Source organism: Streptomyces scabichelini, from assembly GCF_011045015.1.
Classification (GTDB): domain Bacteria; phylum Actinomycetota; class Actinomycetes; order Streptomycetales; family Streptomycetaceae; genus Streptomyces; species Streptomyces scabichelini.
Genome location: NZ_JAAKZY010000069.1, coordinates 1 through 46,488, shown reverse-complemented (window position 1 = coordinate 46,488; position 46,488 = coordinate 1). Strand labels below are relative to the sequence as shown.

Below are 46,488 nucleotides of genomic sequence, written 5' to 3'. Positions count from 1 at the left end.
GGGGGTGGGGTGCCTCGGGGGCCTCCCGGTATCGCGGCCGGCGACAGCCTTGTTGTCAGCCTTGTCGTCCACGGCGAGGACGGTGTCCGGCACAGAGCCTGCAGCGCCCGGACTCTCGAGACGGATCCGTGGAGCGCGCCACCCCGCGGGCGCGTGCCGGCTCAGTGGTGGAAACCCGTCGCCGAGTCCTTGTCGTGGGTCAACGGATGCGGTTGCCGGCGCAGTTCGGGCAGCAGACGGCCCAAGTCCTCGGCGAACAGCTCCGCGAGGTCGGAGGAGAAGCCGTTGCGGCACACGACGCGCAGCACGGACAGGTCCTGTCGGTTCGCGGGGAAGGTGTACGCGGGGACGAGCCAGCCGCGCTCACGCATCCTCCGGGACACGTCGAAGACGTCGTATGCCTTCACATCGGGTGTCGTTGTGAAGGCGAAGACCGGCAACTGATCGCCGCGAGTGAGGAGCCGGAAGTCCCCGAGCGCCTCGACGCGGTCGGCGAGCCTCATGGCCACGTCCCGCGTCGTCTGCTGGACCGCCCGGTACCCCTCGCGGCCCAGCCGCAGGAACGTGTAGTACTGCGCCACGACCTGCGCACCCGGCCGCGAGAAGTTGAGCGCGAACGTCGGCATGTCGCCGCCCAGGTAGTTCACCCTGAAGACCAGTTCCTCGGGCAGTTCGGCGGCGGACCGCCACAGGGCCCAGCCGACGCCGGGGTACACGAGCCCGTACTTGTGCCCCGAGGTGTTGATGGAGGCCACACGCGGCAGCCGGAAGTCCCAGAGCAGGTCCTCCTCGAGGAAGGGGGCGACCATCGCGCCGGAAGCGCCGTCGACGTGGACGGGGATGTCGAGTCCCGTTCTCTGCTGCAACTCGTCCAGGGCGGCGCAGAGTTCGGCGATCGGCTCGTACGACCCGTCGAAGGTGGATCCGAGGATGCCGACGACGCCGATGGTGTTCTCGTCGCACAGTTCGGCCGCGGCCTGCGGGTCGAGGTGGAAGCGGTCGCCCTCCATGGGCACTTGGCGCGCCTCGACCTCCCAGAAGGTGCAGAACTTCTCCCAGCAGACCTGGACGTTGATGCCCATGACCAGGTTCGGGCGGGCTCCGGGATAACGATCCGCATTGGCCTGGGCCCAGCGCCGCTTGAGCGCCATGCCCGCGAGCATGCAGGCCTCGCTCGACCCGGTCGTCGAGCAGCCCACGGCGGCAGACGGATCCGGCGCGTTCCACAGGTCGGCGAGCATCGCCACGCACCGCCGCTCCAGCTCGGCCGTCCGCGGATACTCGTCCTTGTCGATCATGTTCTTGTCCCGGCACTCCGCCATCAGCACCCCGGCCTGCGGTTCCATCCAGGTGGTGACGAAGGTGGCGAGGTTGAGACGAGAGTTTCCGTCCAGCATCAGTTCGTCGTGGACGAGTTGGTAGGCCGTGGCCGGTGGCAGCGGCCCGTCGGGCAGCCGGTGCTGGGGCGGGGCCTCGGTCATGCCGCCGACCGGATTGGCCTCGCCGTAGAAGGGATTGACGGCCCGGGGACGCTCGTCGGGCTTCTCGGGGCCGGTGTGGAGCGGCATGGTGCCTCCGGTCGGTGGGTTCGGGCCTCCATGGTGGGCCACGGGCCCGTCATAACTGAGTAAAAGAGGCATAGCACTCGGTGGATTCGGGCTTGCACCTCACGTGGCGTGAGGGCTCAGCCTGGACCGCGTACCGAAAAGGAGGGAGCGGAGGCGATGAGTTACTCCGTGGGACAGGTCGCCGGTTTCGCCGGGGTCACGGTGCGCGCGCTGCACCACTACGACGAGATCGGGCTGCTCGTGCCCAGCGAGCGCAGCCACGCGGGCCACCGGCGTTACAGCGACGCCGACCTCGACCGGCTGCAGCAGATCCTGTTCTACCGGGAGCTCGGCTTCCCGCTCGACGAGGTCGCCGCCCTGCTCGACGATCCGGCCGCGGACCCGCGCGCGCATCTGCGCCGCCAGCACGAGCTGCTGACCGCCCGGATCGAGAAGCTGCAGAAGATGGCGGAGGCCGTGGAGCACGCCATGGAGGCACGCAAGATGGGGATCAACCTCACGCCCGAGGAGAAGTTCGAGGTGTTCGGGGACAAGGACCCCGAGCAGTACGCCGACGAGGCCGAGCAGCGCTGGGGCGGTACGGAGGCATACGCCGAGTCGCAGCGCCGCGCGGCCCGCTACACGAAGGAGGACTGGAAGCGCATCCAGGCTGAGGTGAACGACTGGAGTGAGCGCTACACGGCCCTGGTGGCCGCCGGCAAACCGCCGACCGGCGAGGGCGCCATGGACCTGGCCGAGGAGCACCGCGGCCACATCGGCACCTGGTACTTCGAGTGCCCGTACGAGATGCACCGGAGTCTCGGCGACATGTATGTCTCCGACGAGCGCTTCAAGGCGTACTACGACTCGATGCACGAGGGCCTCGCCCAGCACCTGCGCGACGCGATCCATGCGAACGCGGACCGCCACCGGGCGTGACGCACACCCGCCCCCCGGGGGAGGGCGGGTAGTCGCCGGAAAACGCGCCAAGTAAAGGAGAGCGCTTAACTTGCGTAAAGGCGAGCGATTGACTTGTGCCGGTCCGCGTGCGGCTTCCCGTAATGCGATGGTCTCCCGCTCGCCGGTCAATTAACGGATAACTTTAGACCGTGTGGCGTGTTAGCTTCGAACGTCTTGACGACGGGGCTCGTGTGGCAGTGCTGTTCTTCTGGCGCGTGCACATTCGCCGTGACCGTCGGCAAAGCGGGGGGAGCGCTCATGGCGAGTCACGTGAAAAACGCGAGCCCGGGAGCCGGGGCCACAAACGGCGCGGGGTCGGTCGCGAGTGTCACCAGACAGCACACCGGGCTGCTGCTCACCGGCGTGCTGCTCGGCCTGCTGGCCGTCGCCGCCTCGCTCGCCCAGCCCTGGGCCATCGGCAAACTGATCGAGGCGGCGGGCGGCGGCGCCTCGATGACCGTCCCCGTCGCCCAGCTCGTCGGCCTCTTCTGCGCGGGTGCCCTCTTCTCCTCGCTCCAGGCCTACGTCATCGGGCGGGCCGGGGAGAATATCGTCTTCGACGTCCGTCAATTCTTGGTCGGAAGGCTTCTGCGTGCCGATCTCACGGCGTTCGGGAATAAGTCCCAAGGCGATATTTTCACCCGCACGGTCACCGATACCTCACTGGTGAAGATTGCCCTCTCGCAGAGCCTCGCTCAGCTGATCATCAGTGGCGCCACGGTAATAGGTGGCGTCGTGCTGATGTTCCTCATCGATCTGTGGCTGATGGTCATCACCATGAGTTGCCTGGGAGGCGCCAGCATCATCTCCATTGCGCTGGCCCGGAAACTGCGCAAGGTGGCTCTGCAGAACCGGGACGACACCGGCGCATTCGCCAGTGACCTACAGCGCGTACTCTCCGCGCTGCCCACGGTGAAGGCGTCCCGCGCCGAGTCCCGTGAGGCCGCCCGCATCGGTGAGCTGGCCGAGAAGACGCGGCGTTCGGGCATACGGGTCAACGCCTACAACGCACTGCTGATGCCGTCCATGAACGTCGGCACGCAGGGCGCCCTGGCCATCGTCGTGGGCGTCGGGATGTCCTGGGTGGCCCGCGGCGAGATGGACATGGCCAGTTTGACCACGTTCATCATGTATCTGTTCCAACTGGTGTCGCCGCTGGTGATGTTCTTCATGGGGCTGGGCCAGTTCGTCCAGGGCCGAGCCGCCGTCCAGAGAGTGGACGAGCTCGCCCGCATGCCCCAGGAAGGCAACGACCCGGCCGGTGCGGCGGGCCGACCCGCGCCCCTCGGGCAGCTGGCTCCGCACCGGCCGGCGGTGGAATTCCACGACGTGCGCTTCGCCTACCGGCGAGGGAAGCAGGCGGACAGGACGCAGGCTCTCAACGGCGTCTCGTTCAGCGTGCCGGCGCGTGGGCTGACGGCGGTGGTCGGGCCTTCGGGCGCGGGCAAGACCACCATGTTCCAGCTGATCGAACGCTTCTGCTCGGTGGACGGCGGCCGCGTTCGGCTCGGCGGGCAGAACATCGAGGCGCTGCCCCTCGACACGGTCCGCGGCCTTGTGGGCTATGTCCAGCAGGACAGCGCGGCCATGCGCGGCACCATCCGGGAGAACCTGACCTACGCCAATCCCCACGCCCGTGACGGCGCCATCAGGGAGGCGGTGGAGATGGCCGGCCTCACTTCGGTGATCGCCCAACTCCCACACGGCCTCGACACCGAACTCGGTGACCAGGGCAGCGGCTTGTCCGGCGGTCAGCGCCAGCGCCTGTGCATCGCCCGTACGTTGTTGCAGCAGCCCGCGGTCATGCTGCTGGACGAAGCCACCTCCAACCTGGACTCCGACTCGGAGCGGGACTTTCGCGACGTGGTGCGCCGGGTCTCCCGGAGGTGCGCGGTCATCGCCATCGCCCATCGGATCTCCACGGTGATCGACGCCGACAAGATCGTGGTGATGGAAGGGGGCAGGGTCCGGGCCACCGGCGTGCACCACGACCTGATGGAGCGCGACGAGCTCTACCGGCGCCTCGCCGGCTCTCAACTGCACGCCGAGCCCGGCTCGCGGCTGCACGCCGAGCCCGGATCGCGGCTGCACGCCGAGCCCGGCTTCGTCGCCCCGGCGACCGGCCCGGAACGGCCGGAACGGGTGGAACCGTACGTGCCCCCGCCCTCCTTCGCAGTGGGCTGGCCGCCATACGTCGGACTCACCGAGCAGACGTTGCAGCTGCGGCCCATCGACCAGACGTTGCAGCTTCGGCCCATCAAGAGTGAGGAGCAGCGGTGAGTACCACCGATGTCGCCATCGTGGGCACCGGACCCAACGGCCTTGCGGCCGGCGTGGTCCTGGCCCGTGCCGGTCTGCGCGTTGAGCTCCACGAAGCGGCCGAGACCATCGGGGGAGGGCTGCGCACCGCTTCGCTCTTCGACTCCGGCGTCGTGCACGACATCTGCTCCGCCGTCCACCCCATGGCCGCCGCCTCTCCGTTCTTCCGCGCGTTCGACCTGGCGGCCCGCGGGGTCGAGCTCCTGCAGCCCGAGATCAGTTACGCCCATCCGCTGGACGGGGGCCGTTCCGCCCTGGCCTACCGCTCACTGGCGAAGACCTGCGAGCACCTGGGCGTCGACGGTCCCGGCTGGCGTCGCCTGATGGGCCCGCTGCTCGAGCGCAGCGAAGCGGTCGTCGACCTCGTCCTTTCCGGGCAGCGCGGTCTGCCGCGGGACCCTTCGGCGGCCCTGCTGCTGGCGAGCCGGGTAGCGGTCCACGGCAGCGGGCTCGGCGCGGCGCGCTTCCGGGGCGAGGAGGCGCCCGCCCTGCTCACCGGCGTCGCCGCGCACGCGGTCGGCAAGCTGCCGAGCCTGGCGTCCGCGGCGGTGGCCATGCTCCTTGGCCACCTGGCGCACGGGACGGGGTGGCCGCTGCCGCGCGGTGGCAGCGGCCGTATCGCACAGGCGCTGGCCGAGGACATCACGGCGCACGGCGGCGTCTTCCACACCGGACACCACGTGGCGGACCTGGCCGAACTGCACGGCGCACGCGCGGTGTTGCTCGACACCAGCCCCAAGGGCCTGCTGGCCCTCGCGGGCGGCCGGCTGCCCCGTGCCTACGCGCGCGCTCTGGAGCGGTTCCGCTACGGTCCTGGCGCCGCCAAGGTCGACTTCCTGGTCTCCGAGCCGATTCCCTGGACCGACCCGGAGGTGGGCCGCGCAGGAACGGTGCATCTGGGCGGCACACATGCCGAGATGGTGCGGCAGGAGACGGCGAACGCCCGCAGAGTGCGTACCAGGGAGCCGTTCGTCCTCGTGGTGGACCCGGCGGTGACCGACCCCGGGCGGGCCCTGCCCGGGAAGCGGCCCGTGTGGGCGTACGCGCATGTGCCGAACGGTGACCCCACCGACCCGTACGACCTGGTCCGGGCCCGTATCGAGCGCTATGCCCCAGGGTTCGGGGACACCGTCGTCGCCCACCGTTCTGTCGCAGCCGCCGCGTACGAGGCGTACAACCCCAACTACGTCGGCGGGGACATCGGTTCCGGGGCGATGACTCTCTATCAGAGCATCGCGCGGCCCGTACCGCGTTTCGATCCCTACCGCACACCGCTGCCCGGAGTCTTCCTGTGCTCCTCGGCCACCCCGCCGGGTCCAAGTGTGCACGGAATGTCTGGATACCTGGCCGCGCTCTCCGCACTTCGGCATTGTTTCGGGATATGTGACGTACCCGACTTGGCGTCCGATCCGGCACCACTTGAATTCGGGCGTCCCGGCTAATATAGGGCGCTCTCGCTCGAGGCGCCGTCAACTCCCGCCATCACGGCCCGGCCTGAAAAATCCGCGCCCGATATCCATGGAACAGCCCATATCGCGTTTGGTACGGTGAAGGCAACGAGGTCTCCCCACAGGCTCCGTTGAGGCGTTACCGCGCTGTTGTCTGACCAGCCACGCGGGCGGTTGCGGAGCTTTCCGTGACCGATGTAGCCGGGCATCTCGCGTATAGCCCGGTTCCAGCTCCTCGGCTTCATGACGCTCCCATCGGTATGGCAGTGGGGACAGCATGAACGGGGAATATCTGTGAAAACCGACGTTGAAGACATAGGCTACGGCAGACAGTTCGAAGGCTGGTACGACCGGCTGCTCCCGGACGACAGGTTTACCGCCGAGGCCGTAAAGGGTCTGCAGGCCCGCCACCCCGCTCCCGAGGCGGGGACCCTTGAATTCGGTGTCGGTACCGGGCGGATCGCCATCCCGCTCTCCCAAAGCGCCGGCCATGTGACCGGCGTGGACTCCTCTCCGGAGATGCTGGACGCGCTGCGCGTCAAGCTGAAGGACGGCGGGGACGTCACCCCGGTGCACGGGGACATACGCAGCTACACCTCGGAATCCCGCTACGGGATGGTGTATTCCGTATGCGCGACCTTGTCGTGCCTGACCACTCCCGAGGACCAACAGCGGGCCGTTCAGCGCGCGGCCGACCTGCTGATCCCCGGTGGCCGGCTGGTGATCGAGACGCACAACAAGCCGGCGATCCTGGACCTTCACGAGGGCCGGACCCGCACCACTTACTTCGTCCCCTACCCGGAGCCGGGGACAGGTGTGCAGACCCATTCCACCCTGCTCGACGGCGGCCTGTGGCAGTGCTCGCACATCCTGTACCAGGCCGACGGCACCACCAGGGTGGGCAACGAACTCACCCGGCTGACCACCCCGGATGACGTCGACGACTACGCCCGCGCGGCCGGCCTCGAGCCCGAGGCGCGTATGTCGCGATGGGACGGCACCCCTTACAGCGAAGGGGCACCCCTGTTCATGTGCTGCTACGTCAAACCCTGAGCGCACTACACACAGCACACGGTTGGCAAGCGGTTGGCAATAAGGGGGTTGCACGTGGGGCGTCCGCCAGTACTTCCGGTAGACAAGAAACTCGGCCTGGTGGTCAGAGTGATGAGCGGCGAACTGACAGCGGCGGAAGCCGCGCGAGAAGCAGGGGTGTCCGAGCAGTCGGTATCGAACTGGCGCCGGCAGTTTATTGAGGGAGGCCGTAACGGCCTGGCCGGCGAGGGCGGAAGAGACACCGAGGAAGCATCCCGAATGGCCGAGCTGGCCAAGGAAAACGCCATGTTGAAGACGACGATCGGCGAACTCTACATAGAACTGCGGAAGTACGGCCGGAGCACGGCCGTTCGTCCGCCGCAGCCCCGTGGAAGCACCCGCCCGGGACGGCTGATCAATTAACTCATTAATTTAGTCCGGCATCAGGTGTTAGCCTTCCGGGCAGACAGTCACTTCACATCACGGGGGAGGGAATGTGGCGTCTTTGGAGCGCCAGTTTGCCATCGGCATTGCTGGATTGGCCGGCGGAAGTCTTCTGACCGGCGCGGTAACGCGATTCACCGGTAAACGCGAGCGTGCGCGTCGCTGTCTGCTGCACGAGAGACCGGACGGCAGTCTCGTCGAGATCGACGTCCATATCCCTCCGCAGGCACAGCGCGCGGTTCTGCTCGACAACGGTCTGGGTGCGCCTCAGGAATACTGGGACTGGGTCTGCGGCGCACTTCCCGCGGACACGGCGTATGTGCGGTTCAACCGTCCCGGCTACGGGCTCAGCACGCCGGACACCCGATACGGCCTGGAGTCGCACTTCGAGCTGTTGCAGGAGCTGCGCGACACGTACATCGCCGATCTCCCGGTCGTCCTGGCAGGCCACTCCCTGGGCGGTTACCTCGTCGCGGCCTGTGCGTCGCTGCGTCCGGACGCGGTGAAGGGCGTGACCCACGTGGTCATGATCGACGCCACCGAAGTGGTCGGCCTGCGCCACACCCGCCGAACCAACGTCGACCGCTGGTCCCACCAGCGGATGGTGATGGAGCAGGTGTTCGCCGCCACAGGTCTCTCGGTCTTCCGCCCCGCCATGAACGTGAACCAGCAGTACCGCCCGGACATCAACCGGAGCTACCGGGCGTTTCTGGCGACCCCCCGCACATGGGCCACGGCCCATCGGGAGTACCGGGACGCTATGACCTACCCGGAACTGACCGATCTGGACTGCCCGTTGACCGTCATCACGGCGGAGAACAACATCGGCGACAACACCCTGCACGCCGGGATCCAGGCCAGGCTGGCCGTCATCTCCAAGCGGGCCCGGCATCACTTCGTCGAGGGCGCCGACCACGAGTCCCTGCTCGCCGTGCGGCAGCACGCCGAAGAGGTGACGGAGCTGATCGTCGGTGAACCGCCCTCCGAGCCGCTCGGGCCGTCGTGGCGGCCGTCCACCAAGGGACGCCGGGCCGCTGAGAGCGCCGCGGAGCGAGAGGAGGAATTGGCATGACCATGACAGCTAAGCCCATGACGGTGAACGTCGAACGCGTAAAGATCGCCGCCGTCACGACGTCACTCGCCGCATGGCTGGTCGCGACGGCCGTGGCACAGATCCCCGAGCAGCGCTTCGACGGTCTCCTGCGCCGCGGGAAGCTGCGCATACCGACCCCGAACTGGCGCTTCTTCGGGCCGAACCCCGGCGTCAAGGACAACCATCTTCTCTACCGTGACATCGCGGACGGCAAGCCCGGTGAGTGGGCGGAGGTTCCGATTGTCCAGGACCGGCCGTGGTACGCACTGACGTGGAACGCACGCAACCGGAGCCCGAAGGCCCTGTTCGACGCGACCCAGCACACCCTTGCCCAGGCGGCCGCCTTCGGATCGGCAGTGCTGCCCGTGACGACGGCGGCCGGGTACCGGCTGCTGGCCCGCTACATCCAGCTCCATCTGCCCCATGCCGAAGGCGCCTCGCACAGCCAGTTCATGCTGCTGCAGTCGTACCCCACCAGCCCGGAAGACCGGCACATCGAACCCGCCTTCGTCTCCATGGAATTCCCTCTGGACGGAGACGTCACCCCTGCTGACGCGCCATCCCGGACAGCCGCATAGCGCGTCGATCGGCCCTCTCGACTGGAAGCTGCGAGCTCACTCGGCACCCTCGTGCCGCGTGAGTCCGCGCCCTCCCGCCGAACGGCTGGAGAACCCGCTCTGAAATTTCTGAGAGAAAGAGGACAACCATGTCTGTTGTGGCTGAATTCGCCAACACCGAACTGGCCGACGTGGCCCCGGGCCGTATCGGCAACGAGGCGACCCCGACCATGCTCACTCCGGCGGCCACCGTCGGGCTCGCCGAGGGTATCGCGGTGACCTCCGCGACCGCGTACGCGCTGAACGAGGTCACGAACGACCTCGCAGCCGCGGGCTGAACAGCCGGCCGGCAGGCGATGCTGACCGGCATCGCCAGCTCCAGCTCCGTCCGATGAAAGACGCGAGCTCCACCTGAGGAAAGACGCGGCGGCACGGTACGCCCGATACGCATACCGTGCCGCCGCTTTCCGTATCCACCGTACTTGCATCACACCATCGGGAGCACCCATCCATGTTCCTCAGCGCTCCACCCGAGGTCACGGCACGCAGAGTGGCTTCGCTGGGTACGCTGGTCTCCGCACTGGAAATGCTGAGCCAGACGCGTAAGTTCGAAGACGGCGAAATGCTGAGCGGCCAGTTGGCGAACATGCGCCCCAAGTTCGCCAAGCGTTTTCCCCGGCTGACGCGCGCCCTTGAGTCCAAGAATGCGGCGATCGCCCTGTACGGGGTACAGGCAGGGGCCTCTGCCGCCACGCTGATCTGGGGTCACAAGCGCGGAGTACGCACGGCGGGCAGTGCCGTTCTGGCGGTGACGGGCGCGGCCGGACGGGTGCGCTCCCCCTTCGGCGGGGACGGCGCCGACCAACTCCAGCAAGTGATCAATATCGTCCTGGCCTCGACCGGCACCTTCGAGGACGACGAGAAGGCCCGCGACGTGGCCATGCGCGCGCTGGCTCTGGAAACGACCATCTCCTACGTGGCCTCCGGCGTGGTCAAGCTCGTGTCCCCGGTGTGGCTCAGCGGAGAGGCGTTCAGCGGAGTCATCCGTACCCGCAACTACGGGGACCAGCGGGTCTACCGGCTCGTGCACAAGTACCCGATGGCGGGCAAGCTCGTGACCTGGGGAACGATCGCCGCAGAGGTCTCCTTCCCGCTGGTCTTCGTACTGCCCAAGCCCGCGGCGAAGGCCTTTCTCGGCCTGATGACGTCGTTCCACCTCGGAATCGGGCAGTTCATGGGTCTCAACCGCTTTGTACTTGCCTTCGGCGCCACTCACCCGGCGCTTCTCTACGTCTTCGCCCAGAACGACGAGCGCGCGGCGCGGCACGAGGGGTGACGCCGAGGGCGTACGAGCGGGTGCGGCGAGGGTGCATCCTGGGAGAGCCACTGGAACCCGGCAGCGGCATCCGGCGTTGATAGCTTTACTACGCCATTGCTCTGCCTTCCCCTTCACCCTCAGGAGCCCGGAACCGTGACGACGCTTGCCCTTGGACCAAGCTGGTTGGATCCGGACTACCTGCTCGACACGTTCGGGATCTGGGGACTGCTCCTCATCGTCTTCGCCGAGTCGGGCCTGCTCATCGGCTTCTTCCTGCCGGGTGACTCGCTGCTGTTCACGGCGGGCCTGCTGATCTCCGAGGGCACGCTGGACTTCCCGCTGTGGGCGGCCGTTGTCCTGATCTGCATCGCCGCGATCATCGGCGACCAGGTGGGCTACATGTTCGGCAAGAAGGTGGGGCCGGCGCTCTTCAAGCGCCCGGACTCACGCCTGTTCAAGCAGGAGAACGTGGTCAAGGCCCACGAGTTCTTCGAGAAGTACGGTCCGAAGTCCCTCGTGCTGGCCCGCTTCGTGCCCATCGTGCGGACGTTCACGCCGATCATCGCGGGCGTCAGCGGCATGCGGTACCGCTCGTTCCTCACGTTCAACATCATCGGCGGCATCCTCTGGGGCGCGGGCGTCACGCTGCTCGGCTCGTGGCTGGGCCAGATCGACTTCGTGAAGAAGAACATCGAGGCGATCCTCATCCTGATCGTCCTCCTCTCCGTACTGCCGATCGTCATCGAGCTCCTGCGGGCACGCGGCAAGTCGAAGAAGAACCCGCCCCAGGCCCCGCCGCCGGTCATGGACGACGCGACCGCCCAGCTGCGCCGCGTGCCCCCGGCCCACCAGGACCAGACGTACGGTCACCAGGGTCAGGACCAGAACCAGGGATACGGCTACCCGCAGCAGCAGCAGCAGCCGCAACAGCAGCCCCCGTACGGCTCGGACCAGGGTTACGGGCAGCAACAGGGCCAGCCGCCTTACGCCGCCCAGTACCCGCAGGGCCAGCAATACCCCCAGGGCCAGCAGTACCCGCAGGGCGGCCAGTACCCCCAGGGCCAGGGCTACCCGTACGGCCAGGGCCAGGACTACCCGCAGAACTGAGAGGCCCCGGGCATTCCCGCGACCCGATGGAGGGCCGGAGGCCCTCCAAGGGGCGCGGGGAACTGCGCGACCAGCCACAACGGACCCGCAGCCGCCACCGAACCTATAGCCCCGAGCTATGAGGCGCCCGGCGTCAGAAGCCCCGCGTCAGAACCCTCGCGTCAGAACCCCCGCGTCCGCTTGGCCGCGCGCCGGCCCTCCCTGCTGACACCCGGCAGGCGCATGAACAGCCGGGAGATCTCCGAGCCGAGGTTCACGCCGATGGCGATGGCCATCGCGAGGGCGGCGGCCTTGGACAGGGAGACAAGCCCCGCGTCGACGTCGCTCTGGGCGATGGCCAGCAGCCCGAAGTACGTCGCCGAACCGGGCAGCAACGGCCCGATCGCGGCCGTCGTGTACGGCAGGGCGGACGCGAACCGGAAGCGGGACAGGAGCTGTCCGAACAGGCCCACCACGCCCGCCGCGACGGCCGTGGAGGCGACCGGCGACAGCTCGCCCGCGTAGTGCATCGCGCCGAACACCGACCAGGCCACGCCCCCGTTGAGGGTCACCATCAGCACGGTGGAACGTTCCTGCTGGAGCAGCACGGCGAAGGCCAGCGACAGCATCATCGACGCGACGATTCCCCACACGGGCTGGGAACTGCTCAGGGCGGCGTCCGGGGTGAGTTCCGCGCCGAGCTTCACGCCGAAGTACAGGGCCAGCAGAACTCCGGTGACGATGCCCACGTAGAAGTACATGACCTCCAGCAGGCGCGCGGCCGCGGTGATGTAGAAGCCGGTCAGGCCGTCCTGGACGCCCGCGACCAGCGCCCGCCCCGGCAGCAGCGCGTAGAGCCCACCGGTGATCACCGCGGACGCCTTCACGTCGACGTGGGCCAGCGTGAGCGCGATGCCGATCGCGGCCGGAGGCATCGCGGCCACCGTGAACTGGTAGAACTCGGGCAGCCCGCGCCCCGCGAACAGCCAGGCGAGCCGGTCGCCGAGCATCGCACCGATCGCGGCGGCGACGAAAACGATCAGGTCACCGCCGACGAGTATGGAGGCCGAGCCCGAGAGCAGCCCCGCGGCGCCGGTCAGCACCCAGCCGGGATACGGGTGCCGGTTGCGGCGTATCTCCGCGAGCCGCCGGTAGGCCTCCTCCAGGGACACGTCGGTCTCGTCGTCACTGATGTCGTCGACGAGCTGGAACACGGCCGCGAGCCGCGTGTAGTCGGTGGCCCGGCGGCGTACCGTCCGCGAGGCCGTGACCGGGTCGTCCACCAGGGACGGCTGGTAGGACATGGACAGCAGCGTGAACGTGACGTTCGGTTCGCAGCGGTCCAGGCCGTAGCTGCGGCAGACGGCGAACATCGCCGCCTCCACGTCCTCGGCGCCCTCCCCGCCCGCGAGCAGCAACTCGCCGATACGCAGCGTCAGGTCGAGGACGCGCGGGACGGCCGGGCCGCCGTCCTCCTCCGTCCGCTGGATGGGCTCGGCCACCGGCCGTTCGGCCACCGGCATGCGCAGCATCGTGCGCATCCGGTCCTGCCAGGGCACCTCCTTGGTCAGCTTGACCACGGGGATGCCGGTCGGCGGGGTGAAGGCGGGGGCCCGGTACGTACGCGGGGCGCTGAACGCCGAGCCCTCCCGGTCGGCGGGCGACGGCTCGGGCGGCGCGAGCCCTTGCGGGATCGCGAACTCCGACGTCGTATGCGACTCGTCGAACGCCGACGCCACCCCGCTCGGTGGTGCGAACGCACTCCTCGCCTCGTCCGACTGCGGCTTACGGTCCTCCGCGTCCGGCTCAGCCACCAGCTCCCGCCCCACTTCTCCTACGTCCGTTCCCGTACGTGCTCCCCCGTACGCCGTATCTCTGATGTACGCCTCAGCGCAAGAACACACGAACGGGCCGCGTCACCCATCGGGTCACGCGGCCCGCCGGTCGATCATTTGGCCTCAGTGGCCGCCGGTCTCCTTGAAGCGCTTGTACGAACGCTCGATCTCGGCCTCGGCGTCCGTACGGCCCACCCAGTTGGCGCCCTCGACGGACTTGCCGGGCTCGAGGTCCTTGTAGACCTCGAAGAAGTGCTGAATCTCCAGACGGTCGAACTCCGACACGTGGTGGATGTCCCGCAGATGCTCCACGCGCGGGTCGTGCGCCGGGACGCACAGCAGCTTGTCGTCGCCGCCGGCCTCGTCCGTCATGCGGAACATGCCGATCGTGCGGCACTGGATGAGGCAGCCGGGGAAGGTCGGTTCGTCCAGAATGACCAGGGCGTCCAGTGGGTCGCCGTCCTCGCCGAGCGTGTTCTCGACGAAGCCGTAGTCGGCCGGGTAGCTGGTCGAGGTGAAGAGTCGACGGTCCAGGCGGATCCGACCGGTCTCGTGGTCCACCTCGTACTTGTTCCGCGAACCCTTCGGAATCTCGATCGTGACGTCGAACTCCACCGGTGGCTCCTCCATGATCAACACATACGTCTGGTGGTTAAGTGTCCCTCACGCAGGTGTGTGATCGCGAAAGGGGCTGGTGGTCGTGCCGGAGCTGAAGGCTTGGCGGGCCGCGAGACCGCATGTGGAGCGGATCGCGCGAGCCGTTCGGCCGTGGCTCGTACGGGCTGTGGAGACCGTTCGGCCGTGGCTCGTACGGGCCGTGGAAGCCCTGAGGCCGTGGCTCGTACGGGTCGTGGAGGCCGTGCGGCCGCGGATCGCACGGCTGACGACCGTGCAGTTCACGGTGGGCGCCGCCATCCTCGGCCTTGTCCTGGCGACCACCGTGGTGACCGCGGCCGGACCTTGGGACTCCAGCGGTCAGCGTACGGCCGAGCGCGACCTGGCGGCATCGCGGGAGGGCCCAGGTGGCGCAGATCACGGACCCGGGTCCGGTACGTCCCCGAAGGAGCCGCGTCCCGCGCCCAGCGCCCCCTACGTACTCGCCGGCCTCGGAAGGCAGGCCGGCTCCGGATCCTCGCCCACCGAGAAGGCCCTCGCCGACATCCTCGGCCCGCTGCTCGACGACCCCTCACTGGGCTCCGAACGCACGGCCGCGGTCGTCGACGTGGCCACCGGCAAGCGCCTGTACGGCAAGGCCTCGGACGAGGCGCTGACACCGGCCTCCACCACGAAGATCGCCACGGCCGTCGCGGTGCTCTCCGCGGCGGGCGCCGACCACCGCATCGCGACCCGCGCGGTCCTCGAACCCGACACCAAGGAGGTCGTCCTCGTCGGCGGCGGCGACCCCACGCTGACCGCCCGCAAGGAAGCGAACGGCAACGCGAGCCTGCGCAAGCTCGCCGACGACACCGCCGACGCCCTCAAGGCCCGCAAGCTGGACGAGGTGACGCTCTCGTACGACACCACGCTGTACGCGGGCACATCGACGCACCCCATCGGTCCCGACAACTCCAACCTCGCGCCGGTCAGCGCCCTGATGGTCGACGAGGGACGCCTCGACGACTCGTCCGCCGGTCCCGCGGACCGGAGTAAGGACCCGGCGGCCGACGCGGCCCGCGAGTTCGCGGCCCTCCTCGACGACCGCGGCATCAAGACCAAGGCCCCCGGCCCCTCCAAGGCGACGGACCGCGCCGAGTCCCTCGCGAAGGTCGAGTCCCCGCCCCTGTCCGCCCTGGTCGAGCGGATGCTGACCAACAGCGACAACGACATCGCCGAGGGCCTGGCCCGCCAGACCGCGGTCGCCACCGACAAAAAGGCAAGCTTCGGAGGCGGCGCCACGGCGATCCGTACGCAACTGAAGAAGCTCGGACTGCCCCTGGAGGGCGTCAAGTTCGCGGACGGCAGCGGCCTGGACCGAGCCGACAAGCTCACGGCGGACCTGCTCACCGCCCTGCTCGCCAAGGCAGGCGCCCCCGATCACCCCGAACTCCGCACCGCCCTCACCGGCCTCCCGGTGGCAGGCTTCACCGGCACCCTCCGCAACCGCTACACCGACCAGCCCGGCACAGGAGTCGTACGCGCCAAAACGGGCACTCTGACAGGCGTACACACCCTGGCGGGCACGGTGGTCGACACCGAAGGCCGCCTGCTCGCCTTCGCTTTCCTGACGTCTTCGAACAGCCCCACGGATCCAACAGCAACACAGAAGACACTGGACGGCGCGGCGTCGGCGCTGGCGAGCTGCGGCTGCGGCGGGTGAGAGGGGCCTGCGGCTCCTGAGAGGGCCGCAGGCCTCTCTCAGGGGCGCGGGGAACTGCGCGCCCAGCCACATCGGACCCGCACCCGACCCACAACCAAGAACCCCCACGAACCCCACACCCTGCACCCAGCGGCAGCGCTCACGTACGGTTGACTGCATGACGAGCATCGGTGGTGCCGAGATGGTCGACTGGAATCTCGCGGTGGCGACCGCGACCCGACTCGTAAGGCCGGGCCCAGAGGTGAGTCGCGACGAGGCCAGGGCCGTCGTCGCGGAGCTGCGCCGACATGCGAAGGCGTCGGAGCGGCACGTCCGCGAATACACGCGGATGGGCAGCGAGGACCTGCGTGACACCCCCATCCTCGTCGTCGACCGCCCGGGCTGGGTCCGGGCGAACGTCGCCGGGTTCCGGGAAATCCTCAAACCGCTGCTCGACAAGATGCAGGAACGTCGCGGCAACAGTCCCGGCGGAGCCGTCCTCGGCGCCGTCGGCGGCAAGGTCACCGGCGTCGAGCTGGGCATGCTCCTGTCGTTCCTGGCCTCCAGGGTGCTGGGCCAGTACGAGACGTTCGCCCCCGCGACCCGCGAGCTCCCGGCGGGCGAGAACGGCGGCGGCAGGCTGCTCCTCGTCGCGCCGAACATCGTGCACGTCGAGCGCGAACTAGACGTACAGCCCCACGACTTCAGGCTCTGGGTCTGCCTGCACGAGGAGACGCACCGGACACAGTTCACGGCGGTGCCGTGGCTGCGCGACCACCTCGAGGGCGAAATCCAGTCCTTCCTGGAAGAGACCGAGGTCGACCCCATGACCGTCCTCGAGCGCATCAGGGAGGCCGCCCAGACGCTCGCCGGCAGCCGTCCCGAGGGCGAGGACGGCGACGAAGGCGGACGGTCCATCGTCGAGATCGTCCAGACGCCCGCCCAGCGGGAGATCCTCGGCCGGCTGACCGCCGTGATGTCCCTCCTGGAGGGCCACGCGGACTTCGTGATGGACGGCGTGGGCCCCGCCGTGGTCCCGTCCGTCGCCGAGATCCGCGAGAAGTTCCAGCAACGCCGCCAGCGCGGGGCCTCCCGCCTCGACCTGGCGCTGCGCAAGCTGCTCGGCCTGGACGCGAAGCTGCGCCAGTACCGGGACGGGGAGCGTTTCGTACGGGCAGTCGTGGAGGAGGTGGGCATGGACGGGTTCAACCGGGTGTGGACCTCGCCCAACACGCTCCCGACCAAGGCGGAGATCTCCAAACCGGCGGACTGGGTCGCGCGGGTGCACCGCAAGGCAGAGTCGTGAATTGAATCCGGCCGACGACAGGTGAGCGCCCCCGCTATCACCCGTCCGAGGGACCGTGGGGCATGGGTAGGCGTGCAATGCTCGGGGAACGGCCCGTTTCTGTCACCATCTACACACTCTGAGTGACCGAACCTCGGGCTCACCCCCCGACAATTTCATGAAGGGAACCGGACATGGGTCCCCATCCTGCGGTCGCGGCGATACGCCTGGCGGTCCGCCGCGTCCTTCACGACATCCTCACCGACCACACGCCCGCCCACGCCGACACCCCGCACGAGCACCCCCCAAGCTCCCGGCTGCGCTCGAGCAGTGAGGTACCCCAGCCCCCGCCGCTCGTGCTCGTGGCGTGCTCAGGCGGCGCCGACTCCATGGCGCTCGCCTCCGCCCTCGCGTTCGAAGCGCCCAAGCTCGGCATCCGCGCCGGTGGCATCACCGTCGACCACGGTCTGCAGCCCGGCTCCGACCTGCGCGCGGACGAAGTCGTCGTACGACTCACAGAACTCGGTCTGACGCCGGCCGAGTCCGTCGCCGTGTCCGTGGGCCGCGACGGCGGGCCCGAGGCCGCCGCCCGTGACGCGCGGTACGCCGCCCTGGACGCCGCCGCCGAGCGCCACGGCGCCACCGCGATCCTGCTCGGTCACACCCGCGACGACCAGGCCGAAACCGTCCTGCTCGGCCTCGCCCGCGGCTCCGGCATCCGCTCCCTGTCCGGCATGGCCGCGGTCTCCGGAGGACCGGGGGCCGCCCGCCGCTACCGTCGCCCCTTCCTGCACCTCGACCGGCAGACCGCCCGCAAGGCCTGCATGGTCCAGTCGCTGCCCGTCTGGGACGACCCCCACAACACCGACCCCGCCTATACGAGGTCACGCCTGCGCCAGGAGGGCCTGCCCGCCCTGGAGAAGGCCCTCGGCAAGGGCGTCGTCGAAGCCCTCGCCCGTACGGCACAGCTGTCCCGCGACGACGCCGACGCCCTCGACGCGTGGGCCCGCCAGGCCGAGGCCTCCGTGCGCGACGCAGCCGGCCTTCTGGAGTGCGCCAAGCTGTACGCCCTGCCGCCCGCCGTGCGCCGCCGCATCCTGCGCCGCGCCGCCATCGAGGCCGGGGCGCCCGCCGGTTCACTGTTCGCCCGGCACATCGAAGAGCTCGACCGGCTGATCACCGGCTGGCGCGGTCAGGGAGAGATCAACCTCCCCGGCAAAGTCGTCGCCCAGCGGCAGGGTGGCAGACTGGTGATTCGGCAAGGCTGAATCCGGGCCTTCCGCCGGCCCCTTGCGTGGGTCGTGGGCGGCCCGAGCGGCCGCCATACGTGCGGGACGACCGAAAGTGATGCGGGTGGACGCGAAAGACATGGGCACCGACCTCAAGTCGGTGCTCATCACCAAGGAAGAGATCGACGCGAAGCTGGTCGAGCTGGCCGCGAAGATCGACGCGGAGTACGCGGGCAAGGATCTGCTGATCGTCGGCGTTCTCAAGGGCGCCGTGATGGTCATGGCGGACCTGGCGCGTGCGCTCGCCACCCCCGTCACCATGGACTGGATGGCCGTGTCCTCGTACGGCGCGGGTACGCAGTCCTCCGGCGTCGTCCGGATCCTGAAGGACCTCGACACCGACATCAAGGGCAAGCACGTCCTCATCGTCGAGGACATCATCGACTCCGGTCTGACACTGTCCTGGCTGATCTCCAACCTCGGCTCCCGCGAGCCCGCGTCTCTCAAGGTGTGCACGCTGCTGCGCAAGCCGGAGGCCGCCAAGGTCGCGATCGACGTGGAGTGGGTCGGCTTCGACATCCCGAACGAGTTTGTCGTGGGCTACGGTCTCGACTACGCCGAGAAGTACCGGAACCTGCCGTTCGTCGGTACGCTCGCCCCTCATGTCTACGGTGGCTGAGGCACTGTCGTGGACAGTGGCGAATCCCACGTAGCGCTGGAAGACGGTCCGGGAACCCTTGCGGGTTCCGCGCCGTTGGAGCATGCGTAGACGGGTTTGTCAGCCGGGCCGTGCGGCTTCGGGTGACAATGCTGGGGTACCGTCAAAAACAGTCTTATCAAACTCACTATGGCAGGAGGGACGGGGCGGCACCGCTCCGTATGGATGGACGTGAAGCGATACTTCCGTGGGCCGGTCATGTGGATCGTGCTGGCCGTCCTTGCCGTGGTCGTGTTGATGCAGGTCGTCGGCTCGTCCGGCGGCTACAAGACGGTGGACACCGGCCAGGTCGTCCGGGCGATCAATGACAACAAGGTCGAGTCGGCCAAGCTGACCACCGGCGACGAGCAGATCATCAAGGTCGAGCTCAAAGACGGCGTAAAGGTCGAAGGCAGCTCGAAGATCCAGGCGAGTTACATCGGCGACCAGGGTGTGAACCTCGCCAACTCGCTGCAGACCAAGTACGAGGACAAGCAGATCACGGACGGCTATACGGTCTCGCCGTCCAAGCAGAACCCGTTCGTCGGGCTCCTGATCACCCTGCTCCCCTTCGTACTCATCGTGGTCATCTTCCTGTTCCTGATAAACCAGATGCAGGGCGGCGGCTCCCGAGTGATGAACTTCGGGAAGTCCAAGGCGAAGCTCATCACCAAGGACACCCCGAAGACGACGTTCTCGGACGTCGCGGGCTCGGACGAGGCCGTCGAGGAACTCCACGAGATCAAGGAGTTCCTCCAGGAGCCGGCGAAGTTCCAGGCCGTCGGGGCGAAGATCCCCAAGGGCGTACTGCTGTACGGCCCGCCCGGTACGGGCAAGACGCTGCTCGCGCGCGCTGTCGCGGGCGAGGCCGGCGTCCCCTTCTACTCGATCTCCGGTTCCGACTTCGTCGAGATGTTCGTCGGTGTCGGTGCCTCCCGAGTCCGTGACCTGTTCGAGCAGGCCAAGGCGAACGCTCCGGCGATCGTCTTCGTCGACGAGATCGACGCGGTGGGCCGTCATCGTGGTGCCGGTCTCGGCGGTGGTCACGACGAGCGTGAGCAGACGCTGAACCAGTTGCTCGTCGAGATGGACGGCTTCGATGTGAAGGGCGGTGTGATTCTCATCGCCGCCACGAACCGGCCCGACATCCTCGACCCGGCTCTCCTGCGCCCCGGCCGCTTCGACCGCCAGATCGCGGTCGACCGCCCGGACATGCAGGGCCGTCTGGAGATCCTCAAGGTTCACCAGAAGGGCAAGCCGGTCGCTCCGGACGTCGATCTGTCGGCCGTCGCGCGGCGTACGCCGGGCTTCACCGGTGCGGATCTGTCGAACGTGCTGAACGAAGCGGCGCTCCTCACGGCGCGCGGCAACCAGAAGCTGATCGACAACCACATGCTGGACGAGGCGATCGACCGTGTGGTCGCGGGCCCGCAGAAGCGGACCCGGATCATGTCGGACAAGGAGAAGAAGATCACCGCGTATCACGAGGGCGGTCACGCCCTGGTCGCGGCGGCCTCACCGAACTCCGATCCGGTCCACAAGATCACGATCCTCTCCAGAGGCCGTGCTCTCGGCTACACGATGGTGCTGCCGGACGAGGACAAGTACTCGACCACGCGCAACGAGATGCTCGACCAGCTCGCGTACATGCTGGGCGGCCGCGCGGCCGAGGAGCTCGTCTTCCACGACCCGACGACGGGCGCGGCGAACGACATCGAGAAGGCCACGGCCACCGCTCGGGCGATGGTCACGCAGTACGGCATGACCGAGCGTCTCGGCGCGATCAAGTTCGGCGGCGACAACAGCGAGCCGTTCCTCGGCCGGGAGATGTCGCACCCGCGCGACTACTCGGAAGAGGTCGCGGCGCTCGTCGACGAAGAGGTCAAGAAGCTCATCGAGAACGCGCACAACGAGGCCTGGGAGATCCTGGTCGAGAACCGCGACGTCCTCGACGCGCTGGTGCTGCAGTTGCTGGAGAAGGAGACGCTGAGCAAGGAGCAGATCGCCGAGGTCTTCGCTCCCATCGTGAAGCGCCCGGCCCGCCCCGCGTGGACCGGCTCCTCCAGGCGCACTCCGTCCACCCGCCCGCCGGTGCTCTCCCCCAAGGAGCTGTCACTGACGAACGGGGCGAACGGCGCGGCGCCGGCGATCACCGCGAACGCGAACGCTTCCGCGGAGGCGCTTCCGGTGGCCGAGCCGGCTCCGGAGGAGCGTCCCGAGAGCTGACTGACCCAACCCGGCCCCGGTTGCCTCATCCGGCCCGGAACAGATGCCGCGCCCCCCTGGTCTAGCCTGGGGGGCGCGGCATTCTCATATGCCCGCGTGTGAGACGCGTGTTCCGTACGCGTGGAAGGCACAGGAACGAGGCACCAGATGATCGACCCCGTGAGGCTGGACGTCGAGGGCTCGATCGGCGAGTTCGACGAGAAGCGCGCCGAGAACGCCGTACGAGAGCTGCTGATCGCGGTCGGCGAGGACCCGGAACGGGAGGGGCTGCGGGAGACGCCGAGGCGGGTGGCTCGGGCGTATCGGGAGCTGCTGGCCGGGTTGAGGCAGGAGCCCGAGGATGTCCTGACGACGACGTTCGACCTGGGTCACGACGAGATGGTCCTGGTCAAGGACATCGAGATCGTCTCCCTGTGTGAGCATCATCTGCTGCCGTTCCACGGTGTGGCCCATGTCGGGTACATCCCGGCCGAGACCGGGAAGATCACCGGCCTGTCGAAGCTGGCCCGTCTCGTTGAGGTGTTCGCGCGGCGACCGCAGGTGCAGGAACGTCTCACCACTCAGGTCGCCGACTCGCTGATGCGGATCCTCGAGGCGCGGGGGGCGATCGTCGTGATCGAGGCCGAGCATATGTGCATGTCGGTGCGCGGTATCCGTAAGCCGGGTGCTAAGACGACGACGTCGGCTGTGCGGGGGCAGTTGCGTGACGCTACGACGCGGGCTGAGGCGATGAGCCTGATACTTGCGCGGTAGCGCTCTGCTTGGGGCGGGTTCGGTTCCGTTCCGTCTGCCTGGTTGTTGTCCGTGTGGGGCTGCGGGTTCGTTGTGGCTTGTCGCGCAGTTCCCCGCGCCCCTTACGGGGCTCTACGCCGCTGGTGCTGCGTTGCCGTTTGTGTCGTCGTCCTCTGGGAGTTTGCAGACTCGTTCCAGGAAGAAGGCCGCCGCTATGACGGCGAGGCCTGCCAGGACGGAGAAGCCGGCGTAGATGGCCTGGTCGCGGCGGGGTGGGATGTCCAGCGACTCCAGGAGGAAGGCGCCCACGCCGCCGTACATGCCGGCGACCAGGGCGGCGACCAGGGCGCTGGCCTGGCCGAAGACGACCGCTCGGGCCGCCACCAGGGGGTCGACGCCGGTCGCGCCGGGGCGGCGCTCGCGCTGAGCCTTGAGACGGGCGCGGAGCGAGAGCGCCGTGGCCAGGAGGACCACGGCGATCAGGGCCAGGACGATGGGGGCGGCGAAGGGGACCCGGGGCAGCGTGCCCACCGCGTTCCACAAGCGGGCGCCCGCCCAGGACAGCACGCCGGCGACGATGAATACGCCGGCCAGCGTCCTGATGCGCAGCTGTTTCACGATGCCCCTTCGTCGCTGCCGGAGATCACTCGGGAGATCGCTCGGGATCACCGAGAAGACCACCGGCTTCTGTGGTCCGTCCTAAATCATGGTCCGGTAGACCTTAACGACTACTCGGGCAGCCGTAGTTCCAGATCGGCTCGGGGTGCGACACCGTCTCGGGGGACGCCTGCCAGGAGGTGGACCACCGGGCCGAGGCCCGGAAGCTGGGCGTCCGGCTCCACGTCGTGCCAGGGCGCGAGGACGAAGGCCCGCTCGTGCGCACGCGGGTGGGGGAGTGTGAGTTCCGGGTCGTCGGAGACCTCATCGGCGTACGCGACGATGTCCACGTCGATCGTGCGGGGCCCCCAGCGCTCGTCCCGTACGCGGTGGAAGGCCTCCTCGACCGCGTGCGCCCGCTCCAGGAGGGAGGACGGGGGGAGGGTCGTGCGCAGGACGACGATCGCGTTGAAGTACGTCGGCTGGCTGCCCGGCTCCACGCCCCAGGGCTCCGTCTCGTACACCGGAGAGACCGCCTTGACGCGTACGCCGGGTGTGTCCTCCAGGGCGTCGACGGCGCCCTGGAGCGTCTCCAGGCGGTTGCCGAGGTTCGAGCCGAGGGAGAGCACGGCGCGTTTCGGATTGCTCAGGGTGGTGTCGGCGGCATCCACTCGTTCCACGACGGAGGCGGGCACCGGCTGTACGGTCGGGTCGCTGTGACCCTCGGTCAACGAGGCAGTCATACTCGGCTCCGGGTGATGGTGACGGTCACGTCGTCGAAGGGCACGGTGATCGGTGCGTCCGGTTTGTGGACGCAGACCTCGACCTCCAGGACCCCGTCGTGTTTCAGACACGTCTGGGCGATGCGTTCGGCGAGCGTTTCGATGAGATCGACGGGCTCGCCCTCGACGACGGCCACGACCTCCTCCGCCACGATGCCGTAGTGCACCGTCTTCGCCAGGTCGTCGTCGGCCGCGGCGGGCCGGGTGTCCAGGCCCAGCGCGAGGTCCACGATGAAGGTCTGGCCCTCTTCGCGTTCCTTGGGAAAGACACCGTGGTGCCCGCGGGCCTTCAGGCCGCGCAGCGCGACACGATCCACGCGAATCACTCCTGCAATCGTCGGTAACGGCGGTCCCTGCCACCTGTCGTCAGCACACCGGCCTCAGCCGAATCTACCTGCGAACACTGACAACGCCCGCCCACGAGGGCTCGGCTCGGGCGGGGGTCAGGAGGGTTCATCGACTGTTCTTCTGGCGGGACACGGCGGCTCACGGGCTGGTAGCCGCCCATACCCAGAGGCCCGCGATCCCAACCGTTACTTGGCCCCTACCCACTCAGGAGGGGGAATCGTCGGTCTCTTCCTCGCCGGATTCGGCCAATACCGGGGAGGCGTGGTGCGACCACAGCTTCCAGCCCTCCGAAGTGCGACGGAACACATTCGTGGCGACGACGAGCTGTCCTACGAGCGGCCCGAGTTCGTCGCTGTCCTCCGGGGCCGGGCCGCCGCTGAGGATGTTCTCGGTGCAGGTCACCAGGGCGGTGTCGGAGATGACGGATACGTGCACGTCCGTCAGGAAGAACTGGATGTAGTCGGTGTTCGCCATGATCAGCGCGTACGAGCGGAGAACCTCGCCGCGGCCGGTCAGGACGGGCCAGCCGGGGTGGACGCAGGAGACCTCGGCGCCCCGGTCGGCGGTTTCGTCGGGGTCCTCGGGGTCCGTGTCCGTGGTGTGTTCGGCTCCGTCGATGTCCATGGGGGCGAGCCAGAGCGTCGACAGCTCTTCGAAGTCGCCACGTTCCATCGCTTCGTAGAAGGCGGTGTTGGCGCGTGCGACCTCTTCGACGTCGGTGCGGGGTGCGCTCACTGGGCTCCCTCTGCCGCCCGGGCGCCTTCCACGGCCCGGGCGACCCGGACCGCGTCGGCGGTGGCCCGCACCTCGTGGACGCGGACCGCCCACGCGCCCTGGTGGGCGGCGAGCGCGGAGACGGCGGCGGTGGCCGCGTCGCGTTCCCTGGCGGGCGGCGGAGAGCCCTCCGGGCCGGCCAGTACGCGGCCGAGGAACCGCTTGCGGGACGCGGCGACCAGTACGGGGTGGCCGATGGCCAGGAGGCGGTCGAGGTGGGCGAGGAGGGTCAGGTCGTGCTCGGCCTGCTTGGAGAAGCCGAGGCCCGGGTCGACGACGATGCGGTCCGCGGCGATGCCCCCCGCCAGAACGGCCTCCACGCGCGCGTGGAGCTCGTCGACGACTTCGGAGACAACGTCCTCGTACGTCCCCCGGATGTTTCCGCCCTCCAGGAAGCCGCGCCAGTGCATGACCACGAAGGGGGCGCCCGCGGACGCGACGACCGGGATCATCGCGGGGTCGGCGAGTCCGCCGCTGACGTCGTTGACAAGTGCGGCGCCCGCCGCGAGGGCCCGTTCGGCGACGGAGGCGCGCATCGTGTCGACGGAGACGGTGACGCCTTCGGAGGCCAGACCGCGTACGACCGGGAGGACACGCCTGAGCTCCTCCGCCTCGTCGACACGGGTGGCACCGGGGCGGGTGGACTCACCGCCGACGTCGACCAGGTCCGCGCCCTCTGCGACCAGATCCAGACCGTGCTTGACGGCGGCCGTCGTGTCGAACCAGCGGCCGCCGTCCGAGAAGGAGTCGGGCGTCACGTTCACCACCCCCATGACCGCGCACCGATCCCATGCCGGTAGCCCTGCCACTTGGCCTCGCCCGCTCTTCGTGCTCATACGACCAGCGTAGGCCTCCAGCGTTGGGCTGGTTTCGCCTACGGGGGTCGGGGCGGGTCGTGTTGGGCCGTGGCGGGTTGCCTCCGGCGGGGGTTGTCCGGCCGCTTCGCGGCCTGAGCGAGGGCCCCGGGGCTTGGGGGAGTTGGAGCCCTCGCTCAGGCCTGCTCTATGCCGCTCGTACGCCGTTTTCCGTCACCCGGTGCGCGCACGGGGCCGACGGTGCCGGCCTGCGGCGCAGTACCCGCGGCAGCGCGAGGCTCACGAAGCCCTCCGCCTGCATGGCCGCCAGGCCGATGCGCGGCAGGTCGCGGGAGGAGCGGTACACGACGAAGCGGGGCTCCCAGTGGGGGCGGAACTTCGCGTTGAACTTGTAGAGCGACTCGATCTGGAACCAGCGGGAGAGGAAGACGAGCAGGCCGCGCCAGGCGCGCAGGACCGGTCCTGCGCCGATCTTCTCGCCGCGGGCCAGCGCCGAGCGGAACATCGCGAAGTTGAGCGAGACCCGCCGCACGCCCAGGCGGGGCGCCGCCTGGAGCGCGGCGACGATCAGGAGCTCGTTCATGCCGGGATCGGCCGCGCGGTCGCGGCGCATCAGGTCGAGCGAAACGCCGTCCGTGCCCCACGGGACGAAGTGGAGTACGGCCTTCAGGTCGCCGTACGGGCCGGGCTCGGCGTCGGCCCGCCCGTCTCCCACCACCGCCCTACCCGAGGCTCCCCCAGAGCTGAACGCCTGGGGGGACCCCCATCGCGCCGCCCCTTCAATTCTGTGCGCCGTGGCGATGACGCAGTCCCCGTCGGCCGTGTCGCCGATGCGGCCCAGCGCCATGGAGAAGCCGCGCTCGGTGTCCGTGCCACGCCAGTCCTCAGCGGCGCGCCGTATCCGCTCCAGCTCACTGTCGCCCAGGTCACGGACGCGCCGAACCCGGGTCTCGTAACCGGCCCGCTCGATGCGCTTCACCATCTGGCGCACGTTCCGCATCGCGCGCCCGGCCAGGGAGAAATCCGCGACATCCACCACCGCCTCGTCGCCCAGTTCGAGGGCGTCGAGGCCGGTTTCCCGCGTCCAGACCTCGCCGCCCGTCTCGGAGCAGCCCATGACGGCGGGCGTCCAGGAGTGGGCCTTCGCCTCGTCCATGAAGCGCTCGATCGCTCCGGGCCAGGCCTCGACGTCGCCGATCGGGTCGCCGCTGGCGAGCATCACTCCGGAGACGACGCGGTACGTCACCGCCGCCTTCCCGCTGGGCGAGAAGACGACCGCCTTGTCGCGGCGCAGCGCGAAGTGGCCGAGCGAGTCACGTCCGCCGTGCTTCTCCAGGAGCGCCCGCAGCCGCGCCTCGTCCTCCTCGGTGAGGCGCGCGGCGGGGTGTTCCGGGCGGAAGGCCAGGTAGATCGTGGTGAGGGCGGTGAGCAGGCCGAGCGCGCCGAGCGAGAAGGCCACCGTCGAGGACGTGTTGCCCTGGTAGTCGACCGGGCCCTCGAAGCCGAACATGCCGTACACCACATGGCTGATGCGGTCCGCGAGACTCGGGTCGCCGACCATGCGGTTCGGGTGGACGCTGACGATGACCAGGCCGAGAAGGAGCGAACCGGCGCCCATGAGCACGAAGTTGGCGAGCGCGCGCCAGCGGCTGCGGGGATCGGGCAGTGCCGAGAATTCATCGCGGTGGCGCAGCAGCGGCGCGAGCAGCGCCAGCGATATGAGGACGCCGATGAGCGAGTGCCGGTAGGTGAACTGCGCGATGGCACCGGCCGGCAGGAGGATCACGGCCGCCCGCCACGCCCTCCGTTTGCGGCGGCGCAGACCGTGGGCCAGGAGCAGCAGCAGGACGCCCGCGCTGAGCGCCAGGGCGGCGGCGAACGGGCCCAGCGCGCCCGGCAGCACCTCGGCGAGCGTGTGCATCCGGCTGTGCCGGAAGCGCGGGAAGACGCCCGCGGCGATGTCCAGAAGCCCCACAAGGGTGCAGGCCCTGGCGACCAGGGTGGGGACGGCCTCGGGGCGCGGACCGCGGAGTACGCGCCGCAGTCGGCCCGTCCGGTCCGGAACCCCGGCCGACTTTTCTCCATCAATCCTGACAGACATCGCATCCCGTACTTCTGAGAGAGACCTTGAAACCAGTGCCATTTCCGGCATCCGGCGACATTGCGCCCTCTAGGACGGTGCCTGGAGGAGCCAGGTTCACTCGGCTTCGGAAAACCATGTCAAAGGGCAAGGCAAGCCCTGGCAACGCGCTGTGACGGATGCGGCGGCGGATGCGGCGGCGGCCTTGGACGGAAAGCGCAGGCAGGACAGCCCATGGGTCTCACGAGCGACAAGATGCTGGCACTCACAGTGCTCTGCGCGGTGCTGCTGTTCGTCGGCACGGTGTGGTTCTGGCCGCGGCTCGCACGCCGCAACTGGCGTGCCGTTTCAGGGCGGATCAGCCTTCTGCTGGCCACCCAGGTCCTGATCTTCGCGTCGGTCGGCCTCGCCGCCAACCAGGCTTTCGGGTTCTACGCCAGTTGGGCCGACCTCTTCGGCCAGGAGTCGGGCCAGGGCGTGGTGGTCGATCACGACACCGGCGAAAACTCGGGCGGCCCGCTCCAGGTCGTCGACACCCAGCAGGTGAACGTGGCCGGAGGTGCGCGGCCGCAGGTCGGCGGCCAGATCCAGAAGGTCGACATCGTGGGCCGGCGGACGCACATCGCGACCCCCGCGTACGTCTATCTGCCGCCGGAGTACTTCCAGCCGCAGTACCGCACCCGCAGTTTCCCGGCCGCCACCGTGCTCACCGGCTACCCCGGCACCGCCGAGGCCCTCATCAAGGGCCTGCACTATCCGCAGACCGCCCACGGGCTGGCCAGGACCGGGACGGCCCAGCCGATGATCCTGGTCATGATGCGGCCGACGGTGGCGCCGCCGCGCGACACCGAGTGCGTGGACATCCCCGGCGGCCCGCAGACCGAGACGTTTTTCGCCAAGGACCTGCCCGAGGCCGTATCGGCCCACTACAGGGTGGGCAAAAAGCCCGGGAGCTGGGGAATCATCGGTGATTCCACGGGCGGTTACTGCGCGCTGAAGCTCGCGATCCACCACCCGGAGACGTACGCCGCCGGAGCGGGCCTTTCGCCCTACTACAGGGCACCGATCGACCCGACCACGGGCGATCTCTTCCAGGGCGACAAGGAACTGAGGAAGAGCGCCGACCTGATGTGGTACCTGAAGCACAGGCCCGCACCGGACACCTCGCTGCTGGTCAGCAGCAGCAAGCACGGGGAGAAGAACTACAAGGAGACGCTGAGGTTCATCGACCTGGTGAAGGCGAAGCAGCCGACGCGGATCTCGTCGATCATCCTCGACAGCGGCGGCCACAACTTCAACACCTGGCGACGCGAGATCCCGGCCGCGCTTCAGTGGATCAGCGGGCGGCTCGACGACCGGTGACCGGTGACGGGTGACGGGTGTTCGGGCGGGTGGGAATCTCCCGGCCTCAGCCGGGAGAGCCCTTCAAGAACCGCAGTTGGAGAAGGGCGCGATCGACGTCATCCCCGAATACGCGGCGACGCTCGGGGAATTCCTCGATCCGCAACCTGACGAATGCGAGACGCGGCCCTTCCGCCCGTCGCGGACAACGTGCTTCCGGTTGTGAATGCCAAGGATGCGGGCGGCAAGGAGATAGCCGACGCAGTCGAGGAGCGCCCGTCGACGTGATTGCCGAGTCGTGAGGCGGAACGAATCCTCCGTGATGGCTGGGTTTTTACGGGGCGGGGCTCCAAGATTCGCCTACGCGCGGTAAGTTTCTGGCCATGCCACGTGGACGTCACCGCCATTCCCCACCTCTGCACCGGCTGCTGCCCCCCTCGGCGATCGCAGGCGTCTCGCTCGTCTGTGCCGCGGGGCCCTGGTTGTTCTCGGAAGCGTGGGTGCTCCGCGGGCTGGCCGCGGGCGCCGCGGCGACGGCTGTCGTGGGCGCGATCGTCATGCGCCACTGGGACGTGTCCGCGGGCAAGCGCGTCGCGGACCTCACGCGCGCGCGTGCGAGCGACGAGTGGCGCCACGAGGAGCGGATCGCCGAGCTCGAGACCGACCTCGACGAGTCGCGCGAGCTGCGCACCAAGCTGGAGCACCGGCTCCGCGAGAAGCGGGCGGAGCTGCAAGGGCTGCGCAACGAACACGCCGCCCTGCTGCGGCGGTACGCCACGGCGGAGACGGAGCGGGCCAGCGCCCTGGAGGGCCGTCGGCTCCTCGCCATAGAGGCGACGACTCCGGCTCGTGCGTTGCCTGCGCCGGCTTCGGCGGAGGCGGTGACCGAGGACCCGGTTCCTGCCGTCGCGGAGGTGGCGGATTCGGCTCCGGCCGCCCGTGCCGCGGCTTCGGTTCTGTACGCCAAGGCCAACGCGGCGTTGGACCGGCTGGCGGCAGCGAACGCCGCTCGCCTGGCCGAGGGCGCGCCTTGGGCGGATGCCCCGACGGAGGACGGTTCGCAGGACGCGGACGGTCCTTCTGCGGTGGTGGACGGGGCCACGGCGGGCGATTCGGCGGTGGACGCGCCCCTGGAGAGGGAGTCCCCGAAGAGCGGCTCCACGAAGGGCGGTTCGGCGGCGGACCAGGCCGTGGAATCCACGTCCCCGAAGAGCGGCTCCACGAAGGGTGGTTCGGCAACGGACGAGCCCGGGCAGAGCAACTCGACGAAGGGCGACCCGGCTAAGGGGGACTTGGCTAAGGGCGACCTGGTGAAGGGTGGCCCGGTGAAGGGTGGTTCTGCCGGCAGTGCCCCCGTGAAGGGCGGTGCGCCGAAGGGTGCGCCTCCGGCGGGCGGTCCTGGGAAGGGCGGGCCCACGGGGGGCGGGCCGGGAAAGGCCGTTCCCGCGCCGGGCGGTTCACCGAACGGCGGCTCTCGCAAGAAGGCCCCCGCGACGGGCGAGGCCGGGCAGGAGGGTGAGGCGACGCAGGGGAAGTCCGAGGCGGTCGGCGGTCATGAGCGCACGGCCGCCGTGACCACACCGACGCCCACGCAGTCCGGGACGCCTGGGCAGGCCAGGACGCGCACGCGGGCCGACGAGACCGCGCAGCCGTCCGCGCCGGCCGACGGGCCCGCACCGGCTGACGCCCCCGCGCCGACCCCCTCCGCAGCCGCGCCCTCGATCGCAGCCGCTCTGAAGCCCGCCCCCAAGCCGGTGCCTCCCTCCGGGCACTTCACCGTGCCCACGGCCGTGGCGGTCGTACCGACCTCGCCCGCGCGGCGGCCCTCCGTGGAGGGCGGGTTCGACTTCTTCGGTACGCAACAGGAGGTATCCCAGGCCGCGCTGGAGGCCGTACAGAACGAGGACCTCGCCGACGTGGTGGGCCAGGAGGCGCTCGCTCTCCACAAGGCCGAGTCCGAGGCCCAGTTCAAGCCGGCGGACGAGGAGTCCCGTGGTGTCGGTCAGCAGGTCATCGACCTGACCGCGCACGACGAGACGGAACAGATCGACGTGGCGGAACTGCGGAGCGCGGTTTCCTGAACGTCAGCGGTCCGCAGGACGTCGGCGGTCCGCAGGACGTCGGCGGTTCGCAGAATTTCGGTGGTTCGCAATGAGGGCAGTGGCAACGCAACACGCCACTGCCCTCAAGCCATCCACCATCCGGGCCGAAGCCACCCACCACCCGGGCTCAGGCCATCCACCGATCCGGCCGAGCCTCCCGCCGCCCCGTCCGCGACCGGTCCGCCTGCCCGTACAACAACTCCGCCGCCTCCGAGGCGTCCCGCAGCCGAGCCGTCACCGTCTTGTTGGCGCCGGTGTCCACGTGCACGTGGGCCAGCCCCTTGAGGCGGGCCCAGGGCCCCTGCTCCATGCGTACGCTCTGGACCTTGGCGTGCGGGACGAGGGCGAGGCTGCGGCGCAGCAGCCCATGGCGTGACGCGAAGACCGTGTCGGTGACGGCGAGTCCGTAACCCCGCCACCAGAACGGCATGCACCAGCCCGCCCGGCGCGGCGGCCGCGACAGCGCACCCGGCACGACCACTCCCGGCAGCACCCGCGCGATCACCGACTCGGCGACCTCGCGCGGAGCGACCGGCACGAGCACGGAGTTGGCCGAGCCCGCCACGTCCAGCTCGACGCGGACCCAGCCGCGCCGCCGCCACAGCAGCGGTTCGACGATGCGGACGGTCTGCACGCGCCCGGGCGGCACCGTCTCGTGCGAACGGTCGAGCAGGCCGTGGTCGATACGGAGCCCGTCAGGGGAGTCGCCGACGGTCCAGTCGTACTCGCCGACGAACCGCCCCACACTGCTCGCACCCGCCGCGCCGAGCAGCGGAAGCGCGACCGCGAGGACGGTCCACACACTGTGCGTGGCCCACCACACCAGCGGCGGTACGACGAGCGCGCCGGCCAGCGAGCCCCAGGTGGCACCCGTCAGCACCAGGGACACGGCGAGGATCCGGGCCGGTACGTGCAGCAGCTGCCGGACCGGGGCCTCGCCCACCTCGTGCGCCGTCTCGGGCGCGAAACCGGCGGCGCGGGCGAGCAGTTCGGCTCGCAGCACCCGGGCCTCGTCCTGGCCCAGGAAGGCCAGTTCGTCTTTCTTGTCCGTCCCTATGACGTCGAGTTTGAGTTTGGAGACGCCCGCGACCCGGGCCAGCAGCGGCTGGGTGACGTCGACGGCCTGGAGCCGGTCGAGCCGGATGTGTGCGGAGCGCCGGAACAACAGGCCCGTACGGATGCGCAGTTCGGTGTCGGTCACCGCGAAGTGGGTGAACCACCAGGTCAGAAAGCCGTACAGGGCGGCGGCCGGAATGACGATGGCGATCGCGATCAGCAGGGTGCCGGTCGTCAGCCGGGTCAGCTGCCGCTGCGTCTGGTCGGGGTCGTGCACCGCCCAGCCGGCGATCACGGCGACCGGCGCCCAGGCGCGACGCAGCGGCGTCACGGGATGCAGCCGCCGCTCGCTCAGCGGCCGCTCCTCCCGTACGTCCTCGTCGGCGGTACCCGGCGGAGCCGACGGCGGCATCGTCACAGCCCCGCCGATCGGGCCTCGCCCAGCTCCGTGAGCCGGTCGCGCAGCCGTTCCGCCTCCGCCGGGTCGAGGCCCGGAATGCGCGCGTCCGTCGCCGCGGCGGCCGTGTGCAGCTGCACGCTCGCCAGCCCGAAGTGACGTTCGACGGGACCGGAGGTCACCTCGACCAGTTGCATACGCCCGTACGGCACGACCGTCTCCTCACGCCACAGCACACCCCGGCTGATCAGCAGGTCGTCCGCGCGCTCCGCGTACCGCCAGGACCGCCAGTTGCGGCCCAGCATCGCCCAGCCCCACAGCAGCAGCGCCAGCGGCAGCAGCGCGAACACCGCCCAGCCGGGCCCTACCAGCAGACCGAGCGGCAGCCCCGTACCGAGCGTCAGCGGCACCAGCCAGACGACGAGCAGCAGCCGGCGCATCCGCAGCAGCCCCGGCGGCAGGCCGGTCCACACCGGCTCGGACTCGGTGTTTCCGGTGGTACCCATGATCCCCGTGGTCCCCGTCTCCATGCCGCAAGCGTACGTACGAGACACTGTTCCCATGACTCCTACGACGGAGACCATGGTCGGAATCGGCGGCGCCGCGGAGAGCACCGACATGGTGCTCAACATCGGGCCCCAGCACCCGTCCACCCACGGTGTCCTGCGCTTGCGGCTGGTCCTTGACGGCGAGCGGATCCAGCACGCGGAGCCGGTCATCGGCTATATGCACCGTGGCGCGGAGAAGCTCTTCGAGGCGCGCGACTACCGCCAGATCATCATGCTCGCCAACCGCCACGACTGGCTCTCCGCCTTCTCGAACGAGCTGGGTGTCGTCCTCGCGGTGGAGCGCATGCTCGGCATGGAGGTCCCCTCTCGCGCTGTGTGGACGCGCACGCTCCTCGCGGAGCTGAACCGCGTCCTCAACCATCTGATGTTTCTGGGGTCGTACCCGCTCGAGCTGGGCGGAATCACCCCGGTGTTCTACGCCTTCCGGGAACGCGAGGAGCTCCAGGCCGTCATGGAGGAGGTCTCCGGCGGGCGTATGCACTACATGTTCAACCGGGTCGGCGGTCTCAAGGAGGACCTTCCGGCCGGATGGGCCGCACGCGCGCGTGCAGCCGTCGCGGACGTCCGCTCACGCATGGACGTGTACGACAACCTGGTGCTCGGCAACGAGATCTTCCGCGGGCGTACGCGGGACGTGGGACGGATGTCTCCGGAGACGGTGCACGCCTACGGAGTGAGCGGTCCCCTCGCCCGCGCCTCCGGAGTCGACTTCGATCTGCGCCGCGACGAGCCGTACCTGGCGTACGGGGAGCTGGGCGACGTCCTGAAGGTCGTCACCCGGCAGGAGGGCGACTGTCTGGCCCGCTTCGAGGTTCTCCTGAACCAGACCCACAACTCCCTGGACCTCGCCGACGCCTGCCTCGACCGGCTCGCGGAGCTGCCGCCCGGGCCGATCAACCAGCGGCTCCCGAAGGTGCTCAAGGCTCCGGAGGGCCACACGTACGCCTGGACCGAGAACCCGCTCGGCATCAACGGCTACTACCTCGTCAGCAAGGGCGACAAGACCCCGTACCGGCTGAAGCTGCGCTCGGCCTCGTACAACAACATCCAGGCGCTCACCGAACTGCTGCCGGGCACGCTCGTCGCGGACATGGTGGCGATTTTGGGATCACTGTTCTTCGTGGTCGGGGACATCGACAAGTAGGGCTCCGCGTGCTCTCCGTAGAGGGCTGTTTTCGCCGGGCAGCGGGTCTGGCAGTGGGTTCGGAATTCCAACCGGCTGCATGAGCCAGCCGAAGTCGCCGAGTCCGCCCGGAGCGGTGAGCTCGGCGGCCTCGCCCGCGCCGGCGAGGGCCCGTACGTACGCCGTGGGGTCCGCGGAGGCCAGGGACAGCGGCGGCCGTCCGCCGCTCACGCCCAGCGCGTGCAGGGCCTCCCGCTGGGTCAGCAGCCGCGCTCCGGGCAGCGCGCACGCGTCCAGGGCCACGTGGGCGGTGATGTCGCAGGACCCGTCCGGCACGGGCGCCGTCTCCCGGCCCCCGCGGAAGCCGGTGAGCGTGCCGAAGGGCGGCCGCGCGTCCACGAAGTGGGCGTAGTCGACGGCCACGGCGAGACCCCGGTCGAGGGACGCCACGGCGGAAGCCCAGGCCGCATCCCTGGAGAGACCGATTTCCGCACGCAGCCCTTCAGCATGTGGCACTTCAGCACGCAGCCCGTCAGCATGTGGCCCTTCGGGACGCTGATTTTCGGGGCGTACGGCGTCTTCGTCGTCCTCGTGCGGCCCCGGCCCGAGCGGCCACCACCGTGCCAGCCACTCCGCGTCCGCTCCGGCGACCGGTTCCCCGAGGGATTCGGTCCCGTCCTCCCGTACGAGAACCAGCCGCGGCACCCCCTCCGCGTCCACCTCGGCCACGTCCAGCGGCACGTTGTCCAGCCACTCGTTGGCGAACAGCACCCCGGTGACGCCCGCCGGAGGCTCCGCGCGCCACTCGATCCGGTGGTCGAGACCGGGGGGCCGGTCGGCGCGTTCGACGGCGTACCCACGCGCGCGGGAGGCCACTTCGGCGGGGAGGGCCTTCAGGACGCCGGTCACCAGCTCGCCGCGGCCCGCGCCCATGTCGACGAAGGCGAGTTCCGCGGGCTGGCCGAGCGCTTCGTCGACCCGGCACAGGAGCCGGGCCACGGCCCCCGCGAACAGCGGCGACGCGTGCACCGAGGTGCGGAAATGGCCCGCGGGCCCCTCGGGCCGGCGATAGAACCCGGAAGGCCCGTACAGCGCCTCCTCGGTGGCCTGCCGCCACCCGCGCCGCCCGCCCGTCGACTCGTGTGCCTCGTGTCTCACGGCGCCAGGCTAAGCGTCGGGATCCAGCAGGTCTCCACCTTGGGGAGTACGTAGGGTGGTCGCGGATCGACCCTCCGGTTGACCCCTGCACACTGCACCCTTCCCTACGCTGGGTTACGTGCAGCGCCTCTATGACTTCCTCCGCAGGCACCCGACGTGGGTCGACAGCTTCTGGGCCGTCGTCCTGCTCGGGATCACCGTCGTGGGCGGAGCCACCACGCAGGCGGCCACGGGGGACGAGCCTCCGGCCGCCGCGATCCCGATCATGCTGCTGCTGTGCCTCGTGGTCGCGTTGCGCCGCCGCCTGCCCGAGATCATGCTGCTGCTGGCCGCCGCGATGGGCGTGGCGCAGCTGGTCGTCGACGTGGAGGTCATGCCGGCCGACTTCGCGATGATGGTGATCATCTACACCGTGGCCGCGGAAGGCCCCCGCTGGGCGTCCCGGTTCGGACTGGCCGGTGGCCTGTGCGCCGGGATGATCTCCCAGACGCGCTGGCCGCAGGAGGACGTGGGGGCCACGGGCAACATCCTGATAGCCGTCTTCCTGACCGTCCCCTTCGCGCTCGCCTGGGTTCTCGGCGACTCCATCCGCACCCGCCGCGCCTATCTCGCCCAGCTGGAGGAGCGCGCCGCCCGCCTGGAGAAGGAGCGCGAGGCCCAGTCCAAGGTCGCGGTCGCCGCCGAGCGGGCCCGGATCGCCCGCGAGCTGCACGACGTGGTCGCGCACAACGTGTCGGTGATGGTGGTGCAGGCCGACGGCGCCGCGTACGTCCTGGACGCCGCCCCCGACCAGGCCAAGAAGGCCCTGGAGACCATCTCGGGAACGGGCCGTCAGGCCCTCGCCGAGATGCGCCGCCTGCTCGGCGTACTGCGCACCGGCGAGCACCAGGAGACCGGCGAGTACGTCCCCCAGCCCGACGTCGACCAGCTCGACGACCTCATCGAGCAGTGCCGCAGCGCGGGCCTCCCCGTCGACTACAAGATCGAGGGCACCCCACGGCCGCTGCCGAGCGGCGTCGAGCTGACCGCGTACCGCATCGTGCAGGAGGCGCTCACCAACACGCGCAAGCACGGGGGGCCGAACGCGGGCGCGAGCGTGCGCCTGGTCTACTTCGACGACGGCCTCGGGCTGCTCGTCGAGGACGACGGGAAGGGTGCCCCGCACGAGTTGTACGAGGAGGGTGGCGCCGACGGCCGGGGACACGGTCTGATCGGTATGCGTGAGCGGGTCGGTATGGTCGGCGGCACTCTGGACGCGGGGCCGCGTCCGGGCGGCGGCTTCCGGATCAGCGCCCTGCTTCCGCTCAAGCCCGCCAACTGACACGTGCACGCTCCACGAACCGACCGCCCGCGTACCCCATGCACTCGCTGTCCATGAACCGACCGGAGGACTCAGGAATGCCGATCCGCGTGATGCTCGTCGACGACCAGGTGCTGTTGCGCACCGGGTTCCGGATGGTGCTCGCCGCCCAGCCGGACATGGAGGTCGTGGCGGAGGCGGGCGACGGCGTCGAGGCCCTCCAGGTGCTGCGCTCGACCGCCGTCGACGTGGTCCTGATGGACGTCCGCATGCCGAAGCTGGACGGCGTCGAGACGACCCGCCGCATCTGCTCGGAGCCTGACCCCCCGAAGGTGCTGATCCTGACCACCTTCGACCTCGACGAGTACGCCTTCTCCGGGCTGAAGGCGGGCGCCTCCGGTTTCATGCTCAAGGACGTGCCGCCCGGCGAACTCCTCGCCGCCATCCGCTCGGTGCACAGCGGTGACGCCGTGGTCGCGCCGTCCACGACCCGCCGTCTCCTCGACCGGTTCGCGCCGATGCTGCCTCACTCCGGCAAAGAGCCCCAGCACAAGGGGCTGGAGCGGCTCACCGAGCGCGAGCGCGAGGTGATGATCCTGGTCGCGCAGGGACTGTCGAACGGCGAGATCGCGGCGCGCCTCGTCCTTTCGGAGGCGACGGTCAAGACGCATGTGGGCCGCATCCTCACCAAGCTGGGCCTGCGCGACCGGGTGCAGGTCGTTGTCCTGGCGTACGAGACCGGGCTCGTACGGGCAGGCGGACAGGGCTGAGCGGCGTTCGGCAGGACCCACCGGGAACGTGACCGTGGCGTGACCGACAGCCACTAAGGTCTCTGCGCATGCTCCTGTGGATCAACGGGCCCTTCGGGGGCGGCAAGACACAGACTGCGTACGAGATCCAGCGGCGACTGCCCGGCAGCGTCATCTGCGATCCGGAACACATCGGCTTCGGCCTGCGCCGCACGCTGCCGCCCGAACTTCGCGGGGACTTCCAGGACTTGGCGTCCTGGCGGCAGGGCGTCGTCGAGGTGCTCGACCTCGCCCTCACCAAGCACGACGGTGTCGTGATCGTCCCCATGACGGTCACGGACTTCGGCTACTTCGACGAGACCGTCGGACGGCTGCGCGACCTCGGCCACGACGTACGGCACTTTGCGCTCCTCGCCGAGCGCGAGACCGTACTGAAGCGGCTGCGTGAGCGCGGCTTCGGGCACCTCCTGCAATACGTGACCGGTAAGAACGCCCCCTTGCGCAGGGAGAGTTTCGCCGTGCGCAAGCTCGACCACTGTCTGGAGCGGCTGCGCGAGCCCGAGTTCGCCGAGCACCTGTGGACGGATCACACGACCGTCCCCAAGACCGCCGACCGGATCGCCGTACTGGCCGGGCTGAAGCTCACGCCGAACAGGGAGGGGGCGCTGCGGACACGGCTGCGGCAGATACGGGTCGGGGTGAAGCACATCCGGTTCGACTGACCGGCGCCGCTGCAGCTGCCCTCCGAAGCCGGGGCAGCCACCGCAGCCCTCCGAAGGCCCGGCTCCCTTCCGACGGCTACCTGAGCAGCCCTTCCAGGAAGTCGCTGCCCAGCCGGGCCACCACCGTGACGTCCAGCTGGTGCAGGACGTACCGGCCGCGGCGGCGCGTGGTGACCAGACCCGCCTTCTTCAGGACGCTCAGGTGCCGGGATATCTCGGGTGCCGTCATCCCGAGCGCCTTCGCCAGCTCGCCCGTCGTGTACACGCTACGGGCCAGATGGCGGCAGAGCTGAATGCGCACGGGGTGCGAGAGGGCGGCCATCCGCAGAGTGAGCCGCTCGACCGAGGACGGGGCCGTGAGGGTCGGCGAAGTGACCGGGTAGTGGATCACAGGCTGCCACCCGTGCCGGGGCAGGACCATCAGATGCGGCCAGCCGAGGCTCGTCGGCACGAGGAGCAGGCCGCCGTCCCCGGTGACAGTGTGGCCCGTGGCCAGCTTGTCGACGACGATCCGGCCGGCGGTCTCGTCCAGCGTCACCATCGGGGAGGCCGCGGCGAGTGCCTCGGCGAGGCCCTTGCGTCTGAGCAGGTCCGTCTTGTGACGGGCGTCCGCCGCGAGTTGAGGGCGCAGCCGGGACCAGGTCTCGGCGAAGAAGGCCTCGTCGCAGTCCTCCACGAACTGCCGGAGCCACGCCCGGACGCTCGGCGGGTCCTCCAGCAGCCGCATCGTGAACCCCAGCTGCTGCGGCCCGCGTGAAGCGGCCAGCTCCAGGGAGCGCTGCCGCATCTCGGGGTCGGACAGCAGCTCCAGGCTGTTCGAGTCGTACGTCGACGCGCAGGTGAACTCCAAGGCGGCGTCCACGAATTGCTCGTCGGACAGCTTGTCGACCAGGTCCAGCTCCTCGGCGAGCGTCGCGCCCGGAGGCACTCCGCCCGCCACCCCGGCGCACGGCAGGAACAGGTCCGAGAACGTCGTACGCCACAGGAAGTCGGCCTCGCACATCCGGTTGGCCAGGTGCGGGTCGAGCCGGGCGGACACACCCGTCGCCCACCCCCGCAGCCCGGGATGGTGCCCCGGCTCGGACAGCGCGTGCAGCGCCATGCCGAGCTCGGCCAGGGGAGAAGGCACGACGGCGATCTGCTCCTGCCGCAGCCCGGAAATGTCGATGCTCACGCTCATGACCCCATGGTGCATGCCGCCACTGACAACGCCGCCCTCGATTGACGGCGGCCGTCAATCGAGGCGACGTGAGCCGCGAGGAGGGCGCAGCCTCGGATCAGAACCGGGGCACCGCGGGCCGACCGGATCCCATCCCTCGAACCGTTCCGAGAGGCGATCCGTCATGAGCATCACCGAGCAGTACTTCCTCGACATGGCCAGGGCTCAGCGGCGCGGCGAGCCGCTGCCACCCGCACCCGGCAGCCACGACTGGCAGGCGATGCGGGAGCTGCGCGGCGACCGGCCGTTCCGGGCTGTCCAGACCGTCCAGACCGTCCAGGCCGCTCGTGCCCGTCAGGATCACGGGCGGGTACAGGCTGCGCTGACCCGGCTGTTCAGGCAGTTCAGGCGGTTCAGGCAGCCCAAGCTGTTCAAGCCGCTCGGCCCGGGATCCGCGCCACAAAGTCGGCGACGGCTGTCCTGACGTCCTCGGCGGTCCACTCCAGGCCCGGCTCGGCCACCGTCACCTCCGTGACCGACAGCCCCGGCATCCTGTCCGGGAACCAGCGACGGAACAGTGCCGTCTTCGTCTCCTCGGCCTGTCGTACGGCCGCCTCGTTGAGCTCCTCGTGGTCATACGGCAGCCACACCCGGAACTCATGCGTGTGCGGCTCCCGGGGGTGGACGCGGCTCAAGGGGAGGCCCGCCGCCATGAAGCCCTCGTGCAGCGCCGCGGCGACCACGCGCGCGTGGGCCACGTATGCCGGCAGGCGGGGCAGCACCCGGTCGAGGCCGGTCAGCGCCGACAGGACCGTCGGGAACTGCTGGAAGACCTGGCCGCCGTACCGGTGCCGCCAGGCCTTCGCCTCGTCGACCAGGGTCTGCGGGCCCGCGAGCACCGCGCCGCCCAGCCCTCCCAGGGACTTGTAGAACGACACGTACACGCTGTCCGCGAGGCCCGCGATCTCCTCCAGGGGGCGCCCGAAGTGCGGGGTGCACTCCCACAGCCGCGCCCCGTCGAAGTGCACCACCGTGTCGCGCTCCCGCGCCGCGTCCACCACCTCGGAGAGCTCCTCCCAGGAGGGCAGCACGAAACCGGCGTCCCGGAGCGGCAGTTCGAGCATCAGGGTCCCGAAGGGCTCCTCGAAGTCCCGTACCTCCTCGGCGGTCGGCAGCCGGGGCTCGCGCGTCGGATGGACGGTCCGCAAACCGCTCACCACGGAGAGGGCGTCGCGCTCGTGCACTTCGGGGTGGGCAAGCGGATGCAGGGCCACTACGGGGTTGCCGGTGCGGCCCGCCCAGCAGCGCAGGGCGATCTGCTGGGCCATGGTGCCGGTGGGGAAGAACGCTGCCGCCTCCTTGCCGAGGAGGTCCGCGACCCGCTTCTCCAGGGTCTCGACGATCCGGTCGCCGTACATGTCCACCGGCTCGTCCAGGTCGTACACCTGGGCTGCCGCGTCGGTCAGCCGCTCCAGCCGTTCGCGGACCGTGAAGTGGAAACCGGGCCGCCACAGTGTTCGTTCGGCCCCGCGCGCGGCAGCCCACAGCCGCGCCCGCTTCTGCTCCGCCGACTGTTCCTCGCCCTGCTCCGCCGTATCGCTCATCCCCGGATCATGCCGGGGGCGGCGCCGGCCGGGCATGCGATTTCCCACAGCCTGTGGACAACGAAACGGCCCCGGAACGGATCGCGTTAACATGACGAGAAATCGTCCGGTACCCCGAGCGGACTGGAACGGAAGGCCGCCGTCGAGTGAGTACAGTCCCACAACCAGACCCCAAGGACCGCCCCGCGCGGCTCACCGTCGGCGTCGTCGGCGCCGGCCGCGTCGGGCCCGCTCTCGCCGCATCCCTCCAGCTCGCCGGGCATCGCCCAGTGGCCGTCTCCGGGGTCTCCGACGCCTCCGTACGGCGTGCGGCACAGCTGCTGCCCGACGTACCGCTGGTGACGCCCGCGCAGGTCATGGAGCGGGCCGAGCTCGTGCTTCTGACGGTCCCGGACGACGCCCTGCCGGGGCTTGTGGAGGGGCTCGCCGAGACGGGGGCCGTGCGGCCCGGGCAGCTGCTCGTGCACACGTCCGGGCGGTACGGCGCGAAGGTCCTGGATCCCGCGCTGCGGGCCGGTGCGCTGCCGCTGGCCCTGCACCCCGCGATGACGTTCACCGGCACTCCTGTGGACGTACAGCGGCTTGCCGGGTGCTCCTTCGGGGTCACCGCGCCCGAGGAACTGCGGCTGGCCGCCGAGGCGCTGGTCATCGAGATGGGCGGCGAGCCCGAGTGGATCGCCGAGGAGAACCGGCCGCTGTACCACGCGGCTCTCGCCCTCGGCGCCAACCACCTGGTGACCCTGGTCGCCGAGTCCATGGAGCTGCTGCGCGCGGCGGGCGTCGAGGCCCCCGACCGGATGCTGGGCCCGCTGCTGGGCGCCGCCCTGGACAACGCCCTCAGGTCCGGTGACGCGGCCCTCACAGGCCCCGTCGCGCGCGGCGACGCGGGCACGGTCGCCGCGCACGTCGCCGAGTTGCGCAGGCACGCGCCGGGGACCGTCCCCGGCTATCTGGCGATGGCCCGCGCGACCGCCGACCGGGCCCTCGCCCACGGGTTGCTCAGGCCGGAGCTCGCCGAGGACCTTCTCGGGGTACTGGCCGACGGGACCGACACCGCCGAGGGAGACGCCCGATGACCACCGCCCTGCTGCGCACCGCCGACGAGCTCCACGCGCGCGTGCGCACCGGCCGCCGCGCCGTCGTGATGACCATGGGCGCACTGCACGAGGGCCACGCGACGCTGATCCGCACCGCCCGCGAGATCGCCGACGGTGACGGAGAGGTCGTCGTCACGATCTTCGTGAACCCCCTCCAGTTCGGCGCGGGCGAGGACCTCGACCGCTACCCGCGCACGCTGGACGCCGACATCAAGATCGCCGAACAGGCGGGCGCGGACATCGTGTTCGCCCCCTTCGTGGACGAGGTCTACCCGGGCGGCCGGCCCCAGGTCCGCATCAGCGCGGGCCCCATGGGCGAGCGCCTGGAGGGCGCCTCGCGGCCCGGACACTTCGACGGCATGCTCACCGTCGTCGCCAAGCTGCTGCACCTCACCCGGCCCGACGTGGCGCTGTACGGGCAGAAGGACGCCCAACAGCTCGCTCTGATCCGGTGCATGGTGCACGACTTGAACTTCGGGGTGGAGATCGTCGGCGTACCGACGGTGCGCGAGGAGGACGGCCTTGCCCTGTCCAGCCGCAACCGCTATCTGTCGGCGGCCGAGCGCCGCACCGCGCTCGCCCTCTCCCAGGCCCTGTTCGCGGGCAGCGACCGGCACGCCGCACAGGAGGCCCTGCGCGCGCGTGCCCTCGAAGTGCCCACCACGCGCGCGCGTGCCGAGGCCCTGAGCGCACTCGGCGAATCCCGCGCCGCGGCGGACGCGCACGCCGTCGCCAAAGCGGTCCCGGGCGGCCCCGCGGCGGTACGCGCCGCCGCCCGGCTCGTCCTCGACGACGCGGCCCGCCTCCAACCCCCGCTCGCCCTGGACTACTTGGCGCTGGTCGATCCGTCCGACTTCACCGAGATCCCGGACGACTACACAGGCGAGGCGGTCCTCGCCGTCGCCGCCCGGGTCGGGACGACCCGGCTGATCGACAACATTCCCCTGACCTTCGGAGCCGCCTCGTGACCAGCACAGGCATACGTCTGCACGCCCCCGCCCCCGGCTGGTTCATCGCCGCCGACGTCGTGGTCGTCGGCTCAGGAGTCGCCGGACTCACCGCGGCCCTGCGCTGCGACGCCGCGGGCCTGCGGACCGTCGTCGTCACCAAGGCCATGCTCGACGACGGCTCCACGCGCTGGGCGCAGGGCGGCATCGCGGCGGCCCTCGGCGAGGGCGACACCCCCGAGCAGCACCTCGACGACACGCTGGTGGCGGGCGCGGGCCTGTGCGACGAGCAGGCCGTACGCATCCTCGTCACCGAGGGCCCGGACGCCGTACGCCGCCTCATCGCGACCGGTGCCCACTTCGACGAGTCCGAACAGGGCGACCTGGAACTCGCCCGCGAGGGCGGCCACCACCGGCGCCGCATCGCGCACGCGGGCGGCGACGCGACCGGTGCGGAGATCTCCCGGGCGCTCGTCGAGGCGGTACGCGCGCGTGGCTTGCGCACGATCGAGAACGCCCTGGTCCTGGACCTGCTGACGGACGACGACGGCCGTACCGCGGGCGTCACGCTGCACGTCATGGGAGAGGGCCAGCACGACGGCGTGGGGGCCGTCCACGCGCCCGCCGTGGTCCTCGCCACCGGCGGCATGGGCCAGGTCTTCTCGGCGACCACCAACCCGTCCGTGTCCACCGGGGACGGCGTCGCGCTCGCCCTGCGCGCCGGAGCCGAGGTCAGCGACCTGGAGTTCGTGCAGTTCCATCCGACCGTGCTCTTCCTCGGCCCGGACGCCGAGGGCCAGCAGCCGCTGGTCTCCGAGGCGGTACGCGGCGAGGGCGCCCACCTCGTCGACGCGGACGGCGTGCGCTTCATGGTCGGGCAGCACGAACTGGCCGAGCTCGCGCCCCGGGACATCGTCGCCAAGGGCATCATGCGCCGCATGCTGGAGCAGGGCGCCGAGCACGTGTACCTGGACGCCCGGCACTTCGGCGCCGACATGTGGGAGCACCGCTTCCCGACGATCCTCGCCGCCTGCCGCGCCCACGGCATCGACCCGGTGACCGAGCCCGTCCCGGTCGCGCCGGCCGCCCACTACGCCTCCGGAGGCGTCCGTACGGACTCCCACGGCCGTACGACCGTCCCCGGCCTGTACGCGTGCGGCGAGGTCGCCTGCACCGGTGTGCACGGCGCCAACCGGCTCGCCTCCAACTCCCTCCTGGAGGGACTGGTCTACGCCGAGCGCATCGCCGCCGACATCGCCACACGCCACGAGGAGAACCGCCTCCACGCGCGCGTGCCTGCTCCGGTCGCCTACCCCGAGCAGCCCGTCCACCCGCTGCTCGACCCCGAGGCGCGGTTCGCGATCCAGCGGGTCATGAGCGACGGCGCCGGTGTCCTGCGGTCCGCCGAGTCCCTGGAGACCGCGGCCGACCGCCTCCAGCAGCTGCACTCCGACGCACGCGACGCGCTCGCCGAGAACGGCAAGACGGCCGAGCCCGGCGTCGACACCTGGGAGGCCACCAACCTCCTGTGTGTGGCCCGCGTCCTGGTCGCCGCCGCCCGCCTGCGCGAGGAGACCCGCGGCTGCCACTGGCGCGAGGACCACGCCGACCGCGACGACACCGACTGGTCCCGCCACATCGTCGTACGGCTGAATCCGGACCGGACACTCGCCGTACGCACCACCGACACAGCAGACTTCCCCCCGACCCGGCAGCCCCGGCCGACCCCCAGTCTCCAGGAGCAGTGACAGAAGTGAGCACCCCCGACCTTCCCCTCCTCACCGGCGGTGGCTGCGGCGACGGCTGCGGCTGCGGCGCCGAAGGCGCCGAAGAGGAGTACGACATCGATCCCGAGGAGTGCGGCCTCGACCCGGCCCTCGCGCAGCTCCTCGCCGACGCCGGACTCGACCCCGTCGAGGTCGAGGACATCGCGCACCTTGCCATCGAGGAGGACCTCGACCACGGCGTGGACGTCACCACGGTCGCGACCATCCCCGAAGAGGCCGTTTCCACCGCCGACTTCACCGCCCGCGAGGCAGGCGTCGTGGCGGGCCTGAGGATCGCCGAGGCGGTCGTCTCCGTCGTCTGCACGGACGAGTTCGAGGTCGAGCGCCACGTCGACGACGGCGACCGCGTAGAAGCCGGCCAGAAGCTCCTGAGCATCACGAGCCGCACCCGCGATCTCCTGACGGCCGAACGCAGCGCGCTGAACCTCCTGTGCCGCCTCTCCGGCATCGCGACCGCCACGCGCGCGTGGGCGGACGTTCTGCAGGACACGAAGGCGCGGGTGCGCGACACCCGCAAGACGACGCCCGGACTGCGCTCCCTGGAGAAGTTCGCGGTGCGCTGCGGCGGCGGCGTCAACCACCGCATGTCCCTCTCCGACGCGGCCCTGGTCAAGGACAACCACGTGGTCGCCGCGGGCGGCGTGGCCCAGGCCTTCAAGGCCGTACGCGAGACCTTCCCGGACGTACCGATCGAGGTCGAGGTCGACACCCTCCACCAGCTCCGCGAGGTCCTCGACGCGGGCGCCGACCTGATACTCCTGGACAACTTCACGCCCATGGAGTGCGAGGAGGCCGTGGCCCTCGTCGACGGTCGCGCGCTCCTGGAGGCCTCGGGCCGCCTGACCCTGGAGAACGCGGCGGCGTACGCGCGAACCGGCGTCGACTACCTCGCCGTGGGTGCCCTGACCCACTCCTCGCCGATCCTGGACATCGGTCTCGACCTGCGAGCGGCGGAGTAGGTACGGGTCATGCTCCTGACGATCGACGTAGGCAACACCCACACAGTCCTCGGCCTCTTCGACGGCGACGACATCGTCGAGCACTGGCGCATCTCGACGGACGCGCGCCGCACGGCCGACGAGCTGGCCGTGCTCCTCCAGGGCCTGATGGGCATGCACCCACTCCTCGGCGACGAGCTGGGCGACGGCATCGACGGCATCGCCATCTGCGCCACCGTCCCCTCGGTCCTGCACGAGCTGCGCGAGGTGACCCGCCGCTACTACGGCGACGTCCCCGCCATCCTCGTCGAGCCCGGCGTCAAGACGGGCGTGCCGATCCTGATGGACAACCCCAAGGAGGTCGGCGCCGACCGCATCATCAACGCCGTCGCCGCCGTCGAGCTCTACGGCGGCCCGGCGATCGTCGTCGACTTCGGTACGGCGACGACCTTCGACGCCGTCAGCGCGCGCGGCGAGTACGTGGGCGGTGTCATCGCGCCCGGCATCGAGATCTCGGTCGAGGCACTCGGCGTCAGGGGTGCCCAGCTCCGCAAGATCGAGGTGGCCCGCCCGCGCAGCGTGATCGGCAAGAACACCGTCGAGGCCATGCAGTCGGGCATCATCTACGGTTTCGCCGGCCAGGTCGACGGCGTCGTGAACCGCGTGGCCCGCGAACTCGCCGACGACCCCGACGACGTCACGGTCATCGCAACGGGCGGCCTGGCCCCGATGGTCCTCGGCGAATCCTCGGTAATCGACGAACACGAGCCGTGGCTGACACTGATCGGCCTCCGCTTGGTGTACGAGAGAAACGTGTCGCGCACCGCTTAGGGGCGCGCCCGAAGGGGCGCCCCTAAGGGGCGCGGGGAACTGCGCGACCAGCCACAACGAACCCGCAGCAAACATACGAACCCCCGGGGGCCTGGGGGCGCAGCCCCC

42 protein-coding genes are annotated in these 46,488 nt (G+C 70.0%); 28 read left to right on the top strand and 14 right to left on the bottom strand.

The annotated features are described in order from the left end of the window. Nucleotides 1-161 precede the first annotated feature (161 nt). Nucleotides 162-1,568, bottom strand: coding sequence for a glutamate decarboxylase (gene gad, locus G5C60_RS22350; protein WP_165262050.1), 1,407 nt, complete (start codon nucleotides 1,566-1,568; stop codon nucleotides 162-164). A gap of 156 nt (nucleotides 1,569-1,724) precedes the next feature. On the opposite strand from gad, the gene G5C60_RS22345 reads away from it, so the two are divergent. The 10 genes from G5C60_RS22345 (at nucleotide 1,725) to G5C60_RS22300 (ending at nucleotide 11,825) form a co-directional block, all read left to right on the top strand. After that, complete coding sequence (locus G5C60_RS22345) at nucleotides 1,725-2,486, top strand: MerR family transcriptional regulator (protein ID WP_165262048.1); 762 nt, start codon at nucleotides 1,725-1,727, stop codon at nucleotides 2,484-2,486. 279 nt (nucleotides 2,487-2,765) lie between these two features. Beyond that, nucleotides 2,766-4,787 (top strand): ABC transporter ATP-binding protein, encoded by a 2,022-nt coding sequence (locus G5C60_RS22340; protein WP_165262046.1) that lies wholly within the window; start codon nucleotides 2,766-2,768, stop codon nucleotides 4,785-4,787. Then, nucleotides 4,784-6,268, top strand: a complete 1,485-nt coding sequence (locus G5C60_RS22335; protein ID WP_165262044.1) for an NAD(P)-binding protein — start codon at nucleotides 4,784-4,786, stop codon at nucleotides 6,266-6,268. Before G5C60_RS22340 ends, G5C60_RS22335 begins: the two co-directional genes overlap by 4 nt. A 300-nt stretch (nucleotides 6,269-6,568) precedes the next feature. Further along, nucleotides 6,569-7,327, top strand: a complete 759-nt coding sequence (locus G5C60_RS22330; protein WP_165262042.1) for a methyltransferase domain-containing protein — start codon at nucleotides 6,569-6,571, stop codon at nucleotides 7,325-7,327. A gap of 54 nt (nucleotides 7,328-7,381) precedes the next feature. Continuing rightward, nucleotides 7,382-7,729 (top strand): helix-turn-helix domain-containing protein, encoded by a 348-nt coding sequence (locus G5C60_RS22325; RefSeq protein ID WP_165262040.1) that lies wholly within the window; start codon nucleotides 7,382-7,384, stop codon nucleotides 7,727-7,729. Between the two features lie 115 nt (nucleotides 7,730-7,844). Further along, nucleotides 7,845-8,822, top strand: coding sequence for an alpha/beta fold hydrolase (locus tag G5C60_RS22320; RefSeq protein WP_241266976.1), 978 nt, complete (start codon nucleotides 7,845-7,847; stop codon nucleotides 8,820-8,822). Further along, nucleotides 8,819-9,421, top strand: a complete 603-nt coding sequence (locus G5C60_RS22315; protein ID WP_241266975.1) for a hypothetical protein — start codon at nucleotides 8,819-8,821, stop codon at nucleotides 9,419-9,421. The genes G5C60_RS22320 and G5C60_RS22315 overlap by 4 nt, the downstream gene beginning before the upstream one ends. 128 nt (nucleotides 9,422-9,549) lie before the next feature. After that, nucleotides 9,550-9,738: a linaridin family RiPP gene (locus G5C60_RS22310; protein WP_165262036.1), complete on the top strand. Its 189-nt coding sequence runs from the start codon at nucleotides 9,550-9,552 to the stop codon at nucleotides 9,736-9,738. Nucleotides 9,739-9,911: 173 nt separating this feature from the next. Continuing rightward, nucleotides 9,912-10,736, top strand: a complete 825-nt coding sequence (locus G5C60_RS22305; RefSeq protein WP_165262034.1) for a hypothetical protein — start codon at nucleotides 9,912-9,914, stop codon at nucleotides 10,734-10,736. A 135-nt stretch (nucleotides 10,737-10,871) separates the two neighbouring features. Continuing rightward, nucleotides 10,872-11,825 (top strand): VTT domain-containing protein, encoded by a 954-nt coding sequence (locus G5C60_RS22300; protein ID WP_165262032.1) that lies wholly within the window; start codon nucleotides 10,872-10,874, stop codon nucleotides 11,823-11,825. 161 nt (nucleotides 11,826-11,986) lie between these two features. Here the strand turns inward: G5C60_RS22300 and G5C60_RS22295 are convergent, their stop codons facing one another. Beyond that, entirely contained in the window at nucleotides 11,987-13,621 is a 1,635-nt protein-coding gene (locus tag G5C60_RS22295) for a threonine/serine exporter family protein (protein WP_206439852.1), read from the bottom strand. A 141-nt stretch (nucleotides 13,622-13,762) separates the two neighbouring features. Next, on the bottom strand, nucleotides 13,763-14,254 hold the full coding sequence (locus G5C60_RS22290; protein WP_033321679.1) for an inorganic diphosphatase: 492 nt from the start codon (nucleotides 14,252-14,254) through the stop codon (nucleotides 13,763-13,765). Nucleotides 14,255-14,333: 79 nt separating this feature from the next. Here G5C60_RS22290 and dacB point away from each other — a divergent pair, with 79 nt between their 5' ends. The 6 genes from dacB (at nucleotide 14,334) to folE (ending at nucleotide 22,125) form a co-directional block, all read left to right on the top strand. Next, nucleotides 14,334-15,956 (top strand): D-alanyl-D-alanine carboxypeptidase/D-alanyl-D-alanine endopeptidase, encoded by a 1,623-nt coding sequence (gene dacB / locus G5C60_RS22285; RefSeq protein ID WP_165262028.1) that lies wholly within the window; start codon nucleotides 14,334-14,336, stop codon nucleotides 15,954-15,956. Nucleotides 15,957-16,113: 157 nt separating this feature from the next. After that, on the top strand, nucleotides 16,114-17,241 hold the full coding sequence (locus G5C60_RS22280; RefSeq protein WP_165262026.1) for a zinc-dependent metalloprotease: 1,128 nt from the start codon (nucleotides 16,114-16,116) through the stop codon (nucleotides 17,239-17,241). Nucleotides 17,242-17,414: 173 nt separating this feature from the next. Then, nucleotides 17,415-18,488 carry a tRNA lysidine(34) synthetase TilS gene (gene tilS, locus G5C60_RS22275; protein WP_165262024.1) on the top strand — a complete coding sequence of 358 codons (1,074 nt, stop codon included), beginning with the start codon at nucleotides 17,415-17,417 and terminating at the stop codon, nucleotides 18,486-18,488. A 79-nt stretch (nucleotides 18,489-18,567) separates the two neighbouring features. Further along, the gene (gene hpt / locus G5C60_RS22270) at nucleotides 18,568-19,128 is read left to right on the top strand and encodes a hypoxanthine phosphoribosyltransferase (protein WP_165262022.1); all 561 of its coding nucleotides are present in this window, start codon (nucleotides 18,568-18,570) and stop codon (nucleotides 19,126-19,128) included. A gap of 204 nt (nucleotides 19,129-19,332) precedes the next feature. Further along, nucleotides 19,333-21,372, top strand: coding sequence for an ATP-dependent zinc metalloprotease FtsH (gene ftsH, locus G5C60_RS22265; RefSeq protein WP_165262056.1), 2,040 nt, complete (start codon nucleotides 19,333-19,335; stop codon nucleotides 21,370-21,372). Nucleotides 21,373-21,519: 147 nt separating this feature from the next. Further along, entirely contained in the window at nucleotides 21,520-22,125 is a 606-nt protein-coding gene (gene folE / locus G5C60_RS22260) for a GTP cyclohydrolase I FolE (protein WP_165262020.1), read from the top strand. 111 nt (nucleotides 22,126-22,236) lie between these two features. Here the strand turns inward: folE and G5C60_RS22255 are convergent, their stop codons facing one another. The 6 genes from G5C60_RS22255 to G5C60_RS22230 form a co-directional block, all read right to left on the bottom strand. Further along, the gene (locus G5C60_RS22255) at nucleotides 22,237-22,722 is read right to left on the bottom strand and encodes a DUF3180 family protein (protein ID WP_165262018.1); all 486 of its coding nucleotides are present in this window, start codon (nucleotides 22,720-22,722) and stop codon (nucleotides 22,237-22,239) included. Between the two features lie 110 nt (nucleotides 22,723-22,832). Further along, nucleotides 22,833-23,444 (bottom strand): 2-amino-4-hydroxy-6-hydroxymethyldihydropteridine diphosphokinase, encoded by a 612-nt coding sequence (gene folK, locus G5C60_RS22250; RefSeq protein WP_165262016.1) that lies wholly within the window; start codon nucleotides 23,442-23,444, stop codon nucleotides 22,833-22,835. After that, nucleotides 23,441-23,800 (bottom strand): dihydroneopterin aldolase, encoded by a 360-nt coding sequence (gene folB / locus G5C60_RS22245; RefSeq protein WP_165262014.1) that lies wholly within the window; start codon nucleotides 23,798-23,800, stop codon nucleotides 23,441-23,443. Before folB ends, folK begins: the two co-directional genes overlap by 4 nt. A gap of 235 nt (nucleotides 23,801-24,035) precedes the next feature. Further along, nucleotides 24,036-24,566, bottom strand: coding sequence for a nuclear transport factor 2 family protein (locus tag G5C60_RS22240; protein ID WP_165262012.1), 531 nt, complete (start codon nucleotides 24,564-24,566; stop codon nucleotides 24,036-24,038). Further along, nucleotides 24,563-25,441 carry a dihydropteroate synthase gene (gene folP, locus G5C60_RS22235; protein ID WP_165262010.1) on the bottom strand — a complete coding sequence of 293 codons (879 nt, stop codon included), beginning with the start codon at nucleotides 25,439-25,441 and terminating at the stop codon, nucleotides 24,563-24,565. Before folP ends, G5C60_RS22240 begins: the two co-directional genes overlap by 4 nt. A gap of 166 nt (nucleotides 25,442-25,607) precedes the next feature. Continuing rightward, nucleotides 25,608-27,521 carry a phosphatidylglycerol lysyltransferase domain-containing protein gene (locus tag G5C60_RS22230; protein WP_165262008.1) on the bottom strand — a complete coding sequence of 638 codons (1,914 nt, stop codon included), beginning with the start codon at nucleotides 27,519-27,521 and terminating at the stop codon, nucleotides 25,608-25,610. Between the two features lie 213 nt (nucleotides 27,522-27,734). Here G5C60_RS22230 and G5C60_RS22225 point away from each other — a divergent pair, with 213 nt between their 5' ends. Next, nucleotides 27,735-28,862, top strand: a complete 1,128-nt coding sequence (locus G5C60_RS22225; protein WP_165262006.1) for an alpha/beta hydrolase-fold protein — start codon at nucleotides 27,735-27,737, stop codon at nucleotides 28,860-28,862. Between the two features lie 362 nt (nucleotides 28,863-29,224). After that, nucleotides 29,225-30,922: a hypothetical protein gene (locus G5C60_RS22220; RefSeq protein WP_206439841.1), complete on the top strand. Its 1,698-nt coding sequence runs from the start codon at nucleotides 29,225-29,227 to the stop codon at nucleotides 30,920-30,922. A 148-nt stretch (nucleotides 30,923-31,070) separates the two neighbouring features. On the opposite strand, the gene G5C60_RS22215 is transcribed toward G5C60_RS22220, so the two are convergent. Further along, on the bottom strand, nucleotides 31,071-32,411 hold the full coding sequence (locus G5C60_RS22215) for a PH domain-containing protein (RefSeq protein WP_165262052.1): 1,341 nt from the start codon (nucleotides 32,409-32,411) through the stop codon (nucleotides 31,071-31,073). A 2-nt stretch (nucleotides 32,412-32,413) separates the two neighbouring features. Further along, nucleotides 32,414-32,926 (bottom strand): PH domain-containing protein, encoded by a 513-nt coding sequence (locus G5C60_RS22210; RefSeq protein WP_165262004.1) that lies wholly within the window; start codon nucleotides 32,924-32,926, stop codon nucleotides 32,414-32,416. Nucleotides 32,927-32,957: 31 nt separating this feature from the next. On the opposite strand from G5C60_RS22210, the gene G5C60_RS22205 reads away from it, so the two are divergent. Further along, nucleotides 32,958-34,109 carry an NADH-quinone oxidoreductase subunit D gene (locus tag G5C60_RS22205; RefSeq protein WP_165262002.1) on the top strand — a complete coding sequence of 384 codons (1,152 nt, stop codon included), beginning with the start codon at nucleotides 32,958-32,960 and terminating at the stop codon, nucleotides 34,107-34,109. On the opposite strand, the gene G5C60_RS22200 is transcribed toward G5C60_RS22205, so the two are convergent. Next, entirely contained in the window at nucleotides 34,074-35,246 is a 1,173-nt protein-coding gene (locus G5C60_RS22200; protein ID WP_165262000.1) for an SAM-dependent methyltransferase, read from the bottom strand. The two genes, G5C60_RS22205 and G5C60_RS22200, sit on opposite strands and share 36 nt — an antisense overlap. Nucleotides 35,247-35,364: 118 nt before the next feature. Here G5C60_RS22200 and G5C60_RS22195 point away from each other — a divergent pair, with 118 nt between their 5' ends. The 3 genes from G5C60_RS22195 to G5C60_RS22185 all read left to right on the top strand — a co-directional run bounded on the left by G5C60_RS22195 (nucleotide 35,365) and on the right by G5C60_RS22185 (nucleotide 38,017). Next, on the top strand, nucleotides 35,365-36,567 hold the full coding sequence (locus G5C60_RS22195) for a DUF7134 domain-containing protein (RefSeq protein ID WP_165261998.1): 1,203 nt from the start codon (nucleotides 35,365-35,367) through the stop codon (nucleotides 36,565-36,567). Nucleotides 36,568-36,644: 77 nt separating this feature from the next. Beyond that, nucleotides 36,645-37,316 (top strand): response regulator, encoded by a 672-nt coding sequence (locus G5C60_RS22190; protein WP_165261996.1) that lies wholly within the window; start codon nucleotides 36,645-36,647, stop codon nucleotides 37,314-37,316. Nucleotides 37,317-37,384: 68 nt separating this feature from the next. Further along, nucleotides 37,385-38,017, top strand: a complete 633-nt coding sequence (locus tag G5C60_RS22185; RefSeq protein WP_165261994.1) for an AAA family ATPase — start codon at nucleotides 37,385-37,387, stop codon at nucleotides 38,015-38,017. A gap of 76 nt (nucleotides 38,018-38,093) precedes the next feature. On the opposite strand, the gene G5C60_RS22180 is transcribed toward G5C60_RS22185, so the two are convergent. Continuing rightward, nucleotides 38,094-39,197 (bottom strand): DUF5937 family protein, encoded by a 1,104-nt coding sequence (locus G5C60_RS22180; protein ID WP_165261992.1) that lies wholly within the window; start codon nucleotides 39,195-39,197, stop codon nucleotides 38,094-38,096. Between the two features lie 163 nt (nucleotides 39,198-39,360). Here G5C60_RS22180 and G5C60_RS22175 point away from each other — a divergent pair, with 163 nt between their 5' ends. Further along, nucleotides 39,361-39,660: a hypothetical protein gene (locus tag G5C60_RS22175; RefSeq protein ID WP_165261990.1), complete on the top strand. Its 300-nt coding sequence runs from the start codon at nucleotides 39,361-39,363 to the stop codon at nucleotides 39,658-39,660. Here G5C60_RS22175 and G5C60_RS22170 read toward each other — a convergent pair. After that, nucleotides 39,608-40,780, bottom strand: coding sequence for a threonine aldolase family protein (locus G5C60_RS22170; protein WP_165261988.1), 1,173 nt, complete (start codon nucleotides 40,778-40,780; stop codon nucleotides 39,608-39,610). The genes G5C60_RS22175 and G5C60_RS22170 overlap by 53 nt on opposite strands. Nucleotides 40,781-40,926: 146 nt before the next feature. On the opposite strand from G5C60_RS22170, the gene G5C60_RS22165 reads away from it, so the two are divergent. From G5C60_RS22165 to G5C60_RS22145, 5 genes are read left to right on the top strand one after another with little or no spacing between them, the layout of a single operon-like run. Continuing rightward, the gene (locus tag G5C60_RS22165; RefSeq protein WP_165261986.1) at nucleotides 40,927-41,856 is read left to right on the top strand and encodes a DUF2520 domain-containing protein; all 930 of its coding nucleotides are present in this window, start codon (nucleotides 40,927-40,929) and stop codon (nucleotides 41,854-41,856) included. Next, a complete protein-coding gene (gene panC, locus G5C60_RS22160; protein ID WP_165261984.1) occupies nucleotides 41,853-42,845 on the top strand; it encodes a pantoate--beta-alanine ligase in 993 nt (330 codons plus the stop codon). The genes G5C60_RS22165 and panC overlap by 4 nt, the downstream gene beginning before the upstream one ends. Beyond that, nucleotides 42,842-44,572, top strand: coding sequence for an L-aspartate oxidase (locus G5C60_RS22155; RefSeq protein ID WP_165261982.1), 1,731 nt, complete (start codon nucleotides 42,842-42,844; stop codon nucleotides 44,570-44,572). Before panC ends, G5C60_RS22155 begins: the two co-directional genes overlap by 4 nt. Nucleotides 44,573-44,577: 5 nt before the next feature. Next, nucleotides 44,578-45,570 carry a carboxylating nicotinate-nucleotide diphosphorylase gene (nadC, locus tag G5C60_RS22150; RefSeq protein ID WP_165261981.1) on the top strand — a complete coding sequence of 331 codons (993 nt, stop codon included), beginning with the start codon at nucleotides 44,578-44,580 and terminating at the stop codon, nucleotides 45,568-45,570. A 9-nt stretch (nucleotides 45,571-45,579) separates the two neighbouring features. Continuing rightward, entirely contained in the window at nucleotides 45,580-46,380 is an 801-nt protein-coding gene (locus tag G5C60_RS22145; RefSeq protein ID WP_165261979.1) for a type III pantothenate kinase, read from the top strand. Nucleotides 46,381-46,488: the final 108 nt, after the last annotated feature.

Bases quoted from the DNA above. Each gene is read 5' to 3' on its own strand.
- gad (WP_165262050.1), bottom strand. From the start codon at position 1,568: ATGCCGCTCCACACCGGCCCCGAGAAGCCCGACGAGCGTCCCCGGGCC.
- G5C60_RS22345 (WP_165262048.1), top strand. From the start codon at position 1,725: ATGAGTTACTCCGTGGGACAGGTCGCCGGTTTCGCCGGGGTCACGGTG.
- G5C60_RS22340 (WP_165262046.1), top strand. From the start codon at position 2,766: ATGGCGAGTCACGTGAAAAACGCGAGCCCGGGAGCCGGGGCCACAAAC.
- G5C60_RS22315 (WP_241266975.1), top strand. From the start codon at position 8,819: ATGACCATGACAGCTAAGCCCATGACGGTGAACGTCGAACGCGTAAAG.
- G5C60_RS22310 (WP_165262036.1), top strand. From the start codon at position 9,550: ATGTCTGTTGTGGCTGAATTCGCCAACACCGAACTGGCCGACGTGGCC.
- G5C60_RS22305 (WP_165262034.1), top strand. From the start codon at position 9,912: ATGTTCCTCAGCGCTCCACCCGAGGTCACGGCACGCAGAGTGGCTTCG.
- G5C60_RS22280 (WP_165262026.1), top strand. From the start codon at position 16,114: ATGACGAGCATCGGTGGTGCCGAGATGGTCGACTGGAATCTCGCGGTG.
- tilS (WP_165262024.1), top strand. From the start codon at position 17,415: ATGGGTCCCCATCCTGCGGTCGCGGCGATACGCCTGGCGGTCCGCCGC.
- hpt (WP_165262022.1), top strand. From the start codon at position 18,568: ATGCGGGTGGACGCGAAAGACATGGGCACCGACCTCAAGTCGGTGCTC.
- ftsH (WP_165262056.1), top strand. From the start codon at position 19,333: ATGGACGTGAAGCGATACTTCCGTGGGCCGGTCATGTGGATCGTGCTG.
- folE (WP_165262020.1), top strand. From the start codon at position 21,520: ATGATCGACCCCGTGAGGCTGGACGTCGAGGGCTCGATCGGCGAGTTC.
- folK (WP_165262016.1), bottom strand. From the start codon at position 23,444: ATGACTGCCTCGTTGACCGAGGGTCACAGCGACCCGACCGTACAGCCG.
- folP (WP_165262010.1), bottom strand. From the start codon at position 25,441: ATGAGCACGAAGAGCGGGCGAGGCCAAGTGGCAGGGCTACCGGCATGG.
- G5C60_RS22230 (WP_165262008.1), bottom strand. From the start codon at position 27,521: ATGTCTGTCAGGATTGATGGAGAAAAGTCGGCCGGGGTTCCGGACCGG.
- G5C60_RS22225 (WP_165262006.1), top strand. From the start codon at position 27,735: ATGGGTCTCACGAGCGACAAGATGCTGGCACTCACAGTGCTCTGCGCG.
- G5C60_RS22220 (WP_206439841.1), top strand. From the start codon at position 29,225: ATGCCACGTGGACGTCACCGCCATTCCCCACCTCTGCACCGGCTGCTG.
- G5C60_RS22215 (WP_165262052.1), bottom strand. From the start codon at position 32,411: ATGCCGCCGTCGGCTCCGCCGGGTACCGCCGACGAGGACGTACGGGAG.
- G5C60_RS22210 (WP_165262004.1), bottom strand. From the start codon at position 32,926: ATGGAGACGGGGACCACGGGGATCATGGGTACCACCGGAAACACCGAG.
- G5C60_RS22205 (WP_165262002.1), top strand. From the start codon at position 32,958: ATGACTCCTACGACGGAGACCATGGTCGGAATCGGCGGCGCCGCGGAG.
- G5C60_RS22190 (WP_165261996.1), top strand. From the start codon at position 36,645: ATGCCGATCCGCGTGATGCTCGTCGACGACCAGGTGCTGTTGCGCACC.
- G5C60_RS22185 (WP_165261994.1), top strand. From the start codon at position 37,385: ATGCTCCTGTGGATCAACGGGCCCTTCGGGGGCGGCAAGACACAGACT.
- G5C60_RS22180 (WP_165261992.1), bottom strand. From the start codon at position 39,197: ATGAGCGTGAGCATCGACATTTCCGGGCTGCGGCAGGAGCAGATCGCC.
- G5C60_RS22175 (WP_165261990.1), top strand. From the start codon at position 39,361: ATGAGCATCACCGAGCAGTACTTCCTCGACATGGCCAGGGCTCAGCGG.
- G5C60_RS22170 (WP_165261988.1), bottom strand. From the start codon at position 40,780: ATGAGCGATACGGCGGAGCAGGGCGAGGAACAGTCGGCGGAGCAGAAG.
- panC (WP_165261984.1), top strand. From the start codon at position 41,853: ATGACCACCGCCCTGCTGCGCACCGCCGACGAGCTCCACGCGCGCGTG.
- G5C60_RS22145 (WP_165261979.1), top strand. From the start codon at position 45,580: ATGCTCCTGACGATCGACGTAGGCAACACCCACACAGTCCTCGGCCTC.